The following is a 50,317-nucleotide window of genomic DNA, read 5'->3' as shown; positions in this document are numbered from 1 at the left end:
CTGGTCGACGACGTCGCCCGCGCGCCGGTCGCCGAGATCGGCCCGATCATCGAGCGCCACGAGACCTTCCCGCGCCGCGTCAACGTCGGCTTCGCCGCGCTGCGCGACCGCCGCCATGTCGACCTGCGGGTCTTCGAACGCGGGGTCGGCGAGACGCTGGCCTGCGGCAGCGGCGCGGCCGCCGCCATGGCCGTCCTGCGCCGCCGCGAGCTGGTCGACGACGATGTCGAGGTGGCCCTGCCGGGCGGGACCCTTGTGCTAAGCTGGAACGGACAGGCCGAGGCACCGGTTTGGCTGACCGGGCCGGCCACCACGGTATTCAACGGCTGGATCGATCTATGACTGGGCAATCCTCCAACGCCTCTGCTGCAGAGACCGCGAAGACCCGTACAACGAAGAACCACCCCAAAGACGCGATCAGGGCGGCCGATGTCGAGGCCTACCTGCGCGAACACCCCGACTTCTTCCAGGACCACCTGCCGCTGCTGGACATCCTGCGCCTGCCGCACCCGACCGGCGGCGCGGTATCGCTTCTTGAGCGCCAGGTCGCCCTGCTGCGCGAGAAGCACCGGGCGATGGAGCAGCACATGGGCGAGCTGGTCGAGCGCGCCCGCGACAACGAGCGCATGGGCCAGCACCTGCACGAACTGGCCAAGACCCTGATGCGCGCCGAGAACCTGGACGCCGTGCTGGCACTGACCCAGGACGCCCTGCGCAACGAACTGGGCGCGGAGCGCGTCAGTATCCGCCTGGCGCACCGCGAGGTCGACGACCTGCATGCCCTGGACACCGCTGAACTGGGCACCTTCGACCCGCTGTTCAGTCGCGGCAAGGCACAATGCGGCCGGGTGCCGGCCGAGATGCTGGACGTGCTGTTCGACGACGCCGAAGAGATCGGCTCGGCCATCCTGATGCCGCTGGGCGACGAATCCGATCGCATCGGCGTGCTCGGCCTGGCCAGCGAGTCCGCGGCCCGCTTCCAGCCCGACATGGGCACCTATTTCGTCACCCATATCGGCGACCTGCTGGCCGAATCGATCCGCTGCCATGTCGAGCGGACCCACGCCGCGGCCTGACGCGGCGCACACCGACGCCCCCGTACAGGATCCGGACATCGCGGCATTCCTGGCCCACTTGCGCGATGTTCGCGGTCATTCGCCGCATACCGTCCAGGCCTACCGGCGCGATCTGGCCCGCCTGCGCGGGCTTCACGAAGGTCCATGGGAAACGCTGAAGGCCGCGGACATGCGCCGGATTGCCGGCCAGCTGGCCCGCCAGGGCCGCCACCCGCGGTCCATCCAGCGCTTCCTGTCCGCCACGCGCGGCTTCTTCGCCTACCAGGTGGAACAGCGGCGCATGCCGGCCAACCCCGCCGCCGGCATGCGCGGGCCGCGCGCCGGGCGCCCCCTGCCGCGCGATCTCGACGTGGACCAGACCCAGCAGGCGCTGACCCCGGTCGAGGGCCTGGACCCGACGCTCGCGGCCCGCGACCAGGCCATGCTGGAGCTGCTGTATTCGTCCGGTTTGCGCCTGTCGGAGCTCACCGGGCTGGATCTGGTCGATCTCGACCTCGAGGCCGGCCTGGTCCGCGTGCTCGGCAAGGGCCGGCGCGAGCGCAGTGTCCCGGTAGGCCGGGTGGCCCGCGAGGCCCTGCGCATCTGGCTGACACGCCGCGGCGACTGGGCCACAGCGGACGAGCGCGCCGTGTTCGTCAGCCGTCGCGGCCAGCGCCTGGGCAACCGCGCGGTGCAGCGCCGGGTCGCCGAGGCCGGTCGCCGTGCCGGCCTGGACGTGCGCCTGCACCCGCACCGCCTGCGCCATGCCTTCGCCAGCCACCTGCTGGAGTCGAGCGGCGATTTGCGGGCCATCCAGGAACTTCTCGGCCACGCAAACCTTGAAACCACCCAGATCTATACCCATCTCGACTATCAGCACCTGGCACAGGTGTATGATGCCGCCCATCCGCGGGCCCGCCGGAGGGACAGATCCGACCGCGATCCACCCGCCGGGTGAACGATCCCGGGTAGCCGCGACCCAACACCGTGCCCCGAGGGAACCCTTGATCCGGGTTTCCCCCAGATACACAGCCGGACAGGAGAGACCCGTGGAACAGTTTCGCGGCACCACCATCGTTTGCGTCCGCAAGGACGGCGCCGTCACCCTCGGGGGCGACGGCCAGGTATCCCTTGGCAACACTGTGATGAAGGGCAATGCGCGCAAGGTGCGCCGCGTCTATCACGACCGCATCCTCGCCGGCTTTGCCGGCGGCACCGCCGATGCCTTCACCCTGTTCGAGCGCTTCGAGGGCATGCTGGAGAAGCACTCCGGCAACCTCACCCGCGCCGCCGTCGAGCTGGCCAAGGACTGGCGCACCGACCGCGCCCTGCGCAAGCTGGAGGCACTGCTGGCCGTATCCGACCGCGAGAACTCCTTCGTGATCTCCGGCAACGGTGACGTGATCGAGCCGGAGAACGCCCTGATCGCGATCGGCTCCGGCGGCCCCTACGCCCAGGCCTCCGCCCAGGCCCTGCTGCACAACACCGACCTGTCGGCCCGCGAAATCGTGGAGAAATCCCTGAACATCGCCGCCGACATCTGTGTGTACACCAATCACAACATCACCCTGGAGAGCCTGGACGCGGAATGATGCGCCCCGGCCCGAATGATTCGACCAAGGCCCCTTTTGCCATGACCGACATGACCCCCCGCGAGATCGTCCAGGAACTGGACCGCTACATCATCGGCCAGGACGAGGCCAAGCGCTCCGTTGCCGTCGCCCTGCGCAACCGCTGGCGCCGCCGCCAGTTGCCGCCGGAGCTGCAGCCGGAGGTCACGCCCAAGAACATCCTGATGATCGGCCCGACCGGCGTGGGCAAGACCGAGATCGCCCGGCGCCTGGCCAAGCTGGCGCACGCACCGTTCATCAAGATCGAGGCAACGAAATTCACCGAGGTCGGCTACGTCGGGCGCGATGTCGAGTCGATCATCCGCGATCTGGCCGAGGCAGCCGTCAAGCAGCTGCGCGACGAGGCCCTTCGGGAAAACCGCGTGAAGGCCGAGGATGCCGCCGAGGAGCGCATTCTGGATGCCCTGCTGCCACGCCCGCGCAACGCCGGGTTCACCGAATCCGAGCCGGACGACTCCAACAGCGAGACCCGCCAGAAGCTGCGCAAGCGCCTGCGGGAAGGCGACATGGACGAGCGCGAGATCGACATCGAGGTCTCGCAGAACCCCCAGGGCGTGGAGATCATGACGCCACCGGGCATGGAGGAGATGGCTGGCCAACTGCAGTCCATGTTCCAGAACCTGGGCGGGCAGAAGACCCGTTCGCGGCGGCTGAAGATCGCCGAGGCGCGCAAGCTGCTGATCGAGGAAGAGGCCGCGCGTCTGATCAACGAGGAAGAGCTGAAGGAGCGGGCCATCCAGCGCGTCGAGCAAAGCGGCATCGTGTTCCTCGACGAGATCGACAAGGTCGCCAGGGGCAGCGAGAAGGGCAGCGGCGGCGAGGTCTCCCGCGAGGGCGTGCAGCGCGACCTGCTGCCGCTGATCGAGGGGACCACCGTATCCACCAAGCTGGGCATGGTGCGCACGGACCACATCCTGTTCATCGCCTCCGGCGCCTTCCACCTGTCCAAGCCCTCGGACCTGGTCCCGGAGTTACAGGGGCGCCTGCCCATCCGCGTGGAGCTGGACGCCCTGTCGGCCGACGCCTTCGTGCGCATCCTGACCGAGCCCACCGCCTCGCTGACCGAGCAGTACACCGAGTTGATGAAGACCGAGGACGTGGAGCTGCGCTTCGAGGAAGACGGCGTTCGCCGCCTGGCCGAGATCGCCTTTGACGTGAACGCGCGCACCGAGAACATCGGCGCCCGCCGCCTGCACACCGTGCTGGAGCGTCTGCTGCAGGATGTCGCCTACCGCGCCCCGGACGTCGACGGCCCGGTGGTCGTGGACCGCGCCTTCGTCGACGAACGCCTGGGCGACCTGGTCGAGGACGAGGACCTGTCCCGCTACATCCTCTGACGCGCCCCGGCCAGCGGGTCAGCCATGCCCGGGGAGCGTACCGCGCGGGAGGTCACTCGGGCGCCCCCCGGCGATAGGGATCGGGCCAGCCCTCGGGCGGCGGGCTGAAGCGCTTGTAGGCCCAGTTGTATTGCTCGGGGCAACGCCGGACCAGGGTCTCCACATGGACGTTGATCGCCGCGGCCGCACGGGAAAAATCGCGATCGGCCACCTCCGGTCCGGCCGCGACCTCGTGATAGCGAAAGCCCCGCCCCCCGGACAGCCGCTCGGCAAACAGGAACACCACGTGATCCGCGCGCCCGCGCAGCAGTCGCGGGAGCAGGGTCATGGTCAGGGCGGGGCGCCCGAAGAACATGGCGTGCTGACCCGATGCGCCCTTGGGGCTCTGGTCCGGCAGGATGCCGATAATCTCGCCGCGGTCGCGGGCCTGCTGCAGGATGCGCAGGCCACTGCGATCGGCCGGGGCCAGCTCGGCGCCGGTGGAGGCACGGGCCTCGCGCACCCAGCGGTCCACCTCCGGGGTCTTGAACGGGCTGTACAGCGTGGCCATCGGCCCGTGGCAAGCGGCATGCATTCCGGCGAATTCCCAGGAACCGAGATGCGGGGCGCACAGGAACAATGCCCGGCCGGCGGAGCGCTCGCGCAGGCGCGCGTACTGCGGCGGCTGGACCGCGAGGGCCTCGAGGATCTCGGGTCTCGACTGCCACAGCCAGGGGGACTCGGTCAGGGTTCGGCCCATCGCCATCAGGGAACGCCGCCCCACCCGCCGCCGCCAGGCCGGGTCCTTTTCCGGAAAGCACAGCGCCAGATTGATGCGGGTGATGCGGGCCGCGCGGGTGGGCAGGTACCACACCAGCACCCCGACCGCGCCGCCCAGGGCGTGGTTTACGCGCAGCGGGAGGCGCGCCAGCAGGCGCAGGCCCGCCCCGATCAGGCGATCACGCAGATGTCGGCGTCGGGCCATGTCCGGACACTGCGGGTTCGGTGGATGCGGCCGCGCTCGGCGGTGGGTCGCGCGGAGGAATGCCACCCTCGGTCATCAGGGGCTTGAGGGTGGTGCGCAGGTTGCGAAACAGTCGCGGGTGCTGCGCCTCCTCCTGCGCCAGCAGCTGTTTCATGTGCTCGCGCTGGGTGGGCATGGCGAAGCAGGCGGGGCAGTTGTCGAGGATCACCGGGAGCCCCGCGGCCTCGGCAAAGTCGCGGGTCTGGCGTTCCCGCACGTAGACCAGCGGGCGGATGACCCGCAGGTCCCCGGCGTCGATCGCGTAGTGGGCCTTCATGGTGCGCAGCTGGCCGCCGTGAAAGGCGCTCATCATGAAGCTCTCCGCGAGATCATCGAGGTGCTGGCCCAGCGCCAGTACGTTGTAGCCGTGTTCGCGCGCGGTGCGGTACATCAGGCCGCGCTTCATGCGCGAGCAGAAGGAACAGAACGAGTCGTTGTCCATGTGCTCGTCCGCAAGCTCGGCGATGGGCTCGGACACGAAGTGATAGGGGATGCCGTAGCTGCCCAGGTAATCCATCAGCCGCTGCGGCTCGAAGCCCTCGATCTCGGGGTTGATGGTGACTGCCCCGACCTCGAAACGGACCGGGGCCCGTCGCGCCAGGTTGTGCAGAAGCCACAGCAGGGTCAGCGAGTCCTTGCCACCGGACAGGCCGACCAGGATGCGGTCACCCTCGCGGACCATGTCGAAGTCGGCGATGGCGCGCCCGGCGAGGCGGCGGATCGAGGCGGGAACGGCGGGTGTCTCCATGGGGCCGCAACATAGGCCGGGCGCCGGCTGCACGCAAGCACCAGCATGGCGGTGCGGGGTGGGGCACGCAAAGGCCTGGTGCGCAGCGCGCCGTCCTGCACCGGGAGCGGGCAGGGCATGCGCCGGAAGGATGCGCAGCCTGCGGAAACGCGGCGGGCGCACGGCCTGCGGCGCGGCGCCGGCCATGGCACTCCGTTTGCATAAGCTGGGGAAAGCGATGTCCGCCGGGAGACCCCATGCACGACCGCAAGAGCCTCAGCCTGGCTGCCGAGCTGCGCCGGAACCTACGGGCCGAATTCCCCACGGTGGCGCGGCTGTCGGTGAGCGATCCGGATTTCATGGAGGCGATCCTGGACTATGCCGGGCGCTCGCAGTCGAGCCTGGTACAGGCCGCGGCCCTGACCCTGCGCAGCCAGCTGGAAGGATCGGGGTATCTGCGGCCGCCGTCACCGGCGAACACCGCAGAGGTGCCTGGCCCGGATGGCGGGCCGGGCCCTGCGCACAACCGGCGCGTCTATCGGGGACGGGTGATCGAGGACCCGGAGTAGCGGAGACGGGCCGCGGGAGGGTTTCGCAGGCGGGGCGTTTTGGCGACACTCAGTGTTTTTCCGGAGAGCCGCCATGGATGCACTGTACCCCGAGATCGAACCCCACGGGATGGGCCGCCTGAAGGTCGGCGACGGCCACGAACTCTACTTCGAGGAATGCGGCAATCCGGAAGGGATTCCGCTCGTATTCCTGCACGGCGGGCCGGGCTCGGGTTGCGAGAGCTGGCATCGCCGATTCTACGACCCCGAGCGCTACCGCATCGTGCTGTTCGACCAGCGCGGATGCGGACGCTCGACCCCGCACGCCAGCCTCGAGGCGAACACGACCTGGCACGGGGTAGCGGACATCGAACGGCTGCGCGAGCAGCTGGGGATCGAGCGCTGGGCGATATTCGGCGGGTCGTGGGGCTCCACCCTGGGGCTGGCCTATGCCCAGAGGTACCCGGAGCGGGTGCTCGGCCTGGTGCTGCGGGGGATCTTCCTGTGCCGCCCGCAGGACATTCAGTGGTTCTATCAGTCCGGCGCCGACCGCCTGTTCCCCGAGGCGTGGGCCGAATACGAGGCCGTCATCCCCGAGGCGGAACGCGAGGACATGGTGGCCGCCTATTACCGACGGCTGACCCACGATGATCGCGCGCTGCGCGAGGCGGCAGCGCGGGCCTGGGCCGGCTGGGAGGGGCGCACTTCATGCCTGGTGCCGAACGACCACGTCATCGCTCATTTCGAGGATCCGGACGTCGCGGTGAGCCTGGCCCGGCTGGAATGTCACTATTTCCTGCACGATACCTTTCTCGAACCGGACCAGCTCCTGCGCGACGCCGGACGGTTGAGCGGGATTCCCGGCACGCTGGTGCACGGTCGCTATGACGTGGTCTGCCCGGTCAACCAGGCAGTCGCCCTTCACCACGCCTGGCCCGAGGCACAACTGGAGATCGTGCCGGATGCCGGCCACTCCGCCGCGGAGCCGGGGATCGTTCGCCGCCTGGTGGCCGCAACCGACCGACTGGCCGCGGCACTCGCGGGGCAGGTCGAGCCCGGTACCGGCAGGGGCCAGGCGTGATCGCATTGATTCAGCGCGTGAGCGAGGGCCAGGTGGCGATCGGAGGGGAGGTCATCGGCGCGATCGGGCCCGGGCTGGTGGCCCTGGTGGCCGTGGAACCGAACGACACCGACGCGAGCGCCGAGCGCATGCTGGACCGGCTGCTGGGCTACCGGGTGTTTGCGGATGCGGAGGGCCGGATGAACCGAAGCCTGGGCGAGACCGGCGGCGGGCTGCTGCTGGTGCCACAGTTCACGCTCGCGGCCGACACGCGCAAGGGGATGCGTCCAAGCTTCTCCGGGTCCGCCAGTCCGGAACACGGGGCCGCGCGGTTCGACGCGCTGCTCCGTCGGGCAGCCGAACGTCACGCGCCGGTTGCCAGCGGGCGCTTTGGCGCCGAAATGCAGGTGAGCCTGACCAACGACGGGCCCGTCACCTTCTGGCTGGAGGCCCGCGGCCAGTAGGCCGCGAGGGGCGAACGGACCCGAAACCAGGTCAAGGGCGAATTAACTACAGAGAACACGGAGGACACAGAGAAGGTCTTTGTTGGAACGCCATGGTGCAGGTGGGGCCGCCCGGCAGAGACCGGGGAACGGAAAGAATGCAGTCGCACGCGGCATTCGCCACAGCCTTGTACCTTTGCTCGTTTCTCCGAGCCCTCCGTACCCTCTGTGGTGGCAAATACGGCTTTCGTGGGCCGCAAACGAAGGGACCCGGCACGAGGCCGGGTCCCTGAACACAACGCTGGGTTTGCTGTGTGCGCGGATCAGGCCGCGCGACGCAGGAACGGGCGCTGGCCGGACTGGACCGCGCGACGGATGAAGTCGGCGCGGCCGGCATCGCGCTGGTTCAGATCGTCGGCGCACTGCGACGGCTCGTAGGCAGCGGCGGAGAGCATCACTTCCAGCTCGCACAGGTCGACCTTGGGCTGGGTCAGTTCGTCCGGGGTGGTGTTCAGCTTGGGACCCACTTCCCAGAACATGCGCGGGTGCCAGAGCTTGGTCTGGATGCGCGGGGACTGGAACAGGGTGACGCAGCGGTTGTTGAGCTCTTGCTGATCCATGAGGTACTCCTGTGACAGGTTATTCAAGCGCGGCCGAATCTATCCGACCCGGGTCGCGAATACAAGCGTTTCCTGATGGAACGGCCGGTTGGAACGCGCGGCTCGCTATTCGACGGTCACCGATTTCGCCAGGTTGCGCGGCTGGTCCACGTCCGTGCCCTTCAGAACGGCCGTGTGGTAGGCCAGCAGCTGCAGGGGGATGGTGAACAGGACCGGCGCCAGCCACGGGCTGAGGGCCTCGTTCTGCGGGAGGCCGATCCAGGTGTCTTCCGGCGCCAGGGCGCGCGCGGCGTTGGATTCGCCGATCACGATCAACTGGCCGCCGCGGGCGCGGACCTCCTGAAGATTGCTGGAGAGTTTCTCCAGCTGGGCATCATCCGGCGCGACGGCGACCACCGGCATCTCGGTGTCCACCAGGGCAAGCGGCCCATGCTTCAGCTCGCCGGACGGATAGGCCTCGGCGTGGATGTACGAGATTTCCTTGAGTTTGAGTGCACCCTCGAGGGCAATCGGGAAGTAGGCACCACGTCCCAGGAACAAGGCGTGCTGCCGCTCCAGGAGACCCTCGGCGATGCGTGCGATGGGCGTGTCGAGGGCGAGGATATGCGCAACCTGCTCAGGCAGGCTGCGCAGGGCGGCAACCGCACCGGCCCGCTCGGCTGCGGGCATGCGGGCGGCGGTAGCCACCTGGCCCAGCAGGAGGACCAGGATCGCCAGTGCCGCCAGCTGGGTCGTGAAGGCCTTGGTGGAGGCCACGCCGATCTCGGGGCCGGCATGCGTCATCATCACCAGATCGGCGGCACGCGCCATGGTGCTCTCGGGTACGTTGCAGATTGCCAGGCGAGCGAGGAATGGCTCCTCCCGGGACTGGCGAAGCACCGCGAGGGTGTCGGCGGTCTCGCCGGACTGGGAGATCACGACCAGCAGGGTGCCCGGTGCGAGGACGTGGCGCCGGTAGCGATACTCGCTGGCCACCTCCACCCGGGCGGGAAGACCGAGATGCTCCTCGATCCAGTGGGCGGCCACCAGGCCGGCGTGATAGCTCGTGCCACAGGCGACGATCTGGACCGCAGCGACATCGGCAAGGCGTTCGTCACTTCCCGGCCCGAGGATATTCTCGAGGATCGCGGATTCGCCCAGGCGACCCGACAGTGTCTCCTCCAGGGCGTGGGGCTGCTCGTAGATCTCCTTGAGCATGAAGTGCCGGTACTCGCCGCGATCCGCGATGGTCACCTGGCAGCGGCTCTCGCGGATGCCGCGGTCAACCGATGCGCCGCGGGCGTCCTCGATCTCGACGCCGTCGCGCGTGAGCCGCGCGATGTCACCATCCTCGAGGTCAACGAAACGCTGGGTTACGGGCAGGAGGGCCTGGACATCCGAGGCCGCGAAGGTCTCGCCGATGCCCAGCCCGAGGAGCACGGGGCTTCCGGATCGGGCCACCACGAGCTCGTCGGGGAAGTCGGCAAAGACCGCGGCGATCGCATAGGCACCATGAAGTTCGGCGCAGGTGATGCGCATTGCTTCGCGCGGCGAAGCCCCCCCCTCCAGGGCCTGTTCCAGGCGATGCGCGATGACCTCGCTGTCGGTTGCGGAGATGCATGGCCAGCCCGCGGCAGCGAGCCGCGACCGCAGGTCCACGTGGTTCTCGATGATCCCGTTGTGCACGATCGCCACGCGGCCGTCGCGCGAACGGTGCGGGTGGGCGTTGTCCTCGGTCGGCGCGCCATGGGTAGCCCAGCGGGTGTGGGCAATACCAACCCGGCCTTGCAGCCGCGCATCCTCGATGCGCTGTTCGAGGGCCGCGACCTTGCCCATGGTCCGAATATCGGCAAGGGCGTGGTCGTTGACCACCGCCACCCCGGCCGAGTCATAGCCGCGGTACTCGAGGCGGTGCAACCCCTCGACCAGGACGGGGATCAGATTCCGTTCGCCTACGCCTGCCACCAGACCGCACATGGGTTACGTCTCCTTGTTGCCGCTCTTCTTCGGACGCGGCCAGTCGCGGATCGTGCGTGGCCGGGCACGCGTCAGGGCCAGTGCCCCGGGCTCGACGTCGTCGGACAGGGTCGAGCCCGCGCCCACGGTGGCGTCATCCCCGATCCGGATGGGTGCCACCAGTGCCGTGTTGGAGCCGATGAACGCGCGTTCGCCAATCTCGGTGCGATGCTTGTGGGCCCCATCATAGTTGCACGTGATGGTTCCCGCGCCGAGATTGGCGCCCGCGCCCACCTGCGCATCGCCCACGTAGGTCAGGTGGTTGGCCTTGGCGCCGGGCCCCAGGGTGGCATTCTTGACCTCCACGAAATTGCCAACGCGCGCACCCGTGCCGACCTCGGTGCCGGGGCGCAGGCGGGCGAACGGCCCGATCCTGGCGTCCGCGTCGACCCGCACCCCCTCGAGAATGCTGTGGGCCGCGATCTGAGTGCCGGACCCGATTTCGCAGTCCCGCAGCACGCAGCCGGGCCCAATGGAGACGTCGTCGGCGAGCGTGACCGTGCCTTCGATCACGACGTTCACATCCAGCGCGCAGTCCTGCCCAAAATTGAGGCTACCGCGGACATCCAGACGGGCGGGATCGGCGAGTGCCAGGCCCGCACGCATCATCTCGGTGGCGAGGGCATCCTGGTACAGGCGCTCCTGCACCGCGAGCTGTTGACGGTCATTGACGCCGAGTACCGCGGCCGCGTCCTCGCTCTCGACAACGGCCACCTCGTGACCGTCCGCGCGGGCCGCCGCCACGATGTCGGTCAGGTACCATTCACGGGCAATGCCGGACGCTGGCTCGCAGGACGCCAGCCAGCCGCGCAGTGCCCCGGCGGGAGCCGCGAGTACGCCCGTGTTGATCAGGTCCACGGCGCGTTGTTCGGCACTGGCCTCCTTGTCCTCCACAATGCACTCGATGCGCCCTGACGCGTCCAGGATCAGGCGACCATAGCCGCTCGGGTCGGCGACCCGGGCCGCCAGTACGGTCACGCCATCGCCGCGCGCGCAGGCCTCGAGGTCGGCGGCCGGAATGCGCGGGACGTCGCCATAGGTCACCACAATGCGCGCGTCATCCGGAACACCTTCGAGGGCGCGGAACACGGCATGGCCCGTCCCGCGCGGCTCGCCCTGATCGATCCAGTCAAGGGCCAGGTGGGAATCCGCGAACGCTGAGCGGATGCGTTCCTGCTCGTGGCTCACCACCACGTGACAGACGTCTGCCTCCAGGGCGGCGACGCGATCCAGTACGTGAGCGAGGAGCGGCCGCCCGGCAAGGGGCTGAAGAACCTTCGGCTTGCGCGAGCGCATGCGCGTGCCCTTGCCGGCTGCCAGGACCACGAGATGGAGGGGGCTACGTTCAGGCATGGCTACAATGATAAAGGGCCAACCGAGATGGTTGGCCCTGAGCGTAAGTCATCCGTCGCATTCTGCCGGATTATTTCCGACGCAGCTTCTGGATCATTTGGAGGCGAGCCGCCGCCTCGGCCAGTTCGGCCTGGGCCTTGGCGTAGTCGAAGTCGGCCTGGGAATTCTTGAGGGCCTCCTCCGCACGTTTCTTCGCCTCGAGCGCTTCCGCCTCGTCGAGATCCTTGGCCCGCACCGCGGTATCCGCCAGGACGGTCACGTGGTACGGCTGGACCTCGAGGATGCCGCCGGAAACGAACACCGGCTGCGGCTCCGCGCCTTCATTCTCCTGGATGCGCAGTTCACCCGGGTTCAGCCGGGCGAGCATCTGCGTATGCCCGGCATATACGCCGACCTCGCCACCTTCGGCGGGCGCCGCAATCATCAGGGCCGTACCGGAGTAGATCGACTCCTCCGCACTGACCACATCCACATGCATATTCATGGGCATAACGCCTTGCTCCTTAGCCGAGCTTCTCGGCCTTCTCGACGGCTTCCTCGATGGTGCCGACCATGTAGAAGGCCTGCTCCGGCAGGTGATCATATTCACCGGCAACAATCGCCTTGAACGCCCGGATGGTGTCCTTCAGGGACACGTACTTGCCGGGCGCCCCGGTGAAGACTTCGGCCACGAAGAACGGTTGCGACAGGTAGCGCTGGATCTTTCGCGCACGGGCCACTACCAGCTTGTCGTCTTCGGAGAGCTCGTCCATCCCGAGGATCGCGATGATGTCCTTCAGCTCCTTGTAGCGCTGCAGGGTGCCCTGAACGGCACGTGCCGTGTCGTAGTGTTCCTGGCCGATGATCTGCGGGTCCAGCTGGCGCGAGGTGGAATCCAGCGGGTCCACGGCCGGGTAGATGCCGAGCTCCGCGATCTGGCGCGACAGCACGACGGTGGCGTCAAGGTGCGCGAAGGTCGTGGCGGGCGAGGGGTCGGTCAGGTCATCCGCCGGCACGTAGACCGCCTGGATCGAAGTGATCGAGCCCTTCTTGGTCGAGGTGATGCGTTCCTGCAGCACACCCATTTCTTCCGCCAGGGTCGGCTGGTAGCCCACCGCGGAGGGCATACGACCGAGCAGCGCGGAGACCTCGGTACCGGCGAGGGTGTAACGGTAGATGTTGTCGATGAACATCAGCACGTCACGGCCTTCGTCGCGGAAGAACTCCGCCATGGTCAGGCCGGTCAGCGCCACGCGCAGGCGGTTGCCCGGCGGCTCGTTCATCTGGCCGTAGACCAGCGCCACCTTGTCGAGAACGTTGGAGTCCTTCATCTCGTGGTAGAAGTCGTTGCCCTCGCGGGTACGCTCGCCGACACCGGCGAACACGGAGTAGCCGGAGTGTTCGATCGCGATGTTGCGGATCAGCTCCATCATGTTCACGGTCTTGCCCACGCCGGCACCACCGAACAGGCCGACCTTGCCGCCCTTCGCGAAGGGGCACAGCAGGTCGATGACCTTGATACCGGTTTCCAGCAGCTCGGTGGAGCCTGCCTGCTCGTCGAAGGTCGGGGCGGCACGGTGGATCGACCAGGTCTCCTGGGCCTCCACGTCACCGGCGTTGTCCACCGGGCGACCGAGGACGTCCATCACCCGGCCCAGGGTGCCCTTGCCGACCGGCACGGAGATCGGCTTGCCCGTCGCGGTGACCGCGGTCTGACGCTTCACGCCTTCGGTGGTACCCATGGCGATGGTACGCACGATGCCGTCGCCCAGCTGCTGCTGGACCTCCAGGGTCAGCCCGTTTTCCAGGGTCAGGGCGTCGTAGATCTTGGGCACTTCGCCGTGGGGGAATTCCACGTCCACGACGGCGCCGATGATTTCGACAATCTTTCCAGAACTCATTTGTTCATCCTCGTAAGTCGTAATTCGTGCCGAGTCGACCGATTCGTGCGGCGGCTGCTAGACCGCGGCCGCGCCACTGACGATCTCGGAGATCTCCTGGGTGATCGAGGCCTGGCGCGCCTTGTTGTAGACGAGCTGCAGGTCGGTGATCATCGTGCCGGCGTTGTCGGAGGCCGACTTCATGGCCACCATGCGCGCGGCCATTTCGCAGGCCACGTTCTCGACCACCGCCTGGTAGATCAGGGACTCGACATAGCGCTCGAGCAGCGTATCCATCACCGGATGCGTGTCGGGCTCATAGATGTAATCCCAGTGGTGCTTGAGCGATTCGTCCCGGCTCGGCGCCGTCGGCAGGAGCTGCGTGGCTTGCGGCTGCTGGGTCATGGTGTTGACGAACGTGTTCTCCAGCAGGACCACGCGATCGATCGTGCCGTCGCGGAAGTTGTCCAGCACCACCTTGACCGATCCGATCAGGTCGTTGATGTGCGGACGATCCCCGAGATCCTTGGCTTCGGCCACGATGTTTCCGCCCAGGCGCTTGAAGAACTGGAGCGCCTTGTTGCCGATGACGCACAGATCGACCTCGACGCCCTCGTCGCGATAGCGACGCATCTCGCCCACGGCCTTCTTGAACAGGTTGGTGTTCAACCCGCCGCAGAGTCCGCGATCGGTCGACACGATGATCAGCGCCACGCGCTTCACCTCGCGTTCCACCATGAACGGATGCCGGTATTCCGCATTCGCCATGGCGACGTGACCGATCACGTCGTGGATCTTCTGTGCGTAGGGCCGGGACTCTTCCATGCGGTCCTGGGCCTTGCGCATCTTGGACGCGGCGACCATTTCCATCGCCTTGGTGATCTTCTGAGTATTCTGGATACTCTTGATCTGCGTCCGGATCTCCTTAGTGCCCGCCATTGCGTGCTCCCGTTACCAGCTGTGCTTGGCCTTGAACTCTTCCAGGGCCTTCTTCAGCTTGTCCTGGATGGAGTCGTTGTAATCGCCAGTGCTGTTGATTTCGTCCAGGAGCTCCTTCTGCGAGGAACGCGCGTAGGCGATCAGTTCCTTCTCGAAGCTCACGACCTTTTCCGCCTCGACATCATCGAGGTAACCCTCGTTGGCGGCGTACAGGGAGAACGCCATCTCGCCGATGGACATCGGCTGGTACTGGCCCTGCTTCATCAGCTCGGTCACGCGCTTCCCGCGGTCCAGCTGCTTGCGGGTGAGGTCGTCGAGGTCCGAGGCAAACTGCGAGAACGCCGCCAGCTCGCGATACTGCGCGAGCGCCAGGCGCACACCACCACCCAGCTTCTTGATGATCTTGGTCTGGGCCGAGCCACCGACGCGCGAGACCGACAGCCCGGCGTTGATTGCCGGCCGGATACCCGAGTTGAACAGGTCCGTCTCGAGGAAGATCTGACCGTCGGTAATCGAGATCACGTTGGTCGGAACGAACGCGGACACGTCCCCGGCCTGGGTTTCGATGATCGGCAGCGCCGTCAGAGAACCGGTCTTCCCCTTCACTTCGCCGTTGGTCTTTTCTTCGACGTACTCGGCGTTCACGCGCGAGGCTCGTTCCAGCAGGCGCGAATGGAGGTAAAAGACGTCGCCCGGGTAGGCTTCGCGGCCCGGCGGACGACGCAGCAGCAGGGAGACCTGACGGTAGGCCCAGGCCTGCTTGGTGAGATCATCATAGACGATCAGGGCATCTTCGCCACGGTCGCGGAAGTACTCGCCCATGGCGCAACCGGCGTACGGGGCAATGAACTGCATCGCGGCCGACTCGGAGGCGTTGGCGGCCACGATGATGGTGTTGTCCATCGCACCGGCCTCTTCCAGCTTGGCCACCACGGAGGCGACCGAAGAGGCCTTCTGACCCACGGCGACATACACGCACTTAACGCCGGAATCCTTCTGGTTGATGATCGCGTCGATCGCCACCGCGGTCTTGCCGGTCTGACGGTCGCCGATGATGAGCTCGCGCTGGCCGCGCCCGACCGGGACCATGGCGTCGATCGCCTTGATGCCGGACTGCAGCGGCTGGTCGACGGACTGTCGTTCGATCACGCCCGGCGCGATCTTTTCGATCGGACTGGTGACATCGGTGTTCACCGGACCCTTGCCGTCGATCGGTCGGCCCAGGGAGTCGACCACACGGCCGAGGAGTGCCTCGCCCACCGGCACCTCGAGGATACGGCCGGTGCACTTGACCGTCTGGCCTTCCGTAATGTGCTTGTAGTCACCCAGGATCACGACGCCGACCGAGTCACGCTCGAGGTTGAGCGCCATGCCGTAGGTGTCGCCCGGGAACTCGAGCATCTCGCCCTGCATGACGTCAGCCAGTCCGTGCACGCGAGCAATCCCGTCGGTCACGCTGACCACGGTACCCTCGTTGGAGGCCTCGGAAGAGGCATCGAATTTCTCGATGCGCTGTTTGATCAGATCACTGATCTCGGAGGGATTCAGTTGCATGATAGATATCCTCTTAGCGACTCAAATTGGCAGCCAGGCGGTTCAGCTGGCCTCGCACGGAGCCGTCGATTACCAGGTCGCCGGCGCGGATGATGGCGCCCCCCAACAGGGAGCTGTCGACTGAGCATTCGAGATCCACTTCGCAGCCAAGGCCCTTGGCCAGGGCGTCGTGGATCTCTTTCTCCTGCGCCTGCGTGAGCTTGCGATAGGCGGTGACATCGGCGTGCACGCGCTGTTCCGCGGCGGCCTTCATCTCCTCGAAGGCGGCGCGAACGGCCGGCAGGGCGGGCAGCCGGCCATTCTCGGCCAGCAGACGAATCAGGTTCCCCGCCTCGGCACCGACCTTGTCACCGGCCACATCCAGGACGAGCTGGGCGCGGTCGGGACGCGGGAGCCGCGGATTGGAGAGGAGACTGTGCATCTGCGAGTCGCTGGCAATGGCAGCCAGCAACTCGAGCTGCTCGGCCCAGCCGGCGAGATCGTTGGCCTCGCGGGCCCGCTCAAATGCCGCGCGGGCGTAGGGTCGGGCGACCGAAATCAGGTCTGACATAACGTCTCCTTAGAGCTTGGCCGCGAGCTTCTTCAGCAGATCGCCGTGCGCCTTGGCGTCAATCTCCTTGGCCAGGATCTGCTGGGCACCGGCAACCGCGAGCTCGGAGACCTGCTTGCGCAGCTCTTCCTTGGCGCGGTTGATCTCCTGCTCGATTTCGGACTGCGCCGCTTCCTTGATGCGTTCGCCTTCCTCGCGGGCCGTGGTCTTGCTTTCCTCGACCAGCTCGTTGGCTCGCTTCTGCGCGGAGGCCACGATCTCGTTGGCCTGCTGCTTGGCGTCCTTGAGGACCTCGGCCGCACGCTCCTGGGCGAGCTCCTGCTCTTTCTCGCCTCGCTCCGCGGCGGCGAGACCGTCGGCAATCTTCTTGCGACGCTCTTCCAGTGCGGCGGACAGGGGCGGCCAGACGTAGCGCATCGTGAACCACACGAAGACGCTGAACGCGAGCAGCTGGCCAATGATGGTCAGATTGATATTCATCCTGCTACCTCAGGTTGGACGAGTGTGAGGGGACCTCGGGACTCGCTCAGCCTTCTTAGCCCAGGGCGAACAGGACGTACAGGCCGATACCCACGCCGATCATCGGCACCGCGTCGGTCAGACCCATGACGATGAAAAACTGGGTGCGCAGCATCGGGATCAGTTCCGGCTGTCGCGCGGCGCCTTCCAGGAAGCGACCACCCAGGGTGCCCACGCCGATCGCGGCGCCGACAGCGGCCAGACCCAGGAGCAGAGAGCCAGCCAGAACGATCAGAGCGTTTGCCATTTCCATTTTTGTATCTCCAGTCGAGTGTTGAAACAGTCAGGTGAGTAGGGAAAGCGGAATCAGTGGTCTTCGCTGTACGCCATGTCGAGATAGACGACGGTCAGCACCATGAAGATGAACGCCTGCAGCGGTACCACGAGGATGTGGAAGATCGCCCAGCCCACGTGCAGTACGCCACCGGCCAGGCCCATGATCAGGCCTGCGGAATACATCACGCCGATCAGGATGAAGATCATCTCGGCCGCGTAGAGGTTGCCGAACAGTCGCAGCGCGAGCGAGGCCGGCTTGGCCAGCAGGTTGATGAACTCCAGCACGAAGTTGATCGCCCAGAACAGGGGCTTGAGGAACACGATGTTGGTCTGGAACGGGATGCCCGTGAGTTCCTTGATAAAGCCTGCCGGGCCCTTGATCTTCAGCGAGTAATAGATGATCAGGATGAACACGCCCAGGGCGAGACCGGCCGTGACATTGATGTCAGTTGTCGGCACGATCTTGAAATATGGGACACCCAGCAGATAGGCGATATGCGGGATCAGGTCGACCGGCACGAGGTCCATCAGGTTGAGCAGGAAGATCCACACGAAGATGGTCAGGGCGAGCGGCGCAACCATGTCGTTCTTGTGCTTGAAGGAGCCACGGACGTTGTCGTTGACAAAGTCCATGATCATTTCGACAAAATTCTGCCAGCCGCCCGGCACGCCGGCGGTGACCTTCTTGGCCGCGGCGCGGAACGTCAGGACGAACACCAGGCCGAGAGCGATGGACCACAGCATGGAATCGACGTGGATCGCCCAGAAGCCCATTTCGGCGGCCTGGGTACTGTTCGTGGCGAAACTCAGTCCGTTTTCCGGGTGGAGCCCGAAGGTGAGGTTCGTGAGATGGTGAGCAATGTACTCTTCCATCGTGGGCAGTCCGCTTTCTGAAGCCATGCAGTTATCTCGTCATTGCTTGATCAGAAACCCGGTGCAGCCACCAAAGGGGGGCCAGATGCACCAGGAGGAAGATGCCGAACAGGGCCAGCAGGTCCGGCTCGTCCAGGTAAGCGAACGTCACCCCGAATACCACCGCGATGATTGCCAGTCGTCCCAGCTGGGCGCCCATCATGCGGGCGGTCAGCGAGCCCACCTGATCGGAACGGTAGGGCCGAAACACGACAACCGCGGCCACGGCGTTGCCGAGGGTCGCGGCGATGCCGCCGATCGCGGCCGAGATCGCCACGATCGGCGGGAACAGGGCCAGAAGCAGGCCCGACAGTATCAGCGTTAAGGCGAGCTGCAGACCCAGCGATTGTAAGGCGTGTCTGAAGCGGCGCGGTGTCATTCAGCGGATGGGCACACCCACCCCTCTCCCAAAAAGTGCGCGTAGTATAAGAGCACCCTTCTATTAGGTCAAACCGTTATGGGCCCGGAGCGGGGCCTGTGGCGAGGGTTGCAGGCGGCCAGGGAATCGGTTCCGGACGGGGGGAATCCGGGCCCGCGCTACCGGGCACTATTGGATGTGCGCAAGGATTCCGTCGAGCTCGTCCAGGCTATTGTATTCGATGACCAGGCGGCCCTTGCCCTGGCGGTTGTAGCGAACCTGAACCGGGGCGCCCAGCTGGTCGGACAGGCGGCTCTCCAGTTGGCGCACCTCGGGCGAGGGGCCGGCGTCCTTCTGGGGCGCCGGGGTGGCGGCCAGGACCTTCTTCACCAGCTGCTCGGTCGCACGCACCGACAGGCCCCGCTTGATAACGGTCGCGGCCACGCCGGGCTGATCGTCCAGGGGAACCGCGAGAAGGCAACGGGCATGGCCCATTTCCAGGCGGCCCTCGTTGACGTGTTCCTTGACCGTGTCGTGGAGCTCCAGCAGACGCAGCAGGTTGGTCACGGCCGTGCGCGACCGGCCCACGGCGTCGGCCGCGGCCTGGTGGGTCATTTCGAATTCGCCGATCAGGCGACGGATGGCCTGCGCCTCTTCCAGCGGGTTCAGGTCCTCGCGCTGGATGTTCTCGATCAGGGCCATTGCGGCGGCGGCCTGGTCGGGGATGTCGCGGACCACCGCCGGGACGGTCTCGAGACCCGCGATCTGCGCGGCTCGCCAGCGGCGCTCGCCGGCGATCAGCTCGTAGCCTTCGTCTAGGCGCCGCACGACCACCGGCTGCACGATGCCCTGGGCACGGATCGAGTCCGCCAGTTCCGCCAGGGCGGCCTCGGCCATGTGCACGCGGGGCTGGTACTTGCCCCGCCGGATCTGCTCGATCGGGAGCTGGTCGAGGGTGTCGGCTTCGTCGCCTCCGGCCTGGGCCCCGGAAAGGAGGGCATCGAGGCCGCGGCCCAATCCACGTTTCGCCATGGTCGATCGTTCCTGCAGGCAGTCGGTAAGGGGGCAGACGGCGATCAGCGCCGCAGCATCTCGCCGGCCAGGGCCAAGTAGGCCACCGCGCCGCGCGAGGAGGCATCATACAACAAGGCGGGCTGACCAAAACTGGGGGCCTCGGCCAGGCGGATGTTGCGCGGGATCACCGTACGGAAGACGCGGTCGCCGAAGTGGCCGGTGAGCTGCTCGGAGACATCCCCCGACAGGCGATTGCGCGGATCGAACATGGTGCGCAGCAGGCCCGAGATGCGCAGCTTGGGGTTGGGCCCGCGCTGGATGCTCTCGATGGTGCGAATCAGGGCGGTCAGCCCCTCCAGGGCGTAGTACTCGCACTGCATCGGGATCACGACACCGTCGGCGGCCACCAGGCCGTTGACCGTCAGGAGATTCAGCGACGGCGGGCAGTCGACGAGGATGTGATCGTAGTTCGCGGCAGCCTCGGCCAGGGCATCCTGCAGCCGGTACTCGCGGCGCTCCGCGTCCATCAGGCGGACCTCGGCGACGGTCAAATCGCCATTGGCCGGCACCAGGTCGTAGCCGGCCTCCACCCGATGGGCGGCCTCGGCGACGGTGGCCTGGCCGAGCAGGACCTCGCAGGAGGTCGGATCGTCGGCATGCTTGTCCACGCCGGAGCCGGTGGTGGCGTTGCCCTGGGGGTCCATGTCCACCACCAGCACGCGCTTGCCCAGGCGGGTCAGGGACGCGGCCAGATTGACGCAGGTGGTGGTCTTGCCGACCCCGCCTTTCTGATTGGTGATGGCCAGTGTGTCGGTCACGGCTCAGGCTCTCTCGATGATGGCGACGTGGCGGTCGGCCACCTCGCCGGGAATGGTAACCGGGTCCACCCGGCGGTACGACCAGGGTGCCGGCAAGGGATCGTCCACGACCTGGCGCTGCCCCAACATGGCCAATACCCGCCCTTCCGGGGCGACCGTGTGGGCCACGCGCGCGAGCATCTCGGCCGGGGCCTTGAAGGCGCGTGACAGCACCGTGGTGTACAGCGCCTCGGGCTGGAAATCCTCGATCCGCCCATGTATGGCCTCGGCATTCGCGAGCCCCGTCAGGCCGATCACGTTGCGCAGGAAGCGGATGCGCTTGGCCGCACTGTCCAGCAGGCAGAAGGTACGCTCGCGCTCCGTGGCAGCCAGGATGAACCCGGGCAGCCCGGCCCCCGTGCCAACGTCGAGCACGCGTTCGCCATGAAGATACGGCCGCAGGGTCAGGCTGTCGAGTACGTGCCGCGGAATCAACTGCGCCGGATCACGCACCGCGGTGAGATTGTGGACCCGGTTCCAGCGCAGGAGCTCCGCCAGGTAGGTGGCCAGCACCTCCCGGGCACGGGCATCGAGGTGCCAGACATCGGCCAGGGGCTCCAGCCGAGCCGCCCAGTCCTCACTCGCCACTGGCGCGCTGCTTCAAATGCACGGCCAGGGCCGACAGGGCGGCCGGGGTCACGCCGGGAATGCGCTGGGCCTGGGCCAGGGTGTGCGGGCGGAACTCGGCCAGCTTCTGGCGGATTTCGCTGGAAAGGCCGTGGACCCGGTCGTAGTCGAGGCCATCCGGAAGCGCGGTCTGTTCGGCCTTCGCCTGGCGCTCGATCTCGGCCTGCTGACGATCGATGTAGCCGGCGTACTTGGCCTGGATCTCCACCTGTTCGCGCACGTCGGGCGTGCAGTCGCTCGTCAGTTCCGGCAATGCGGCCATCAGGCCCGCGTAGTCGGCCTGGGGACGGCGCAGCAGGTCGAGCAGCGTGGCCTCGGGATCGGGCGCCCCGCCCAGGAGCTCGGTCAGGGCCGGGCGGCGGCGCTGGTCGCGGTCGGGGCGCAGCCCGGCCAGGCGCTCGCGTTCGGTGTCGATGGCGGCGGCGCGGCGCTCGAAGCGCGCCCACCGGGCGTCGTCGACCAGGCCGAACTCGCGACCCACCGGGGTCAGGCGCAGATCGGCGTTGTCCTCGCGCAGCAGCAGGCGGTACTCGGCGCGCGAGGTGAACATGCGGTAGGGCTCCTGGGTGCCGCGCGTCACCAGGTCGTCGATCAGCACCCCGATATAGGCCTCGGAGCGTTGCGGGACCCACGGCGCGGCGTCCTGCACCCGCCGCGCGGCGTTGAGCCCGGCGACCAGGCCCTGGGCGGCAGCCTCCTCGTAGCCGGTGGTGCCGTTGATCTGGCCGGCGAAAAACAGGTTGCCGACCTCGCGCGTGGCCAGGCTCGGGCGCAGCCCGCGCGGGTCGAAGTAGTCGTATTCGATCGCGTAGCCGGGGCGCGTGATCCGCGCGTGCTCGAAGCCGGCGATGCTCTGCACCAGCGGGACCTGGATCGCGTAAGGCAGGGAGGTCGAGATCCCGTTGGGGTAGAGCTCGTGGGTGGTGAGGCCTTCCGGCTCGACAAAGACCTGGTGACTGGTCTTGTCGGCAAAGCGCACCACCTTGTCCTCGATCGATGGGCAGTAGCGCGGGCCGGTGCTGTCGATCTGGCCGGAATACATCGGCGCCTGGTCGAGGTTCGCCCGGATCAGGTCGTGGGTCTTCTCGCTGGTGCGCGCGATATGGCAGGGGCGCTGCGCCGGGTGATCGTCAATGGAGCCGGTGAACGAGAACACCGGGCGCGGATCGTCGCCCGGCTGTGGCTCGAGCCGGGTGAAGTCCACGCTGCGGCCATCGATGCGCGGTGGTGTGCCGGTCTTGAGCCGCCCAACAGCAAAGGCCATCTCGCGCAGGCGCGCCGCCAGACGAGTGCTCGGGGGATCACCCGCGCGCCCCCCCGGTTGCTGGGTAAGCCCGGTGTGCATCTGGCCATTAAGAAAGGTCCCGACGGTCAACACCACGGCGTTGGCGCTGAACCTTATCCCGGCCTCGGTGACCACCCCGGTCACGCGATCACCGTCCTGGATGATGTCAGCCACTGGCTGCTGGAGGACCTCCAGATTGGGTTCCGACTCGACGAACTGGCGGATCGCGTGACGGTAGAGCTGCCGGTCGGACTGGGCTCGGGTCGCGCGCACCGCCGGGCCCTTGCGCCGGTTAAGGATGCGGAAATGGATGCCGGCGGCGTCCGCCGCGCACGCCATGACACCGCCCAGCGCGTCGATCTCCTTGACCAGGTGGCCCTTGCCGATCCCGCCGATGGCGGGGTTGCAGCTCATCTGGCCGATGGTCTCGATATTGTGGGTGAGCAGGAGCGTGTGTGCACCCGCGCGCGCCGCGGCCAGCGCGGCCTCGGTGCCGGCATGCCCGCCGCCAATCACGATGACATCGAATGCGTTCGCCATGGTCCTGCTGTCCCAACCGTTGCATCGGCCTGTGGTGGTGTTGCGCTCCCCTGACAACCGGGGCACGAAAAGCGGAATTCTAGCAGGGAGTTACGTGGGCGCGAAGCGGCCCCGGTGAGAGTCGGTGTTCCGGGTGCATGGTTTGCCTGGGCAGCGCGCGGCGCCCTGTCGGCCGCGGAATCGTTGGCGACGCCGCACCCGGCTTGAGCGCTTGCTTCGCTTCGCTCGCAATGACTGGGGGCGGAGCCGAAGGGAGGGCCCGATCGCGCAGGGGGCTGCGCCCCTACTTGCCGATACAGAAACCGGCAAAGATCTCGCCGAGCAATGCCTCGTGATCCTGGTGCCCGAGGAGTTCGTCCAGGGCGTGCTCGGCCAGGCGCAGCTCCTCGGCGATCAGGTCCGGGGGCGCCTCCGGGCGAATCGCGGCAAGATGTGTGGCGGCAGTGCGCAGGCCGTCGAGGTGGCGCGCGCGCACACTGAAACGTTGCGGGCCGCCCTCTCCTGCACCCAGGCGATCAACGATCGTCTGTTTGAGCACATCAATGCCGGCACCGGTATGGGCGGAGATCGCGATCGTGTCCGACGGGAACGACCGTTCGTCGACGCAGTCTCGCTTGTTCCACACAGTCAGGCGCGGGATGTCGTCCGGAAATTCGAAGGCCGGGACCGTCTCGGGCCGAGTGAGATCGCGCAGTTCCAGGATCAGGTCAGCGCCGGTGGCCGCCTCGCGCGCGCGCTGCATGCCGATCTTCTCCACCGAGTCTTCGCTGGCATGCAGGCCCGCAGTGTCGATCAGTTCCACCGGGATCCCCTGAATGGCGATCGGTGAGCGCAGCACGTCACGAGTGGTCCCCGGGCGGTCGGTGACGATCGCAATCTCGCTCTCCGCCAGGCGGTTCATCAGGCTGGACTTGCCGACATTCGGGGCGCCGACCAGCGCCAGCCGCAACCCCTGGGCAAAGTAGCGAGCCGGGCGCAGGCGTTCCAGCAGGTCGCGCACGCTCGCATGGAGGGCGTCGGCGCGGCGGGCAATAGCCGGGGCGGCCTCGGATTCCAGGTCGGTCTCGCCAAAGTCGATCTCCGCCTCGATGATCACGCGCAGGTCGCGGATGGCGCGGGAGACGGGTTCCAGCTCGGCGGCCAGGGCCCCGTCGAGGCTGGACCGAGCGAGCCGCGCGGCCTGGGCGGTCTGGGCATGGATCAGGTCGGCGACGGCCTCCGCCTGGGCGAGGTCGAGGCGGCCATTGAGGAAGGCCTGTTCGGTGAATTCGCCGGGCCGGGCGCGGCGCGCGCCCAGATCGACCGCGGCGGCGACGATTGCCTCCAGCAGTACCGGGCTGCCGTGGCCCTGCAACTCCACCACGTCCTCGCCGGTGTAGGAATGCGGGGCCGGGAAACAGAGGATCAGGCCATCGTCGAGGGCCTCGCCACGGGCGGGATCGACGAACCGGCCGTAGTGGGCGTGGCGCGGACGCAGCCCCGTACGTCCCGTCAGGCGCTGGGCGATCGTCTGCGCCTCGGGGCCCGACAGGCGGACGACGCCGATGCCGCCGACTCCCGGCGGGGTGGCGACCGCAACGATGGTATCCGCCACGGTCACGGCGCGGTCAGCTCTTCTGCTTGTCCGGGTCCGCGCCGTCCTCGATCTTGCGCGTGATGTACCACTGCTGGGCGATGGAGAACAGGTTGTTGGTGAACCAGTACAGCACCAGACCCGCCGGGAAGAAGGCGAAGAACACGGTGAACACGAACGGCAGTGCCATGAAGATCTTCTGCTGCACCGGGTCCATCGGCGGCGGGTTCAGCTTGTATTGCACGAACATCGACACGCCCATCAGGATCGGCAGGATGAAGTAGGGATCGCGCGAGGACAGATCCTGGATCCATAGCCACCAGGGTGCCTGACGCAGCTCCACGCTCTCCAGCAGCACCCAGTACAGGGCAATGAACACCGGGATCTGGACGACGATCGGGAGACAGCCCCCCAGCGGGTTGATCTTCTCCTTCTTGTACAGGTCCATCAGCGCCTGATTCATGCGCTGTTTGTCGTCCTTGTAGCGTTCCTTCAGGGCCTGCAGCTTGGGCGCGACCTTGCGCATGCGCGCCATCGAGCGGTAGCTGGTCGCGGATAGCTTGAAGAACGCGAGCTTGATGAAGATGGTCAGGATGACGATCGACCAGCCCCAGTTGCCCACGACGGCGTGAATCTTGTCCAGCAGCCAGAACAGAGGCTTGGACAGGAAGGTGAAAATGCCGTAGTCGGCCGTGAGCTCCAGCCCTTGGGCGATATCGGAGAGCTCGGCCTGGAGCTTGGGGCCGACCCACAAGCGGGTCGAGAATTCGCCGCTGGAACCGGCGGGGATCTGGACAGACTCGGAGTGGAGACCAATCAGGTACTCGTCGCCCAGATCGCTCGGGACGGCGCGGGCATACAGCGCGTTGACCTCGTCCTCGCCCGGGATCCACGCGGAGACAAAGTAGTGCTGGATCATCGCGATCCAGCCCCCCTCGATGCGGGCCTGGATGGGATCGTCGCGGAACGACTCGAAGCTTTCCCGCTCGTAGCTGCCATCGAAATAGGCCGCGCCGGTGAAGGTGTACAGCCACCAGGACTCGCGGTCCGGGGTCGGACCGTGGCGAAGCTGGCGATACTGGCGGCCGCTCCAGGTGGATTCCGACCGGTTGTTGACCGTGTAGTCGATGTCGATCAGATGCGAACCGCGCGTGAACGTGTAGGTCTTGGTGACCTCGATCTCGCCGTCTTCGGAGGTCCAGCGCAGCGGGACCTCGAGCGTTTCCTCCCCGTCGGCGAGCTCGAAGCGGGTCTGATCAGCCTGGAAGTTGGCGTGATGCGAAGGGGCACGGGCCTCCATCGACTGGTCCTCCACGCGGTCATGGGTCAGACCGCTCTGGGCGACATAGCCGCGTACGCGGTGGTCGAACAGTCGAACGGGCACCAGCGGATCGTCCTGCAGGTCCTGCGGGTACTGCAGCAGGTCCGCCCGCAGCAGCGTGCCGCCACGGGTGTCGATCAGGATCTCGTGGGTGTCGGTGCGCACTGTGATCTGCTGACGGTCCGGCTCCTGCAGGGTGCTGACCTGAGGCGCGTCATCCGTCCCGGTATCGCCCTCCGAGTCGAACTGCGGCGCGTCCGGCACATCCTCCGGCCGGGAATCCGGATCTTCGGCCGCCTGTTCGGCGCTGCGGTCCGGTTGGGTCGGGGTGCCGTAATCCTGATTCCAGGCCTGCCACATCAGGAACAGGACGAAGGCCAGGGTGAGCCACAGAAGGGGGCGAAGGTTATCCATGAGCGCGACTACTTTAAGGGTCGGGTGCTGGGAGAATTGGAACGCGGGGCCGGGACCGGGTCATAGCCACCCGGCGACCAGGGGTGGCAGCGCAGAATGCGCCGCAGGCCCAGCCAGAAACCGCGCAGGACTCCATGGGTCTCGACCGCCTCGACGGTATACGCCGAACAGGTCGGATAGTGGCGGCAGTGCGGGGCCATGAACGGCGAGATACCGTACTGGTAGGCCCGGACGGGCAACAGGGCAATCTTGCGTGGCAGGCTCATTGCAGACGTTCCAGCAGGCTGTCGATCTCGGCGCGCAGAGCGCGGCGATCGGTGGTCGCGGCCCCACCCCGCGCCAACACGATGATGTCGACCGGCGGCAATTCAGTGCGGCATAGACGAAAGGCTTCGCGCACGATCCGCTTGATGCGGTTGCGATCAGTGGCGTGGCGGACGTGTCGTTTGCCGATAGCCAGGCCGAGGCGCGCCTCGCCGGATTCCGAGTGCCGGTACAGCAGCGTAAGGTCACGGCCACGCTGGCGGCGGGCATCCTCGAAGACGCGCCCGTAGTCCGCACCCGTCAGCAGGCGGACATGGCGCGGAAACGTCTGGATGGCTGGCGCCGCGGTCACGGGATCCGGCGCGCCGCCCGGGCTACGGGCAGAGGCGCTTGCGGCCCTTGGCGCGACGGGCGTTCAGGACCTTGCGGCCACCACGGGTGGCCATGCGGGCCCGAAAGCCGTGCGTGCGGGCGCGAACGAGCCGGCTGGGTTGAAAAGTGCGCTTCATGAGAGTTCCCGTGACGCTTGGTTAAAGGGCGGTGAAAACTAGCGTCATCCGGGCGCAAAGTCAATCACGGGGGTCGACGCGTCGCTGGCACCCGATGCCCTCATCGGCGTAGACTCGGTGGCTTCCAATGCCCCGCTCCGGAGACGAACGCGTGTCAGCGAATGCCCTGTGGACAGCCTGTCTGGATCGCCTGCAGGGGAAGGTCAGCGAGCAACAACTGAACACGTGGCTGAGGCCATTGCATGCCGAGGACTCGGACGGTGCACTGCGCCTGCTGGCGCCGAACCAGTTCGTGTTCGAACACGTGCGCGATCACCTGCTCGATTCGATCGAGGAGGCGGTTAGCGAGGTACAGCCGACAGACCGTCCGGACGGCCAGCGCGTGCGGCTCGGGATCGGCGGGGCGGAGCTTGCGGCGGCGCCGGGCGACCGCGCGGTCAACGGCGAGGACAAGCCGACGAACAACGCCACCCCCCCGCCCCGGCCCCAGGGACCGGTAAGCAACCTGAATCCGGCGTTCACCTTCGACACCTTCGTCGAAGGCAAGTCGAACCAGCTCGCTCGAGCCGCGAGCCTGCAGGTGGCCGAGAACCCAGGGGTGGCGTACAACCCCCTGTTCATCTACGGCGGAGTCGGGCTGGGCAAGACCCACCTGATGCACGCGATCGGGCACAGCATCCTGGCTCGGCACCCGGAAGGGCGGATTATTTATCTGCACTCCGAACGTTTCGTGGCGGACATGATCAAGGCCCTGCAGCACAACGCCATTGACGAATTCAAGCAGCACTATCGATCCGCCGATGCGCTGTTGATCGACGACATCCAGTTCTTCGCCGGCAAGGAACGGTCCCAAGAGGAGTTCTTTCACACTTTCAATGCCCTGCTTGAGGGCCAACAGCAGATCATCCTGACCTCGGATCGCTATCCGAAGGAGGTCGAGGGACTGGAGGAACGGTTGAAGTCGCGCTTTGGCTGGGGGCTAACCATCGCCATCGAGCCACCGGAACTGGAGACACGGGTCGCGATCCTGCAGCGCAAGGCCGAGCAGGCGGGGATCGAGCTGCCGACCGAGGTCGCGTTCTTCATGGGGAAGCGGATCCGGTCCAATATCCGGGAACTGGAGGGCTCACTGCGGCGGGTAATCGCCAACGCCCATTTCACCGGAAAGCCGATTACCCTCGACTTTGCCAAGGACGCCCTGCGGGACCTGCTCGCGGTCCAGAACAAACTGATTACTCTGGAGAACATCCAGAAGACCGTCGCCGATTACTATCGGGTCAAGGTAACGGACCTGCTGTCGACGCGGCGCAGCCGCTCGATTGCGCGACCGCGGCAGATCGCCATGGCGCTCGCAAAGGAGTTGACCCAGCACAGCCTACCGGAGATTGGCCAGGCGTTCGGCGGGCGCGATCACACCACGGTGATCCATGCCTGCCGCAAGGTGGCCGAACTGCGCGAGGCGGATGCCAGCCTGGACGAGGACTACTCCAACCTGTTGCGAACGCTGAGCAGTTGAACGGCCGCGATCCGCCAGCCGTGGAAACCTGTGGATAAGCTGGGTGCAACAACGGTATGGAAGCGTGGAAAAAGGCGACGCCAAAACTGTCCACAGGTTGGCAACAGGATTCACAGAGGTTGGGGAAGAGGATGATAAGGGTGGAAGATACTGAAAAAAAAGGATTTTCAGTATTTCCTGCACAGGCGGGCCCGCCCCTTATTATCACTAGATAAATATCTAAACAGACTAGATACAGGACATCGCCATGGAACTGTCTTTCAATCGCGAGACGATGACCGAAGCGCTGCAACGGATTGTGGGCGCAGCCGAGAAACGGCTGACGATGCCCATCCTCGGAAACGTCCGTCTGCGCCCGGACGACAATGGATTCATCCGGATGGATACCACCGATCTGGAGCTCGCCTGGCAGGCCGGTGCCGAAGGGACGATCCCCGGGGAATGCGATGTCACCGTGTCGGTCCGCAAGCTGCTTGATGTTGTGAAGGCGGCACCCGCGGACAGCGAGATCCGGGCCCGGGTGGAAGGAGAACGCATGACGGTCGGCTTCGGCGGATCGCGCTTCAGCCTGGCTACCCTGCCGGGGGCGGACTTCCCGGACTGGGAAGCACGCGGGTCGGAGATGGTGCTCGATGTGCCGCAGAACCGCCTGCGTCGTTTGCTGGAGGCCACCATGTTCTCGATGGCGCAGCAGGACGTGCGCTACTACCTGCAGGGATTGCTCCTCGTCGCGAGCGGCAGCAGTCTGCGGGCGGTCGCCACGGACGGGCACCGGCTGGCACTCGCCGAGGTGGACCTGGAACAGCCAATCGAGGGCCGGGTCGAGCGGATCGTACCGCGCAAGGCGGTGGCGGAGCTGCGACGGAATCTCGCGGATGACGACGCGTCGGTGCGCATCGGATTCGGGGAAGACCAGGTCGTGTTCGAACTCGGTAGTGCGGTCCTGCGCAGCAAGGTGATCGAGGGGCGTTTCCCGGATTACGAGCGCGTGATCCCGTCCGATCTTCCGGCGACGCTGAAGGTGGACCGGGAGACGCTGAAGCAGGCGCTGGGGCGAGTGGCGATCGTGGCGAGTGACAAGTATCGCGGGGTGCGGATGGTGCTGGGCGAGAATGGGTGCCAGGTGATGACACACAACGCGGATCGCGAAGAGGCACAGGAGTCGGTCGAGGCGGAGTATGACGGGGGACCGATGGAGATCGGGTTTAACCTGGGCTATCTGGCTGATGTGCTGAATGTGCTCGAGACGGAACAAGTCCGGATCGGCCTGCGTGACGGCAATTCCTCGATACTGATACAGGCGGAGCCTCCGGGCGGGGCGCGCTACGTCGTCATGCCCATGCGCTTGTAGCGAAAAACCTTTCCATGTGCACGTTCGCGTTGGTACCCGAGGGTTCCGCACCATCTGTGGTGGCCCTGTCTTGAGCTTGGCTAGCGGCTGGACAGCGTCCGGCGTTCGCGCGCCCAAGCGATTCGAGCGCGAGGGTGTACGTGGATCGGTGTCTCCCTAGGTCCGGGGGCGGGGTGCTGAAGTCGCTTTGGTGGCAGGGGGTGCGCAACCTCGGGGAACAGACCCTGGCGCTGGGGCCCGGGATCAATCGGCTGATTGGGCCCAATGGGGCGGGTAAGACCTCGGTCCTGGAAGCCGCGCACATCCTAGCGGCGGGCCGGTCCTTTCGTACCCAGCACCTGCGGCGGGTCCTGCAGAGCGGAGCCGAGCAGCTGTGGGTCGGGGGTGTGGTGAACAGGCCGGCGGGTGGGATTCATCGACTGGGACTTGCCTGGGACGGGACGCGACGCTCACGGCTGGATGGGCGCTGGATGGAAGGTCATGCCGCAGTGGCGGAGTGGCTGCCGGTGCGGACGTTGCACGCGGGGTCGTTCGAATTGCTGACCGGAGGACCGGAGGAGCGCAGGCGGCTTCTGGACTGGGGGTGTTTCCACGCCATTCCGGGGTACCGGTTGAACTGGCAACGCTGGAAACGGGCGCATGATCAGCGTAATGCGGCGCTGAGGGTCGGCGACTGGGCCGGGGCGAGGGAGTTCGAACGACCGTGGGTGGCGTTTGGCGCGGAGATCAGCGAGGCTCGGGCACGATACGTAGAGGCGTGGGCGAGTGCGACGACGGCGGCTGCCGCGCAGTTTGGGTTCGGTGAACGGCTGGAAGGCCTTGGGCTGAAGGTCCGGATGGGTTGGGATCGCGGACGGCAGCTGGAGGAGGCGCTGGATCGGAGTCGAGAGAGCGACGAGGAACGGGGGTTTTCCCAAGTCGGTCCGCAACGGGCGGACATCGATCTGAGGCTGGGTGGGCGCCCGGCGGCGGAGGCGTCGAGGGGAGAGCAGAAGCGCCTGGTCACCGCCCTGGTGGGGGGGCAGGCGCGGATGCTGGAAGCAGAGACCGGGCGGTCGCCGGTCCTTCTGCTGGATGATGTGGTTTCGGAGCTGGATCGGGAGGCTGTAGAGGGATTGATGGCGGGGTTGCGCGGCTCCCACTGGCAAATACTCGTCACGGCCGTGGAAGACGGGATTCCTGGTCTGGGGGGCGAGGATTCGGGACAATTGTTCCACGTGAAACATGGCCACGTAACACCGGCGCCTGCCGCCTGACACCCGTTCGCCGCGGCCTTTCGTCGATGGCCAGGACGGACCTCTCGCCTTCCACCGCTCCACCGGTCCCCCGGCTTTGCGGTATACTGGTGCGTCTGTAACTGGCCGGATGACTCACCCGCATGTCCGATATCGAAGCCCAAGATCCCTCCGTCTACGATTCCACCCAGATCCGTGTCCTCAAGGGACTTGATGCCGTTCGCAAGCGACCCGGCATGTACATCGGCGACACCGATGACGGCACTGGGCTGCACCACATGGTCTTCGAGGTCGTCGACAATTCGATCGACGAGGCCCTGGCCGGGCACTGCGACACTATCGAGGTCACCATCCACGAAGACAATGCGGTATCCGTCAGCGACAACGGTCGCGGGATCCCGGTGGATATCCACGAGGAAGAGGGTACGTCGGCTGCCGAAGTCATCCTTACCGTGCTGCATGCAGGCGGGAAGTTCGACAACAACTCGTACAAGGTCTCCGGGGGTCTTCACGGGGTTGGCGTCTCGGTCGTGAACGCCCTTTCCGAGGAACTCCGCCTCGAGATCCACCGTGACGGTAAATTTCATCAACAGACCTACCATCTCGGGGTTCCCGATGCCCCGCTCGCAGAGATCGGGACCACCGACCGTCACGGTACGCGCGTCTGGTTCCGACCCAGTCCCGAGATCTTTACCGACATCAACTTTCACTACGAGATCCTCGCCAAGCGCCTGCGCGAGCTCTCCTTCCTCAACTCGGGCGTGCGCATCACGCTCCGGGACCACCGGGACAACCGCGAAGAGACCTTCCTGTTCGAGGGCGGGATCCGGGCCTTCGTGGAGCATCTCAACCAGAAAAAGACCGCCCTGCATACGACCGTTGTCTATGCCGACCAGATGCGCGAGGACTACGCCGTCGAGATCGCGCTGCAGTGGAACGACTCCTACCAGGAGAATATTTTCTGCTACACGAACAATATCCCGCAGCGCGACGGTGGCTCTCACATGGCGGGCTTCCGTGCAGCCCTGACGCGGACGATCAACCAGTACCTGGAGAATGAAGGCCTGACCAAGAAGGCCAAGGTGGCCACCGCCGGAGACGATATGCGCGAAGGCCTCACGGCCGTGCTGTCGGTGAAGGTGCCGGATCCGAAATTCTCGTCGCAGACCAAGGACAAGCTGGTCTCCTCCGAGGTGAAGCCGATCGTCGAGAGCGTGCTCTCCGACGCTCTGAACAACTTCCTTCTGGAGAACCCTCAGGAGGCCAAGGCCATCACCGAAAAGGTGCTGGATGCCGCACGGGCCCGCGAGGCCGCGCGGAAGGCCCGCGAAGTCACCCGTCGCAAGGGCGCGCTGGACATTGCCGGCCTGCCGGGCAAGCTGGCCGACTGCCAGGAGAAGGACCCGGCCCAGTCCGAGCTCTATCTGGTGGAGGGTGACTCCGCGGGCGGGTCGGCCAAGCAGGGCCGCGACCGCCATTTCCAGGCCATCCTGCCGCTGAAGGGCAAGATCCTGAACGTCGAACGCGCGCGCTTCGATCGCATGCTCGGTTCGGCCGAGGTCGGGACACTGATCACCGCCCTCGGCTGCGGAATCGGCAAGGAAGAATACGATCCGGACAAGCTGCGGTATCACCGCATCATCATCATGACCGATGCCGACGTGGATGGCTCCCACATCCGTACCCTGTTGCTGACGTTCTTCTTCCGTCAGATGCCGGAGCTGATCGAACGCGGGCACGTCTACATCGCGCAGCCGCCGCTGTACAAGATCAAGCGCGGCAAGCGCGAGCAGTACGTGCGCGACGAAGCCGAGATGGGCGAAATCGTGATCTCGCTCGCCCTCGACGGTGCAGCGCTCTACCCGAGTCCCGATGCGCCCCCGATTACCGGCGAGGCGTTCGAGGACCTGGTCAAGGGCTACCAGAAGGCGGCCCGCGCCGTGGAGCGCCTTGGGCGCTTGTACGACCCGCGCATCCTGTGGGCCATGCTCGAGGCGGATGCGATCCCCGAGCCGCGCAGCGTGACCAACCCGGACGTGCAGGCATGGTTCGGCCGGATCCTCGAGGGCCTTTCCAGCGACAAGGCCGGCGCCACACGCTACAGCCTGGGCCCGGTCACCGATCTGGACGGCCATGCCCAGCTGAGCCTGGACCGGATCGAGCACGGCGCGGCCCTGTCGCAGTTCATCACGGATGACACCCTCGCTTCGCGCGATTTCCAGGCCGTACTGGACCTTTCCGCCCGCCTGAACGCGCTGCTCGAACAAGGCGCTTACATGAAGCGTGGCGAACGGGTCCATGTGATCGAGGGCTTCTCGGAGGCCATGGAATGGCTGCTGCACGAGGGCCGTCGTGGCCTCGCGACCCAGCGCTACAAGGGTCTTGGCGAGATGAACCCCGATCAGTTGTGGGAAACCACAATGAATCCGGAAACCCGACGCCTGCTCCAGGTTCGCGTCGAGGATGCGATCCGCGCCGACGAGATCTTCACGACGCTGATGGGCGATCAGGTGGAGCCTCGCCGGGACTTTATCGAGTCCCGAGCATTGAGCGCGGAGAACGTCGACATCTGACGTTCACCCGTTGATTCTCCGGAACTGGCCCGCCTCCATGCAGGTTCTGTCCCTGATCGTGATGTTGATGGTCCTGACTCTTCTGGGGTTCCGTCTGCATACCCACCTTGCGGTCCACGAACGCCGGGTGGTCGCCGCCTGGGATCGCCTGGATACGCTGCTCACGCAGCGTAACGGGTTGCTCCAGCAGGCCTATTCCACGGCCGCCCACCCGCTCGAGCCACTGCGCACGGTACACACCGGGGTCCAGGACCAGGAGCGTTCACGACGCTGTGGCGATCTCCCCAAACTCGCGGCTGAGGAGCGCGCTATCCGGTCTGCCTGGGATCGTTATCTCCATGAAATCATTGATTATTCCGGTTCTAGCCAGGATCGCCTCGATGTCACCCGGCGACGCGTTGCAGCCCTGGATCAGGCCATCACCGAAGCCCTTTCGCGCTACAACGCGGCCGTCTCGGCCTTCACCGCTTTGCGGCGGCACTGGGCCTATGGACCGCTCGCGCGCCTGACGGGTTACACCGCCTTCGACCCCGTGCGACCACCCCCCCCTCCGGAGCACTGACGAGCGGCTCCCAATCCCGGGGGAACACCCTCCCGGCGATCCGGTCCGAATGGCATAATCCGCAGGGCAACACGAGCCCGTGCCTCCTCGGCACCTCTTGTGCTGGCTGACCCGACCCCTGGAGAGACCGTGTCCAATCCATTGCTGCACACCGACCGCCTGCCCGCCTTTCGATCGATCGAACCGGAGCACGTGCTGCCGGCGGTCGAGACCGTCCTGGTCGAAAACCGGACCGAGATCGACCGTCTGGTCGAGGCGGTCGGAAAAACTCCGACCTGGGAGTCCCTCGTACACCCTTTGCAGCGGCTCGACACCCGCCTGGATGCGGTCTGGTCTCCGGTCGGCCACCTGAACGCCGTCATGAACGGCCCGGCAATCCGCGAGGCCTACAACGCCAGTCTCCCGTTGCTGTCGGACTACGGCAGCTGGGTATCCCAGCATCAGGGCCTCTACCGGGCCGTCAAGCGCCTGGCGGAAAGCGCTGAGTACGCCCGACTCTCGCCGCAGCGGCGCAAGGTCCTGGACGACATGCTGCGCGACTTCCATCTCAGCGGCGTGGACCTTCCCGAAGCCGACCGCGAGCGCCTGCGCGCCATCAATGCCCGGCTGTCCGAGTTGACCGCCCGATTCGAGGAGAATCTTCTGGATGCCACCCAGGCCTGGACGTGGCAGACCGACGATTCCGAGGCACTCGCCGGTATCCCCGAATCGGACCGTGCCATGCTTGCGCAGAATGCCCGCGACCACGACCAGTCCGGCTATGTGGTGACACTGGACATCCCGAGTTATCTGGCGGTGATGACGCACGCCACGGACCGAGACCTGCGTTACCGCGTGTACGAGGCCTTCACCACTCGAGCCTCCGACCGTGGCCCCGGGGCCGGTAACCACGACAACAGCGAGATCATGGTCGAGATCCTGAAGTTGCGCGAGGAAAAGGCGCACCTGACAGGTTTTGCGCATTATGCCGAGCGTTCCCTTGCGACCAAGATGGCCACGAGCGCAGAACAGGTCGAGGGATTCCTGCAGGACCTCGCGCAACGCGCGCGGCCCCGGGCGGAACGCGACCTCAAGGAGCTGCGCACCTTCGCCCGCGAGGAACTGGGCCTGGACTCTCTCGAGGCCTGGGATATGGCCTATGCGGCGGAGAAGATGCGAGAGCGTCGCCTCGGCCTCAGCCAGGAGATGCTCAAGCCCTATTTCCCCGCCGACCAGGCGGTCAACGGCCTGTTCGGACTCGTCCAGCGCCTGTTCCAGGTGCGCTTCGAACCCGATGACAACGTCGAGACCTGGCACGACGATGTCCGCTTCTATCGCATCTATGATGCGAATGGGATCGAACGCGCTGGCTTCTACTTCGATCTATACGCCCGCAAGAACAAGCGTGGCGGTGCCTGGATGGATGTCTGTCGCAATCGCTTCGTTTCCGGCGAAGACGCTCAGCTGCCGGTCGCCTACATGACCTGCAATTCCACCCCGCCGGTGGACGGCAAGGCCGCGCTCTTTACGCATGACGAGGTCATTACCCTGTTCCACGAGTTCGGCCATGGCCTTCACCACATGCTGACGCGGGTCGACGAGCCCGATATCGCCGGTATCAACGGCGTCGAATGGGATGCGGTCGAACTCCCCAGCCAGTTCATGGAGAACTGGTGTTGGGAACGCGACGCCCTGGATCTCTTTGCCCGGCACCACGAGACCGGGGAGGCGATGCCCGAGGACCTTTACCAGCGCCTGCTGGGCACCCGGCACTTCCATGCCGCGTTGCAGCTGCTCCGCCAGGTCGAGTTCTCCCTGTTCGACATGCGCCTCCATGCCGGCGTGGCCCCCACGGACGCTGCGGAGATCCAGCAGCTCCTGGAGTCCGTCCGCGAGGAGGTCGCGGTGGTCCATCCACCGGCTTTCAACCGTTTCGCCCATGGCTTTGGCCACATCTTCGCCGGCGGCTATGCGGCGGGCTACTACAGTTACAAGTGGGCCGAGGTCCTCTCCGCCGACGCTTTTGGACGCTTCGAAGAGGAGGGCCTGTTTTCGCGCGAGGTTGGCGCCGCATACCTGCACGAGATTCTCGAGGCGGGCGCGTCGCGTCCGGCCGCCGAGTCCTTTCGCGCCTTCCGCGGTCGGGACCCGCAGATCGACGCCCTTCTGCGTCACAGCGGCCTCGAGGAGGATGCCGCGTGAAGATCGCCAGCTGGAACGTCAACTCCCTGAAGGTGCGCCTGCCGCAGGTCCTCGACTGGCTGGGAAGCTCGCGCACCGACATCCTCGCCCTGCAGGAAACCAAGCTCACCGACGAGAACTTTCCGGCAACCGCCATCCGCGATGCGGGCTACGAGGTCGTCCACTCCGGCCAGAAGACCTACAACGGAGTCGCGATCCTTTCACGTACCCAGGCGACCGATATCGTCACCGATCCCCCTGGTCTCGAGGATGCCCAGCGACGAATTCTGGCCGCCACGATCGGCGATATCCGCGTGGTAAACCTGTACGTGGTGAATGGCGAGAACGTGGGGACCGAGAAATACGTCTACAAGCTTGACTGGCTGGCGCGGCTGCGCAACTGGCTGGCGGACGAGATCGTCCGACACCCCAATACGGTGGTCCTCGGCGATTTCAACATCGCACCGGACGACCGCGACGTGCACGACCCCGAGGCCTGGCACGAGCGCATCCTGTGTTCCACGCCCGAGCGCGAGGCCCTGACGGCTCTTGCCGACCTGGGGCTGGCCGACACCTTCCGGGCCTTCGACCAGCCCGAGGCCGAGTTTTCCTGGTTCGACTACCGAGCCGCTTCCTTCCGCCGAAACCGCGGTCTCCGGATCGACCTCATCCTGGCCAGCGCCCCGCTGCAGGCCCGGCTCCAGGCCGCCGGCATCGATCGTGAACCCCGCGGCTGGCAGCGCCCCTCCGACCACGCCCCCGTCTGGGCCGAGTTCGCCGACTAGCCCAGCCGGCCTTTCACCGGGAGCGCCCGTGAAGTACAAGGATCTGCGTGATTTCATCGATGGCCTCGAACAGCGCGGGGAACTGCGCCGTATCGCCCGCGAGGTCGACCCGAATCTCGAGATGACCGAGATCGCCGATCGCGTCCTGCGCGCCGGCGGCCCCGCCCTTCTGTTCGAGAATCCCACCGGATCGGATATCCCGGTACTCGCCAACCTGTTCGGGACGCCCGAGCGGGTGGCGATGGGTATGGGCGAGGATTCGGTGGAGGCCCTGCGCGAGGTGGGCCGATTGCTGGCGTTTCTCAAGCAGCCCGATCCGCCCAAGGGGCTGAAGGCCGCCTGGGAGCAGTTGCCGGTCTTTCGCAAGGTCCTGGACATGGCCCCGAAGAAGACCCGGGGCGCCGCCTGCCAGCGCCACGTGATCGAGGGGCACGATGTCGATTTGTCCCACCTCCCGGTCCAGACCTGCTGGCCCGGGGACGCCGGGCCGCTGATCACCTGGGGGCTGGTAGTCACCCGCGGACCGGAAAAATCGCGCCAGAACCTCGGCATCTATCGCCAGCAGGTGATCGGCCGCAACCGCGTGATCATGCGCTGGCTGTCGCACCGGGGTGGGGCACTCGACTTCCAGGAGTGGACCCGCGCCCATCCCGGCGAGCCGTTTCCGATCGCCGTGGCCCTGGGCGCCGATCCGGCCACCATCCTCGGGGCCGTGACCCCGGTCCCCGATACCCTGTCGGAATACGCCTTCGCCGGGTTACTGCGGGGCAGCCGTACCGAGGTCACCCGTTGCATCGGTTCGGATCTCGAGGTACCGGCCTCCGCCGAATTCGTGCTCGAGGGACACATCCACCCGGGCGACACCGCGCCGGAAGGCCCGTTCGGAGACCACACGGGCTATTACAACGAGGTGGACGAGTTCCCGGTCTTCACCATCGACCGCATCACCCATCGTGACGAGCCGATCTATCACTCCACCTATACCGGCCGTCCGCCGGATGAGCCGGCTGTCCTCGGCGTTGCCCTGAACGAGGTCTTCATCCCGATCCTGCAGAAGCAGTTTCCGGAGATCGTGGACTTCTACCTGCCGCCCGAGGGCTGCTCCTACCGCCTCGCCGTCGTCTCCATGCGCAAGCAGTATCCTGGCCACGCCAAGCGCGTGATGATGGGCGTGTGGTCCTTCCTGCGCCAGTTCATGTACACCAAGTTCGTGATCGTGGTCGACGACGACGTGAACACCCGGGAATGGAACGACGTCATCTGGGCGATCACCACCCGCATGGACCCGGCGCGCGACACCACCCTGGTCGAGAACACCCCGATCGACTATCTCGACTTCGCCTCGCCGGTCTCGGGCCTGGGCTCCAAGATGGGGATGGACGCGACATCCAAGTGGTCGGGCGAGACCGACCGCGAATGGGGCCGCCCGATCGCCATGGACGAGGCGGTCAAGCGCCGCGTCGACGCGATCTGGGATGAACTGGGGCTATGACGCGTGACGCACCCGGGGAATGCGGCCGCCCGCACGGCGTGCCTTCTCGTCGTGGTGCTGGTTATCGCGGCCTGCGCCGCGACCCCCGAGCGTGACGCCGTGCGTGTGGCTCAGGCCCCGATGACGGACGCCGCTGCCATCGCCCCCGAGCGCATCCGCCGCTGGACGGCCGAAGACCCGACGGCCGTTGTCATCGCCCTGCACAGCTTTCGCGATCATGCCGGTGCCTACGAGGAGCTGGGCCCGTGGCTGGCGGAGCGCGGCTACGCGGTGAATGCCCTGGACCAGCGCGGACACGGTACCAGCGAACCGCATGGCCGCTGGCCGGGAGCCGCGGCCCTGATCGAGGACGTGGCCGCCATGGTGCGCGAGGCACGCGCCGCGCATCCGGACCGGCCGGTTTTCCTGCTCGGCGAGAGCATGGGCGGATCCGCGGCCCTGGCCGCCCTTGCGACGCACCCCGAACTGCCAGTGGCCGGGGTCATCGCCGTGGCCCCGGGCCTGCGCGGCGGCATCCCCGCCCGGGGCCTGTGGGATGCCGCCGTGCGCGCCGGTGAGACCCTTGCCGGCGGACTCACGGTGACCATCGACCCGGACTATGCCGGCAGCCTCGCCCCGCCGGCGGTGACCCGTTTCGACCAGGATCCCCGCATCATCCGTCGCGTGCGCATGGATACCTACGCCGGGGTGGTCTGGCTGGCCCAGTACGCCAGCGATCACATCGAGCAGGTTGATGCGCCCGTGGTCTACCTGTGGGGCGAACAGGACAGGACGATCCTCAAGACCTCGGTCTGCGCTGCGGCCGAGGCCCATCCGCGGAGCCAGGCCGACGTCTGGACCGACCCGGACTGGCCGCATCTGCTTCTGCACGCACCGGACTGGCGGGATACCGCCACGCGCCTGGTCGACTGGATGCAGCGCGTGGCGGGGGATGACCCTGGAACTGCCCTCGCGCAGAATCCCGCCCCCTGCAACTAGTCGCCCAGGTGGGCGCCGTCCTCCGGCGTGGCCGACCAGGTCGCGATGTCGCGCGCCATGGCCTTCACCGTGCGGCCCAGCACCGAGCACGAGCCCTTGAAACCGCCAAAGGCCCCGCCACCCGAGAACCGGCGCGAGGTGAAGCTGGCCTGCTCGGTGCCGTCCACGTACAACGTGCCGGCGGCCTCAGTGACTTTGCGATGGCCAATCCAGGCGTTCCCGCCACTGACCGCATCGGTCAGTTCCACCATCAGCACCTGTCCGCCGTCGGCCGGGTCCACGTCCCTGTCGCGTTCGAAGCGGACCCCCTGGTCGGCGCCATAGTCGGCCATGAACTCCGAGAACTGTTCATCCAGGTTGCACTCCTGGCGGATGTTGCTGGCGACGGTCGCATCGGCGCTGTAGGGCACCGCATGGGCCACCCGGATCACCGGCGCGTCCGCCGGGACATCGGCGGTGGCGGCGGGGCTTTCCTCTTGTGCGGGGGGCTCGCCGGAATCGGTGGAACGGGTTTCGTTGGAGGCGCAGCCGCTCGCGAGCAGCAGCCCGGCCCCGGCGGCAATCAGCAGATGACGCATGGCATTCCCTTGTCATTGATGTCGTTTCTGATTCTGCCGAAGCCGTCTGACGAGGGAAACCCCCAACCCGTGTTGGCAGGATTTCGGAACTACCACCCGAACGTACTACGGTTGCTTGCTTTCGGGGCGGCTGTAGCGAGAATGACGGCCTTTCCGCGACAGAGGGTCCCCCCGATGGCGTTCGATGTCACCATTCAGCCCAGTGGCCATGTGCTCGAGGTGGAGGACGACGAGACCGTCCTCGAGGCGGCCCTGCGCCAGGGCTTCGCCTTTCCCTATGGCTGCCGCAACGGCGCCTGCGGCTCCTGCAAGGGGCGGGTGTTGCAGGGCGAGGTCGACCATGGCCCGAGCAAGCCGCCGGGCATCACCGAGGCCGAACTGGCCGACGGCCTGGCCCTGTTCTGCCAGGCGGTCCCGGTCGATGATCTGGAGATCGAGGTGCGCGAGATCGGCGCCGCCCGGGACATCGTGGTCAAGACGCTGCCCTGCCGGGTGGCGGAGTTGAACCGCCTCGCGGACGACGTGATGGAGCTACGCCTGCAGCTCCCGGCGACCGAGCGGCTGCAGTTCCTTGCCGGGCAGTACCTGGACATCCTGCTCAAGGGAGGCGAGCGCCGCAGCTATTCGCTCGCCAATGCCCCGCACGACGATGCCCAGCTGGTCCTGCACGTGCGGCACATGCCGGGAGGGCGCTTCTCCACCATGGCGTTCGAGGAGCTCAAGCCCAAGGCGCTGTTGCGCATCGAGGGACCGCTCGGCAGCTTTTTCGTCGACGAGGACTCGCCGCGACCCCGCCTGTTCGTCGGCGGCGGGACCGGCTTCGGTCCACTGAAGGGGATGCTGGATCACCTCGCCGCCGAGGGGCTGGACCGCCCGCACCACCTGTTCTGGGGTGCGCGCAGTGCCGAGGGCATCTACGCCCCGGACTGGCTGAAAAAGATGACGGACGCACACGCCGGGAATTTCGACTTTACGCCGGTGCTATCAGAAACGCCGGCGGAGACCGCCGCCGGTTTCCCCGTCGTCGGTGGCTGGCCGCACGATGCAGTCCTGGCCGAATACCCGGACCTGTCCGGCTTCGACGTCTACATGGCCGGCCCGCCGGCCATGATCCATGCGGCCCGGGAGGCCTTCCGCGCCGCGGGCCTGCCGCCGGAGCAGCTCTACTACGACAGCTTCGAACCCGCCGCTCCGGCGGAGTGATCTCACAGGAAGATTCGAAGGGACGAAGAAGGGCAAGGGCGGATGCACCACGGAGGGCACAGAGTCCATGGAGAAATTCGAAGGCGGCCTGTATAAGGGACGAACGGTTGTCTGTTCGAGACGAGAGACGAAGGTAAGGGGCCATGCCGCCGCGTCTTGGTGCGGGCGTCGGAGTGTTGTTCTGGCGACGCAGTCGGACCCGATCAATGCCCTGTGTTTTGCTCCGTGTTGTCTGTGCCCTCTGTGGTGAAATCGCCCTACTTCGTTGCTTCGCGTCTTCCTGTGAATCTAGCCCCCGCCGGTGCGTAGCTGATCCGCCAGGCGGTGGACGGCGGCCAGCATGGCCGCATCGGTCGGGTCCTCGGCCGTCTCGACGGCGGCCTTGAAGCCCAGTTCCTGCGCGATCTCCGCGATGCGCTCGCTGCCGACGACCAGCGGGGTCTTGCGCAGCCACATGCGCCCCAGCTTGCCCACCATCTCGTACAGGTTGCGCAGGCCCTCGCCACTGGTGATGGTGATGATGTCGATCTGCCCGCGCGAGAACGAATACATCAGCTCACCGGTATCGCCCTCGGGGCGCCCGCGACGGTAGGCCTCGGCAAAGGTCACCTCGGCGCCGCGTTCCTTCAGGGTGTCGCCCAGCAATTCGCGGCCGCCGTCGCCGCGGAAGATCACTACGCGCTTGCCGGCCACGTCCTGCATGGCCTCCTGCGCCAGCAGCGCCTCGCTGTCGAAGCGCCGCGGCGGCAGGATGTCCGCCGGACGGCCGAAGCCCTTCAGCTCCTGTGCGGTGCGGTTGCCGATGGCGGCGATCCGGGTGGACGCAGGCCAGTCGCGCTCCGCAAGGGCGAGATTGAGCACGCGCTGCACCGCGTTCGGGCTGATGAACACGGCGATGTCGAAGTCCTCCAGGCGATCCAGGACCTCGCGCAGATTGGTGGGGTCACTGGGGGCCAGGATCTCCAGTACCGGGAAGCGGATTACCAAAGCGGCCTCGGCTTCCAGGGCGTTGCAGAACGGCTCCGCCTGGGCGGCCGGGCGGGTGACCAGAATGCCCAGGCTGGCCAGAGGCCCCTGGGTCTCGGCCGAGGCGTTTTCGTCTGCGTTTGCGGTCATGCGTCTACCTCTTGGTGTCCTGGCCGTGTTCGCGATGGGCGGCGGCGAGCAACTCGCCCGCGCCGAGCTCCAGCAGCATGTCTGCCAGCCGGATACCCAGGGCCTCGGCCTCGCCGCGCGGGCCCTCGACCTGACGGCGGAGCAGTTGGCTGCCGTCCACTGCGCCGACCAGTCCGTCCAGTTGCAGGCGGTCGCCGTCCAGGGTCGCGTGGGCGGCCAGCGGCACCTGGCAGCCGCCTTCCAGGCGCCGGTTGAAGGCTCGTTCGGCGCGCACACGGTCGGCGGTATCCCCATCGTTGAGCGGTGCGATCAGGTCCCCGATCGCGCGGTCGCCGGCGCGGCATTCGATGGCGATGGCACCCTGGCCGACCGCCGGCAGGCTGACGTCCGGCTCCAGACAGGTACGGATGCGATCGTTAAACCCGAGGCGCTTGAGGCCGGCCGCGGCCAGCAGGATCGCATCGTATTCGCCGGCGTCCAGCTTGCCGAGCCGGGTGTTCACGTTGCCGCGCAGGTCGCGGACCTCGAGATCCGGCCGACGCGCGCGCAGCTGGCACTGCCGGCGCAGGCTGGAGGACCCGACCCGAGCGCCTTGCGGAAGCTCGTCCACATGGGCATAGCGGTTGGACACGAACGCATCTAGGGGGTCCTCGCGATCCAGGATCACCGGCAGTTCCAGCTGCTCAGGGAGCTCCATCGGTACGTCCTTCACCGAGTGCACCGCGATGTCGGCGCGATCCTCGAGCAGGGCGATCTCCAGCTCCTTCACGAACAGCCCCTTGCCGCCGATGCGTGCCAGCGGGGAGTCCAGCACGCGGTCGCCCTGGGTGGTCATGCCGACCAGTTCGACCGGGCGCTCCGGCTCGCGGGCGCGCAGGCGCGCGGCGACATGTTCCGCCTGCCACATGGCAAGCGGGCTCTTTCGGGTAGCAATGCGTACAGGCTTCATGCGTCGTCCGGGCGAGCCTCGGCGCGAGCGGCCGGGCGTTCAAAACCGCCTAGTATAACGGCGATCGCCCCAGGCCCCGAATCCCGCGCGATTCAGGTGCCGTTGCGCAGGTACTCGCGGACGCGCGGGAGCTGGCGGCGGCTGATCGGCATGGGGTCCAGATCGTCGTGGAACAGCAGGCGGTTGTCGGTGGGGCCAAGGCTTTCGATGCCCTTGATGGAGGCCTTCACCGCCAGGCAGCCGCGGTGCACCCGCAACAGGGCCGGGCCGTAGAGGTCTTCGAGGTCGCGCAGCCGAGCGTCCACGAAGCCGGCCAGGCGCGCCGAGCGCGCCATCACGTAGCCGCCCTCGGCAATGAAGATGTCCACCCGCTCCAGGGGGACGCGCTCCTCGCGCCGGCCCACCGTGATGTGCACCTCGCGGGGGAAGGCGTTGCTTGCCCCCTGGTTCTGGTGCACGGCTCGCTGCAGCGCCTGTTCAAGGCGCTCGCGCCGGACCGGCTTCAGCACATAGTCACGCACGCCGGCCTCGAACGCCTCCAGGGAAAAGCGGTCGTGGGCGGTCACCAGGATTACGGTGAGTGCGGGATTCTCTGTGTGCAGGCGCCCCGCGAGTTCCAGCCCGCTCTCTCCGGGCATGTCGATGTCCAGCAGCAGGGCATCGGGCGAATGGTCCTGCAGGCGGGTCAATACTTCGCCGGCGTGGGCTGCCTCGGCCACGACCCGATGGCCCAGTTCCCGCGCCAGTGTCGACAGGCGCTGGCGGGCCACCGGTTCGTCATCGGCAATCAGCAATTCCAGTTGGCCGGACTTCATGGGGCTCCCTCCCGGATCGTCAGCGGTAGCCGGATGTGCACCTCGTACTCTGCGTGGCGTTCGTCGGTCTCGAAGTGTACCTGCCCGCCGAAGGCATGCTGCAACCGCAGGCGGACGGCCTCGGTCGCGGTGCCGGTTCCCTCCCCGCGCGCCTGCGGATCCACGGTATTGCCGATGGTCACCGTGACGCGACCCGAATCCATGCGGCAGCGCACCCAGATGCGCCCGGCACCGCGAGCGGGTGCAATCCCGTGCTGGATCGCGTTCTCCGCGAGCGGTTGCAGGATCAGCGTCGGCACCTGGAGATCCAGACCCGGGTGGTCCGGGCAGTCCCAGTCCAGCGCCAGACGCTCGCCGAACCGGGTCTGTTCGATCCCGAGGAAGGCCCGGACCAGGTCCAGTTCCTCGCGCAGCGTGTGGCGGTCTCCGGTGGCAAAGGTGGCGCGGAACAGGTCCGCCAGATCCAGGGTGACCTGTTCCGCGCGCTTCGGTTCACTGCGGCAAAGCCCGGCAATGGTGTTCATGCTGTTGTAGAGGAAATGCGGCCGCAGGCGGGCGCGCATGGCCTGCTCCCGGGCTGCCGCGACGGCCCGGGTCTCGCGTTGCCAGGCTGCCTGCAGATAGAGGTAGTGCATCGCCACCAGACTGAGAATGATCGCCACGCCGATCACCGGCCAGCGCAGCGCGGGGTCGGCCAGGACCAGTTCCTCCGCCAGGCGATACACAATGGCGGTGTTGGCAATGGGTACCAGGGGCGGCAGCACGATCTGCGCGATCAGTGGCAACCGGTGCAGCGGCCGCTTCAGGGCGCACAGGATCAGGAGGCTGGTCAGGGCCACCCAGAAGATGAACAGCGCATGCAGTGCCAGGCCCGACAGCCAGTCCTGGCCCCCGCCGCGCAGCAGGGCAATGGCCAGCGCCAGCAGCACGGCCACCATCAGCACGCGCAACAGTGTCTCGGCGCTGCAGAAGTCCGGCAGCGGCGAGAGTTCCCCGTTGGTGTCCCTGGCGGTTCCCCCCTGGGCCATGCGTCACTTGCTCCCCGGTTCCCGGGCGTCATCGCGGGGGCGTGGCCGCACCATGTTCACCCCCCTTTTGTGCCCGTATACTTCCGTGTCTTTCCAAGCCGCTCCAGGGTGCACCATGACGCAGGATTCCCCGCACGACAAGCCAGCCGCCACACCCGCCGCCCCTGGCGAGGCCAAGCTGTGGGGCGGACGCTTTTCCGAGCCGACCGATGCCTTCGTCGAGCGCTTCACCGCGTCGGTGGATTTCGACCGCCGCCTGTACCGCGAGGACATCCAGGGCTCGCAGGCCCATGCGCTCATGCTGGCAAAGGTCGGCGTGCTGACGGACGCCGAGGCCGGAGAGATCCTCGCGGGGCTGGATGCGATCCGCGAGGAGATCGCCGCCGGCGAGTTCGACTGGCAGGTCGGCCGCGAGGACGTGCACATGAACATCGAGGCGCGGCTGATCGAGCGCATCGGCGAGGTCGGCAAGAAGCTGCATACCGGGCGTTCGCGCAACGACCAGATCGCGACGGACATCCGCCTGTGGCTGCGTGCGGCCATCGACGATGTCCTGCGCCTGATCCGCGGGTACCAGGATGGCCTGGTGGCTCTGGCCGAGCGCGAGGCGGAGACCGTGATGCCGGGGTTTACCCATCTGCAGACCGCGCAGCCGGTCACCTTTGGCCACCACATGCTGGCCTGGTACGAGATGCTGGAGCGCGATGCCGAGCGCCTGCGCGATGCGCGCCGCCGGGTGAATATCCTGCCGCTGGGTTCGGCCGCCCTGGCGGGAACGCCGTATCCGCTGGACCGCGAATACACGGCCGAACTGCTCGGATTCGACGGCGTCACCCGCAATTCTCTGGACGCGGTCTCCGATCGCGACTTCGCCATCGAATTCACTGCGGCCGCCGCGACGCTGATGATGCACCTGTCGCGCCAGGCCGAGGAGCTGGTGCTCTGGACCAGCGCCCAGTTCGCCTTCATCGAGCTGCCGGATCGCTACTGCACCGGCTCCTCGATCATGCCGCAGAAAAAGAACCCGGATGTACCCGAGCTGGTGCGGGGCAAGACCGGCCGGGTCTATGGCCACCTGATGTCGCTGCTGACCCTGATGAAGAGCCAGCCGCTCGCCTACAACAAGGACAATCAGGAAGACAAGGAGCCTTTGTTCGACACCGTCGATACCCTGCTGGGCTCGCTGCGCGCCTTTGGCGACATGGTGCCGAACCTGGAGGTCCACCGGGAGAACACCCTGGCGGCAACCCGCAAGGGCTTTGCCACCGCGACGGATCTGGCGGACTACCTGGTCGGGCGGGGCGTGGCCTTCCGCGACGCCCACGAGGTCGTCGGCCGGGCGGTGCGCATCGCGCAGGAGCGTGGCGTTGACCTGGCAGACCTGCCACTGGCGGACCTGCAGGCGATCAGCCCGGCGGTGGGCGAGGACGTCTTCGCGGTGCTGACGCCCGAGGGCTCGGCTGCCGCGCGCAACCTCACCGGGGGCACGGCCCCGGAACAGGTGCGCCGTCAGGCGGCGGCCGCGCGCGAACGCCTGGCCGCCCTCGCCCGCGCCGACCGCTAACGGTCGCCCGTGCGGGGTCTGCCGCCCGGCCCGGCGTCAGATCCGGTCCAGCGTGGACTCCAGCACTTCCCAGTGGACGTTGCCGTGCACGATCTCGTAGGCCAGCAATAGCTGGCCGTGGGCGGAGTCACCCTCGAAGTTCGCCAGCACCCACTGGTGGTTGAGTACGTGAATTCCGTCGCGACGGAATTCGAAGCGCTCGCCCTCCGGTGCCTCGTGCGGTATCAGGTCGGTCTGCTGCATCAGGTCATCGGCCAGGCGCTCGTTCGGGCGCGCCATGCCGCGGCGCTGCAGATCCTGGATGTGGGCGTTGGTCAGGCCCAGCTCCACCGGGCGCGGCACCTCGTGCCCGGTGTACTGCTGCAGCTGCATCTGTGCCTGAAGCAGGTCGCGGTTGGCCTCCGCGAGATCCTGTTCGAGCCCATCGCCGCGCGCGATGTAGATCGCCAGCACGACCACGAAAAACAGCATGAAGCCGAGCCAGACCAGGCGTTCGCTGGTCTTCAGATTCTGTGGCTTGGGGTTGTCTTGTTCGGACACGGGCCTTGCCTCCGGAATGCAGGATGCCGGCTGCCGCGGGGCATCCGGCCGGGAAATGAACGCGCGACCGCCGTGGGTTCCTGAACCGGGGTCGATACGACGCGCATGATAACCCCTGACACCGCAAACTGCCGAGATGCCCCATGTCGGTCCCCGACCCCGTCCAGGCCACCCGAAGCGACTCCGGACTGAAGTGGATCAATCGCTTTGCCCGACTGCCGGAGGCCTTCCACGAGACCCCGGCGCCGGCCCCGTTTCCGGATGCCGCCTGCCTTGCGACCAGCCCGGTGATGTGCGACTCCCTCGGCTTGGATCCCGCGGCGCTCAACCGGGATCCGTGGCTGGGCGCCTGTACCTGGGGACGTGAGCTTCCGGGGGCAGAGCCGCGCGCATCGGTGTACGCGGGGCACCAGTTCGGGGCCTTCGTGCCGCAGCTGGGCGACGGGCGCGCCAAGCTGCTGGGCGAGGTACGAACGCCCCGGGGCGAGACCTGGGAGCTGCAGGTCAAGGGCGCAGGCCCGACACGCTTCTCGCGCGGTGCGGACGGGCGCGCGGTGATGCGGTCCTCGGTGCGCGAATACTTGGTCTCGGAGGCAATGGCTGCGCTGGGCGTGCCGACCACCCGCGCGGTGGCACTGTTCGGGTCCAGCCTGCCGGTGTACCGAGAGCGCGTCGAGCCGGCGGCCATTGTGCTGCGCGCCGCGCCCAGCTTCCTGCGCTTCGGCCATTTCGAATACTTCCACTACAACGGTTACAGCGCCCGCCTGCAGGAGCTGATCGACTACGCGCTGGCGCATGACTACCCGGAGCTCCAGGGCGCCGCTGATCCCGTTGCCGCGATGCTGGAGGCGGTGATCGCCCGCACTGCGGAGATGGTCGCCGACTGGCAGGCGATCGGGTTCTGTCACGGCGTGATGAACACCGACAACATGAGCCTGGCCGGCCTGACGATCGACTACGGCCCGTTCGCGTTCTTGGATGCCTTCGATCCCGGTTACATCTGCAACCATACCGACCAGGGCGGGCGCTACGCCTTCGACCAGCAACCGCAGATCGCGCAGTGGAACCTGATTCGGCTGGCCGAGACCCTGGTGATTTATTTCGCCGACGCCACCCGCGAGGCGGCGATCGAGCGCGCCAAGGCGCTGCTGCAGGGCTTCCAGCCGCAGTACCGGCAGGCCTGGCTGACGCGCATGCGGGCGAAGCTCGGGTTGCAGGCGAAGCAGGAGGGCGACGAGGCGTTGATCCAGGAGCTGCTCGCGCGGATGGCGGCCGAGGGCATGGACTACACCCGCTTCTTCCGCCAGTTGCCGGACCTGGAGCAGGCGGAGATCCGCGCGCAACTGGAATCGGAACTGGAGGACGTGGCGGCCTGGCAGGCCTGGTGGGCGCGCTACCAGGCGCGGCTGGCGCAGGAGGATCGGGTGGTGGGTTCGCGCCGGGCGGCGATGCACGCGGTCAATCCGAAATACATCCTGCGCAACCATCTGGCGCAGGCCGCGATCGAGCGGGCCGAGGCGGGCGATTCCTCCGAGGTCCTGCGTCTGCAGCGGATCCTGTCGCGACCGTTCGACGAGCAGCCGGAGAACGAGGCCTATGCCGATCTGCCGCCGGCGTGGGCAAGCGGAATTCAGCTGAGCTGTTCGTCCTGACGGGCAGCAGGGGGGCGCGGGCCGGTTGCGGGGCGGAGCGCCCGGAGAGCGGCTCTACCCGAGTATGCTGCGCAGGATGTAGAAGAAGGCCACAGCGAGGATGGCGCCGGCCGGCAGGGTCACGATCCAGGACAGGAAGATCATCCGCACCAGCCCCAGATTGATCGCGGCGATCCCACGCGCCAGGCCCACGCCGAGGATGGCGCCGACCAGGGTGTGCGTGGTGGAGATCGGCAAACCGGTGCCGGAGGCCAGGACCACGGTGGTGGCCGCGGCGGCGGTGGCGGCATAACCACGGCTTGGGGTGAGCTGGGTGATCCCGGTGCCCACGGTCGCGATCACCTTGTGGCCGTAGGTGAACAGCCCGAACACGATGCCGACACCACCGAGCAACAGCACCCACACCGGGACCACGGTCTCGGCGCTGACGGCCCCGGTCTGCACCACGTCGACGACCGCTGCCAACGGCCCGACCGAATTGGCGACGTCGTTGGAGCCCAGGGCGAAGGCCATCGCGCAGCCGGTCACGACCATCAGTACGCTGAACACCTTTTCCACGTCGCCGAAATGCGAACCTTCTTCGTCCTCGGTGTATTCGAAGCGCAAGCGACGAATGGCCAGCATCCCCAGGACGACCACGACGACGCTGATGAGAACCGCGAGACCGTAGGCCTGCGCCGTGGTCAGATCCAGACCCACGTGCTTGAGGCCCTTGAACATCGTGACCAGGGCGGTGACGAAGGCGGTGAGGAAGATGTACAGCGGTGCCCAGCGCTTGGCGTTCTTCAGCGGATCAACGGTGTCCAGGATCAGGAGCTGCACGCTGCGGAACAGGGCGAACGCGATCATTCCGCCCACCATCGGAGAGACGACCCAGGACAACGCAATGGTCCCGACGCGATCCCAGCGCACCACCTCGAACCCGAGCCCGACCACGGCAAAGCCGACGATTGCCCCGATAATGGAGTGCGTCGTGGAGACGGGCCAGCCGAAATAGGACGCGATCATCAGCCATGTGCCGGCGGCTGCGAGGGCCGCAAGCATGCCGAACACCAACAGGTCGGGGTTGTCCGCAAG

General features: G+C 66.8%; 50 protein-coding genes. 20 read left to right on the top strand and 30 right to left on the bottom strand.

Annotated elements, in window-relative coordinates:
* From ACESLR_RS02290 to hslU, 5 genes are all read left to right on the top strand, one after another.
* The coding region (locus tag ACESLR_RS02290; RefSeq protein WP_373024173.1) for a diaminopimelate epimerase at positions 1–342 on the top strand (342 nt) is incomplete at its 5' end.
* On the top strand, positions 339–1,076 hold the full coding sequence (locus ACESLR_RS02285; RefSeq protein WP_373024172.1) for a DUF484 family protein: 738 nt from the start codon (positions 339–341) through the stop codon (positions 1,074–1,076). The genes ACESLR_RS02290 and ACESLR_RS02285, both read left to right, overlap by 4 nt.
* The gene (gene xerC, locus ACESLR_RS02280; protein ID WP_373024171.1) at positions 1,048–2,013 is read left to right on the top strand and encodes a tyrosine recombinase XerC; all 966 of its coding nucleotides are present in this window, start codon (positions 1,048–1,050) and stop codon (positions 2,011–2,013) included. The genes ACESLR_RS02285 and xerC overlap by 29 nt, the downstream gene beginning before the upstream one ends.
* Before the next feature lie 91 nt (positions 2,014–2,104).
* Positions 2,105–2,647, top strand: a complete 543-nt coding sequence (gene hslV / locus ACESLR_RS02275; protein ID WP_373024170.1) for an ATP-dependent protease subunit HslV — start codon at positions 2,105–2,107, stop codon at positions 2,645–2,647.
* Between the two features lie 41 nt (positions 2,648–2,688).
* On the top strand, positions 2,689–4,023 hold the full coding sequence (gene hslU / locus ACESLR_RS02270; RefSeq protein WP_373024169.1) for an ATP-dependent protease ATPase subunit HslU: 1,335 nt from the start codon (positions 2,689–2,691) through the stop codon (positions 4,021–4,023).
* Positions 4,024–4,075: 52 nt separating this feature from the next.
* Here hslU and ACESLR_RS02265 read toward each other — a convergent pair whose 3' ends face one another.
* Together ACESLR_RS02265 and ACESLR_RS02260 are read right to left on the bottom strand one after the other, a co-directional pair.
* Positions 4,076–4,987, bottom strand: coding sequence for a lysophospholipid acyltransferase family protein (locus tag ACESLR_RS02265; RefSeq protein WP_373024168.1), 912 nt, complete (start codon positions 4,985–4,987; stop codon positions 4,076–4,078).
* Positions 4,962–5,774 (bottom strand): ATP-binding protein, encoded by an 813-nt coding sequence (locus ACESLR_RS02260; protein WP_373024167.1) that lies wholly within the window; start codon positions 5,772–5,774, stop codon positions 4,962–4,964. The genes ACESLR_RS02265 and ACESLR_RS02260 overlap by 26 nt, the downstream gene beginning before the upstream one ends.
* A 236-nt stretch (positions 5,775–6,010) precedes the next feature.
* Here ACESLR_RS02260 and ACESLR_RS02255 point away from each other — a divergent pair, with 236 nt between their 5' ends.
* From ACESLR_RS02255 to dtd, 3 genes are all read left to right on the top strand, one after another.
* Positions 6,011–6,322: a hypothetical protein gene (locus ACESLR_RS02255; protein ID WP_373024166.1), complete on the top strand. Its 312-nt coding sequence runs from the start codon at positions 6,011–6,013 to the stop codon at positions 6,320–6,322.
* Positions 6,323–6,395: 73 nt separating this feature from the next.
* Complete coding sequence (gene pip / locus ACESLR_RS02250) at positions 6,396–7,382, top strand: prolyl aminopeptidase (RefSeq protein WP_373024165.1); 987 nt, start codon at positions 6,396–6,398, stop codon at positions 7,380–7,382.
* Positions 7,379–7,825, top strand: a complete 447-nt coding sequence (dtd, locus tag ACESLR_RS02245; RefSeq protein WP_373024164.1) for a D-aminoacyl-tRNA deacylase — start codon at positions 7,379–7,381, stop codon at positions 7,823–7,825. Before pip ends, dtd begins: the two co-directional genes overlap by 4 nt.
* Positions 7,826–8,127: 302 nt before the next feature.
* Here the strand turns inward: dtd and ACESLR_RS02240 are convergent, their stop codons facing one another.
* From ACESLR_RS02240 to rpmH, 21 genes are all read right to left on the bottom strand, one after another.
* Positions 8,128–8,424, bottom strand: coding sequence for a hypothetical protein (locus ACESLR_RS02240; protein WP_373024163.1), 297 nt, complete (start codon positions 8,422–8,424; stop codon positions 8,128–8,130).
* A 105-nt stretch (positions 8,425–8,529) separates the two neighbouring features.
* The gene (gene glmS / locus ACESLR_RS02235; protein ID WP_373024162.1) at positions 8,530–10,380 is read right to left on the bottom strand and encodes a glutamine--fructose-6-phosphate transaminase (isomerizing); all 1,851 of its coding nucleotides are present in this window, start codon (positions 10,378–10,380) and stop codon (positions 8,530–8,532) included.
* A gap of 3 nt (positions 10,381–10,383) precedes the next feature.
* Positions 10,384–11,715 (bottom strand): bifunctional UDP-N-acetylglucosamine diphosphorylase/glucosamine-1-phosphate N-acetyltransferase GlmU, encoded by a 1,332-nt coding sequence (gene glmU / locus ACESLR_RS02230; protein WP_373024193.1) that lies wholly within the window; start codon positions 11,713–11,715, stop codon positions 10,384–10,386.
* 127 nt (positions 11,716–11,842) lie between these two features.
* A complete protein-coding gene (locus tag ACESLR_RS02225; RefSeq protein WP_373024161.1) occupies positions 11,843–12,262 on the bottom strand; it encodes a F0F1 ATP synthase subunit epsilon in 420 nt (139 codons plus the stop codon).
* Positions 12,263–12,275: 13 nt separating this feature from the next.
* On the bottom strand, positions 12,276–13,652 hold the full coding sequence (gene atpD / locus ACESLR_RS02220) for a F0F1 ATP synthase subunit beta (protein WP_373024160.1): 1,377 nt from the start codon (positions 13,650–13,652) through the stop codon (positions 12,276–12,278).
* Positions 13,653–13,709: 57 nt separating this feature from the next.
* Positions 13,710–14,570: a F0F1 ATP synthase subunit gamma gene (atpG, locus tag ACESLR_RS02215; RefSeq protein WP_373024159.1), complete on the bottom strand. Its 861-nt coding sequence runs from the start codon at positions 14,568–14,570 to the stop codon at positions 13,710–13,712.
* A 12-nt stretch (positions 14,571–14,582) separates the two neighbouring features.
* Entirely contained in the window at positions 14,583–16,124 is a 1,542-nt protein-coding gene (gene atpA / locus ACESLR_RS02210; RefSeq protein WP_373024158.1) for a F0F1 ATP synthase subunit alpha, read from the bottom strand.
* Between the two features lie 13 nt (positions 16,125–16,137).
* Positions 16,138–16,674, bottom strand: coding sequence for a F0F1 ATP synthase subunit delta (locus ACESLR_RS02205; protein WP_373024157.1), 537 nt, complete (start codon positions 16,672–16,674; stop codon positions 16,138–16,140).
* A 9-nt stretch (positions 16,675–16,683) separates the two neighbouring features.
* Entirely contained in the window at positions 16,684–17,154 is a 471-nt protein-coding gene (locus tag ACESLR_RS02200) for a F0F1 ATP synthase subunit B (protein ID WP_373024156.1), read from the bottom strand.
* A gap of 55 nt (positions 17,155–17,209) precedes the next feature.
* A complete protein-coding gene (gene atpE / locus ACESLR_RS02195) occupies positions 17,210–17,446 on the bottom strand; it encodes a F0F1 ATP synthase subunit C (RefSeq protein WP_012983953.1) in 237 nt (78 codons plus the stop codon).
* Positions 17,447–17,499: 53 nt separating this feature from the next.
* On the bottom strand, positions 17,500–18,342 hold the full coding sequence (gene atpB / locus ACESLR_RS02190; protein WP_373024192.1) for a F0F1 ATP synthase subunit A: 843 nt from the start codon (positions 18,340–18,342) through the stop codon (positions 17,500–17,502).
* 31 nt (positions 18,343–18,373) lie between these two features.
* Positions 18,374–18,760 carry an ATP synthase subunit I gene (locus ACESLR_RS02185; protein WP_373024155.1) on the bottom strand — a complete coding sequence of 129 codons (387 nt, stop codon included), beginning with the start codon at positions 18,758–18,760 and terminating at the stop codon, positions 18,374–18,376.
* Between the two features lie 168 nt (positions 18,761–18,928).
* Complete coding sequence (locus ACESLR_RS02180) at positions 18,929–19,771, bottom strand: ParB/RepB/Spo0J family partition protein (RefSeq protein ID WP_373024154.1); 843 nt, start codon at positions 19,769–19,771, stop codon at positions 18,929–18,931.
* Positions 19,772–19,815: 44 nt separating this feature from the next.
* On the bottom strand, positions 19,816–20,571 hold the full coding sequence (locus ACESLR_RS02175) for a ParA family protein (protein ID WP_373024153.1): 756 nt from the start codon (positions 20,569–20,571) through the stop codon (positions 19,816–19,818).
* A 3-nt stretch (positions 20,572–20,574) separates the two neighbouring features.
* Positions 20,575–21,198 carry a 16S rRNA (guanine(527)-N(7))-methyltransferase RsmG gene (rsmG, locus tag ACESLR_RS02170; RefSeq protein ID WP_373024152.1) on the bottom strand — a complete coding sequence of 208 codons (624 nt, stop codon included), beginning with the start codon at positions 21,196–21,198 and terminating at the stop codon, positions 20,575–20,577.
* Complete coding sequence (gene mnmG, locus ACESLR_RS02165) at positions 21,188–23,062, bottom strand: tRNA uridine-5-carboxymethylaminomethyl(34) synthesis enzyme MnmG (protein WP_373024151.1); 1,875 nt, start codon at positions 23,060–23,062, stop codon at positions 21,188–21,190. Before mnmG ends, rsmG begins: the two co-directional genes overlap by 11 nt.
* Before the next feature lie 283 nt (positions 23,063–23,345).
* The gene (gene mnmE, locus ACESLR_RS02160; RefSeq protein WP_373024150.1) at positions 23,346–24,662 is read right to left on the bottom strand and encodes a tRNA uridine-5-carboxymethylaminomethyl(34) synthesis GTPase MnmE; all 1,317 of its coding nucleotides are present in this window, start codon (positions 24,660–24,662) and stop codon (positions 23,346–23,348) included.
* A gap of 7 nt (positions 24,663–24,669) precedes the next feature.
* Positions 24,670–26,370, bottom strand: a complete 1,701-nt coding sequence (gene yidC / locus ACESLR_RS02155; RefSeq protein ID WP_373024149.1) for a membrane protein insertase YidC — start codon at positions 26,368–26,370, stop codon at positions 24,670–24,672.
* Between the two features lie 8 nt (positions 26,371–26,378).
* Positions 26,379–26,636, bottom strand: a complete 258-nt coding sequence (gene yidD, locus ACESLR_RS02150; protein ID WP_373024148.1) for a membrane protein insertion efficiency factor YidD — start codon at positions 26,634–26,636, stop codon at positions 26,379–26,381.
* Complete coding sequence (gene rnpA, locus ACESLR_RS02145; RefSeq protein WP_373024147.1) at positions 26,633–26,986, bottom strand: ribonuclease P protein component; 354 nt, start codon at positions 26,984–26,986, stop codon at positions 26,633–26,635. The genes yidD and rnpA overlap by 4 nt, the downstream gene beginning before the upstream one ends.
* 22 nt (positions 26,987–27,008) lie before the next feature.
* Positions 27,009–27,143 carry a 50S ribosomal protein L34 gene (rpmH, locus tag ACESLR_RS02140; protein WP_018141118.1) on the bottom strand — a complete coding sequence of 45 codons (135 nt, stop codon included), beginning with the start codon at positions 27,141–27,143 and terminating at the stop codon, positions 27,009–27,011.
* A 151-nt stretch (positions 27,144–27,294) separates the two neighbouring features.
* Here rpmH and dnaA point away from each other — a divergent pair, with 151 nt between their 5' ends.
* The 9 genes from dnaA (at position 27,295) to ACESLR_RS02095 (ending at position 39,795) form a co-directional block, all read left to right on the top strand.
* The gene (dnaA, locus tag ACESLR_RS02135; protein WP_373024146.1) at positions 27,295–28,659 is read left to right on the top strand and encodes a chromosomal replication initiator protein DnaA; all 1,365 of its coding nucleotides are present in this window, start codon (positions 27,295–27,297) and stop codon (positions 28,657–28,659) included.
* Between the two features lie 247 nt (positions 28,660–28,906).
* A complete protein-coding gene (gene dnaN / locus ACESLR_RS02130; RefSeq protein ID WP_373024145.1) occupies positions 28,907–30,010 on the top strand; it encodes a DNA polymerase III subunit beta in 1,104 nt (367 codons plus the stop codon).
* A gap of 173 nt (positions 30,011–30,183) precedes the next feature.
* Positions 30,184–31,266: a DNA replication/repair protein RecF gene (gene recF / locus ACESLR_RS02125; RefSeq protein ID WP_373024143.1), complete on the top strand. Its 1,083-nt coding sequence runs from the start codon at positions 30,184–30,186 to the stop codon at positions 31,264–31,266.
* Between the two features lie 122 nt (positions 31,267–31,388).
* Positions 31,389–33,818, top strand: a complete 2,430-nt coding sequence (gene gyrB, locus ACESLR_RS02120) for a DNA topoisomerase (ATP-hydrolyzing) subunit B (protein WP_373024142.1) — start codon at positions 31,389–31,391, stop codon at positions 33,816–33,818.
* A gap of 37 nt (positions 33,819–33,855) precedes the next feature.
* The gene (locus ACESLR_RS02115; protein WP_373024141.1) at positions 33,856–34,380 is read left to right on the top strand and encodes a hypothetical protein; all 525 of its coding nucleotides are present in this window, start codon (positions 33,856–33,858) and stop codon (positions 34,378–34,380) included.
* Between the two features lie 129 nt (positions 34,381–34,509).
* Positions 34,510–36,561 (top strand): M3 family metallopeptidase, encoded by a 2,052-nt coding sequence (locus ACESLR_RS02110; RefSeq protein WP_373024140.1) that lies wholly within the window; start codon positions 34,510–34,512, stop codon positions 36,559–36,561.
* The gene (gene xth / locus ACESLR_RS02105; RefSeq protein WP_373024139.1) at positions 36,558–37,325 is read left to right on the top strand and encodes an exodeoxyribonuclease III; all 768 of its coding nucleotides are present in this window, start codon (positions 36,558–36,560) and stop codon (positions 37,323–37,325) included. Before ACESLR_RS02110 ends, xth begins: the two co-directional genes overlap by 4 nt.
* A 28-nt stretch (positions 37,326–37,353) precedes the next feature.
* Positions 37,354–38,817 (top strand): 4-hydroxy-3-polyprenylbenzoate decarboxylase, encoded by a 1,464-nt coding sequence (gene ubiD / locus ACESLR_RS02100; RefSeq protein ID WP_373024138.1) that lies wholly within the window; start codon positions 37,354–37,356, stop codon positions 38,815–38,817.
* 120 nt (positions 38,818–38,937) lie between these two features.
* On the top strand, positions 38,938–39,795 hold the full coding sequence (locus ACESLR_RS02095) for an alpha/beta fold hydrolase (protein ID WP_373024191.1): 858 nt from the start codon (positions 38,938–38,940) through the stop codon (positions 39,793–39,795).
* Here the strand turns inward: ACESLR_RS02095 and ACESLR_RS02090 are convergent.
* Entirely contained in the window at positions 39,792–40,373 is a 582-nt protein-coding gene (locus ACESLR_RS02090) for a hypothetical protein (RefSeq protein WP_373054175.1), read from the bottom strand. The two genes, ACESLR_RS02095 and ACESLR_RS02090, sit on opposite strands and share 4 nt — an antisense overlap.
* Before the next feature lie 174 nt (positions 40,374–40,547).
* Between ACESLR_RS02090 and ACESLR_RS02085 the strand changes: the two genes are divergently transcribed.
* Positions 40,548–41,576: a CDP-6-deoxy-delta-3,4-glucoseen reductase gene (locus ACESLR_RS02085; RefSeq protein ID WP_373024136.1), complete on the top strand. Its 1,029-nt coding sequence runs from the start codon at positions 40,548–40,550 to the stop codon at positions 41,574–41,576.
* A 288-nt stretch (positions 41,577–41,864) separates the two neighbouring features.
* On the opposite strand, the gene ACESLR_RS02080 is transcribed toward ACESLR_RS02085, so the two are convergent.
* The 4 genes from ACESLR_RS02080 to ACESLR_RS02065 all read right to left on the bottom strand — a co-directional run bounded on the left by ACESLR_RS02080 (position 41,865) and on the right by ACESLR_RS02065 (position 45,484).
* The gene (locus ACESLR_RS02080) at positions 41,865–42,692 is read right to left on the bottom strand and encodes a uroporphyrinogen-III synthase (protein ID WP_373024135.1); all 828 of its coding nucleotides are present in this window, start codon (positions 42,690–42,692) and stop codon (positions 41,865–41,867) included.
* Positions 42,693–42,696: 4 nt separating this feature from the next.
* Positions 42,697–43,641, bottom strand: a complete 945-nt coding sequence (gene hemC / locus ACESLR_RS02075; RefSeq protein WP_373024134.1) for a hydroxymethylbilane synthase — start codon at positions 43,639–43,641, stop codon at positions 42,697–42,699.
* Between the two features lie 92 nt (positions 43,642–43,733).
* Entirely contained in the window at positions 43,734–44,456 is a 723-nt protein-coding gene (locus ACESLR_RS02070; protein ID WP_373024133.1) for a LytR/AlgR family response regulator transcription factor, read from the bottom strand.
* Complete coding sequence (locus tag ACESLR_RS02065) at positions 44,453–45,484, bottom strand: sensor histidine kinase (protein WP_373024132.1); 1,032 nt, start codon at positions 45,482–45,484, stop codon at positions 44,453–44,455. Before ACESLR_RS02065 ends, ACESLR_RS02070 begins: the two co-directional genes overlap by 4 nt.
* A 115-nt stretch (positions 45,485–45,599) precedes the next feature.
* Here ACESLR_RS02065 and argH point away from each other — a divergent pair, with 115 nt between their 5' ends.
* A complete protein-coding gene (argH, locus tag ACESLR_RS02060; RefSeq protein ID WP_373024131.1) occupies positions 45,600–47,048 on the top strand; it encodes an argininosuccinate lyase in 1,449 nt (482 codons plus the stop codon).
* A gap of 36 nt (positions 47,049–47,084) precedes the next feature.
* On the opposite strand, the gene ACESLR_RS02055 is transcribed toward argH, so the two are convergent.
* Positions 47,085–47,588, bottom strand: coding sequence for a hypothetical protein (locus tag ACESLR_RS02055; RefSeq protein ID WP_373024130.1), 504 nt, complete (start codon positions 47,586–47,588; stop codon positions 47,085–47,087).
* Positions 47,589–47,731: 143 nt separating this feature from the next.
* On the opposite strand from ACESLR_RS02055, the gene ACESLR_RS02050 reads away from it, so the two are divergent.
* Complete coding sequence (locus tag ACESLR_RS02050; RefSeq protein ID WP_373024129.1) at positions 47,732–49,240, top strand: protein adenylyltransferase SelO; 1,509 nt, start codon at positions 47,732–47,734, stop codon at positions 49,238–49,240.
* Positions 49,241–49,294: 54 nt separating this feature from the next.
* Here the strand turns inward: ACESLR_RS02050 and ACESLR_RS02045 are convergent.
* A partial coding sequence (locus ACESLR_RS02045; RefSeq protein WP_373024128.1) for an inorganic phosphate transporter occupies positions 49,295–50,317 on the bottom strand: 1,023 nt, incomplete at its 5' end.

The sequence above is a fragment of the Thioalkalivibrio sp. genome (assembly GCF_041685615.1).
Taxonomy (GTDB): domain Bacteria; phylum Pseudomonadota; class Gammaproteobacteria; order Ectothiorhodospirales; family Ectothiorhodospiraceae; genus Thioalkalivibrio.
This window is presented reverse-complemented; position numbering and strand designations above follow the sequence as displayed.

Excerpts from the sequence above, each read along its gene's own strand:
- rpmH (WP_018141118.1), bottom strand. The coding sequence starts at position 27,143 with ATGAAGCGCACTTTTCAACCCAGCCGGCTCGTTCGCGCCCGCACGCAC.
- ACESLR_RS02180 (WP_373024154.1), bottom strand. The coding sequence starts at position 19,771 with ATGGCGAAACGTGGATTGGGCCGCGGCCTCGATGCCCTCCTTTCCGGG.
- ACESLR_RS02090 (WP_373054175.1), bottom strand. The coding sequence starts at position 40,373 with ATGCGTCATCTGCTGATTGCCGCCGGGGCCGGGCTGCTGCTCGCGAGC.
- ACESLR_RS02285 (WP_373024172.1), top strand. The coding sequence starts at position 339 with ATGACTGGGCAATCCTCCAACGCCTCTGCTGCAGAGACCGCGAAGACC.
- ACESLR_RS02095 (WP_373024191.1), top strand. The coding sequence starts at position 38,938 with ATGACGGACGCCGCTGCCATCGCCCCCGAGCGCATCCGCCGCTGGACG.
- dnaN (WP_373024145.1), top strand. The coding sequence starts at position 28,907 with ATGGAACTGTCTTTCAATCGCGAGACGATGACCGAAGCGCTGCAACGG.
- ACESLR_RS02080 (WP_373024135.1), bottom strand. The coding sequence starts at position 42,692 with ATGACCGCAAACGCAGACGAAAACGCCTCGGCCGAGACCCAGGGGCCT.
- yidC (WP_373024149.1), bottom strand. The coding sequence starts at position 26,370 with ATGGATAACCTTCGCCCCCTTCTGTGGCTCACCCTGGCCTTCGTCCTG.
- mnmG (WP_373024151.1), bottom strand. The coding sequence starts at position 23,062 with ATGGCGAACGCATTCGATGTCATCGTGATTGGCGGCGGGCATGCCGGC.
- yidD (WP_373024148.1), bottom strand. The coding sequence starts at position 26,636 with ATGAGCCTGCCACGCAAGATTGCCCTGTTGCCCGTCCGGGCCTACCAG.
- pip (WP_373024165.1), top strand. The coding sequence starts at position 6,396 with ATGGATGCACTGTACCCCGAGATCGAACCCCACGGGATGGGCCGCCTG.
- ACESLR_RS02260 (WP_373024167.1), bottom strand. The coding sequence starts at position 5,774 with ATGGAGACACCCGCCGTTCCCGCCTCGATCCGCCGCCTCGCCGGGCGC.
- ACESLR_RS02185 (WP_373024155.1), bottom strand. The coding sequence starts at position 18,760 with ATGACACCGCGCCGCTTCAGACACGCCTTACAATCGCTGGGTCTGCAG.
- hslU (WP_373024169.1), top strand. The coding sequence starts at position 2,689 with ATGACCGACATGACCCCCCGCGAGATCGTCCAGGAACTGGACCGCTAC.
- ACESLR_RS02225 (WP_373024161.1), bottom strand. The coding sequence starts at position 12,262 with ATGCCCATGAATATGCATGTGGATGTGGTCAGTGCGGAGGAGTCGATC.
- hemC (WP_373024134.1), bottom strand. The coding sequence starts at position 43,641 with ATGAAGCCTGTACGCATTGCTACCCGAAAGAGCCCGCTTGCCATGTGG.
- ACESLR_RS02255 (WP_373024166.1), top strand. The coding sequence starts at position 6,011 with ATGCACGACCGCAAGAGCCTCAGCCTGGCTGCCGAGCTGCGCCGGAAC.
- atpB (WP_373024192.1), bottom strand. The coding sequence starts at position 18,342 with ATGGAAGAGTACATTGCTCACCATCTCACGAACCTCACCTTCGGGCTC.
- atpE (WP_012983953.1), bottom strand. The coding sequence starts at position 17,446 with ATGGAAATGGCAAACGCTCTGATCGTTCTGGCTGGCTCTCTGCTCCTG.
- ACESLR_RS02265 (WP_373024168.1), bottom strand. The coding sequence starts at position 4,987 with ATGGCCCGACGCCGACATCTGCGTGATCGCCTGATCGGGGCGGGCCTG.
- ACESLR_RS02205 (WP_373024157.1), bottom strand. The coding sequence starts at position 16,674 with ATGTCAGACCTGATTTCGGTCGCCCGACCCTACGCCCGCGCGGCATTT.
- ACESLR_RS02070 (WP_373024133.1), bottom strand. The coding sequence starts at position 44,456 with ATGAAGTCCGGCCAACTGGAATTGCTGATTGCCGATGACGAACCGGTG.
- atpD (WP_373024160.1), bottom strand. The coding sequence starts at position 13,652 with ATGAGTTCTGGAAAGATTGTCGAAATCATCGGCGCCGTCGTGGACGTG.
- ACESLR_RS02065 (WP_373024132.1), bottom strand. The coding sequence starts at position 45,484 with ATGGCCCAGGGGGGAACCGCCAGGGACACCAACGGGGAACTCTCGCCG.
- glmU (WP_373024193.1), bottom strand. The coding sequence starts at position 11,715 with ATGCGCTCGCGCAAGCCGAAGGTTCTTCAGCCCCTTGCCGGGCGGCCG.
- ACESLR_RS02200 (WP_373024156.1), bottom strand. The coding sequence starts at position 17,154 with ATGAATATCAATCTGACCATCATTGGCCAGCTGCTCGCGTTCAGCGTC.
- ACESLR_RS02240 (WP_373024163.1), bottom strand. The coding sequence starts at position 8,424 with ATGGATCAGCAAGAGCTCAACAACCGCTGCGTCACCCTGTTCCAGTCC.
- gyrB (WP_373024142.1), top strand. The coding sequence starts at position 31,389 with ATGTCCGATATCGAAGCCCAAGATCCCTCCGTCTACGATTCCACCCAG.
- glmS (WP_373024162.1), bottom strand. The coding sequence starts at position 10,380 with ATGTGCGGTCTGGTGGCAGGCGTAGGCGAACGGAATCTGATCCCCGTC.
- argH (WP_373024131.1), top strand. The coding sequence starts at position 45,600 with ATGACGCAGGATTCCCCGCACGACAAGCCAGCCGCCACACCCGCCGCC.
- xerC (WP_373024171.1), top strand. The coding sequence starts at position 1,048 with ATGTCGAGCGGACCCACGCCGCGGCCTGACGCGGCGCACACCGACGCC.
- ACESLR_RS02085 (WP_373024136.1), top strand. The coding sequence starts at position 40,548 with ATGGCGTTCGATGTCACCATTCAGCCCAGTGGCCATGTGCTCGAGGTG.
- atpG (WP_373024159.1), bottom strand. The coding sequence starts at position 14,570 with ATGGCGGGCACTAAGGAGATCCGGACGCAGATCAAGAGTATCCAGAAT.
- ACESLR_RS02115 (WP_373024141.1), top strand. The coding sequence starts at position 33,856 with ATGCAGGTTCTGTCCCTGATCGTGATGTTGATGGTCCTGACTCTTCTG.
- ACESLR_RS02050 (WP_373024129.1), top strand. The coding sequence starts at position 47,732 with ATGTCGGTCCCCGACCCCGTCCAGGCCACCCGAAGCGACTCCGGACTG.
- atpA (WP_373024158.1), bottom strand. The coding sequence starts at position 16,124 with ATGCAACTGAATCCCTCCGAGATCAGTGATCTGATCAAACAGCGCATC.